The organism is Caulobacter sp. 17J65-9, from assembly GCF_010975005.1.
Lineage (GTDB): Bacteria > Pseudomonadota > Alphaproteobacteria > Caulobacterales > Caulobacteraceae > 17J80-11.
Genome location: NZ_JAAIVC010000011.1, coordinates 1 through 49,914 on the forward strand (window position 1 = coordinate 1; position 49,914 = coordinate 49,914).

Consider the following 49,914-nt stretch of genomic DNA (forward strand, 5'->3'; position numbering starts at 1 on the left):
GCGCTCGGCCTGGGCGCGCGCCTCGTGCACGGCGTCGTCGGCCGCGGCGTTCCAGACCGCCGGCGGCGTCTGCTCCTGGTCGAGGACCGCGCCCAGCCACGAGGCGGCGCGCCGGCCGAACAGGTTGGTCATTTCGTTTTCGGAGCTGATCGTGTCGATCCCGGCCGCGCGCAGGGCGTCCAGCAGGGCGGGCGCCTTGGCCGGGTCGGTCTGGGCGACCTGCACCGTGGCGCGGGTCGAGAAGCCCGCCTTCTTGCCGGCCTCGGCGCCGGCGTCGCCGGCGCCCGCCGGTTGAATCGGCAGCCGCGTCGAGAAGTCGCCGTCTTCGGCGCCGAGGTTGTAGGTGGTGTCGGTCACGACGAAGCCGGCGCCGAAGCGGGTGGCCGCCGCGCGGGCCTTTTCCAGTTTGGCGTCGCGGAGCTTGGCCGCCTCCACCGCGGTGTCGGCGGTGGCCTGGACGCTGAAGCTGAACACATGGCCGTTGGGCGTCGCCCTGGGACCGGCGTGGCCCTGGGCGTACACGAACACCGAGTCCGCGCCCATGACCGCGTTGCCGAGCCCCTGGCCGAAGCTGTCGCCGCCGGCGGCGAACATGCCCGTGATGTTGCCCAGGTCCTGGGCGGCGGCGGAGCCGGCCACGGCCAAGGCGGCGCAGGCGGCGGCGGTGAAGGCGGCGATACGGTTCATGGGTTCCCCTCCGGATGACGCGACTTATCTAGCGTCACCACCCGGAGGTTGCATAGCGCCGTTCGTCAGCTCTTCACCTGCACGTAGCTGCCCGGCGCCGGCTCGATCGGCTTCAGCGGACCGGCCTGCGGATCACGGGCCGGGACCATCGGGCCGGACTTCGCCGCCAGCCATTGCGCCCAGTGCGGCCACCAGGAGCCGGGGTGCTCGACCGCGCCGGCCTTCCACTCGGCCAGCGAGGCGGGCAGGGCGGCGTTGGTCCAGTGCTGGTACTTCTTCGCGTCGGGATGGTTCACGACGCCGGCGATGTGGCCCGAGCCCGCCAGGGTGTAGGTGACCTCGCCGCCGAACAGGCGCGCCGACTTGTAGACCGAGGGGGCGGGGGCGATGTGGTCGTCGCGGCCGACCTGGAAGTAGAGCGGCGTCTTCACCGCGCCCAGGTCCAGCTTCACCCCGCCCAGCTCCAGTTCGCCCTTCGCCAGGGCGTTGTCGCGGTAGAGCCGGCGCAGGTACTGCAGGTGCAGGGTCTTGGGCATGCGCGTCTGGTCGGAGTTCCAGAACAGCAGGTCGAAGGCGGTCGGCTCCTTGCCCATCAGGTAGTTGGACACGAAGAACGACCACACCAGGTCGTTGGCGCGCAGCGCGTTGAAGGTGTCCGACATGGTCGCGCCGGGCAGCACGCCGCCGGCCTCGTCCATGCGCCGCTCGATCTCGTCCAGCCACTTCTCGTCGGTGAACAGCAGCAGGTCGCCGGCTTCAGTGAAGTCGTGCTGGGCGGCGAAGAAGGTGGTCGAGGCGATCCGCTTGTCGCCGGTGGCCGCCATGTGGGCCAGGGTCGCGCCCAGCAGGGTGCCGCCGATGCAGTAGCCGACCGTGTTCACCCGGTCCGTGCCGCACTGCTCCATGACCTTGGCGGTGGCCGAGTAGATTCCGCCGCGCATGTAGTCGTCGAAGCCGCGGGTCGCGAGCGACGGGTCCGGATTGACCCAGGAGCAGACGAAGACGGTGAATCCCTGGGCGGTCAGCCAGCGGATCATCGAGTTCTCGGGCCGCAGGTCCAGGATGTAGAACTTGTTGATCCAGGGCGGGAAGATCAGCAGCGGGATCTGGTGCGCCTGCTCGGTCGTCGGCGCGTACTGGATCAGCTCGTAAAGCTCGTCGCGCCAGACCACCTGGCCCGGCGCGGTGGCGACGTTGACGCCCACCTCGAACACGGTGTGGTCGGTCTGGCTGATCGCCAGCGCGCCGCCGCCGCGTTCGATGTCGGCGGCGAAGCGCTCCATGCCCTTGGCCAGGCTCTCGCCCTTGGTGTTCATCAGCTCGCGCAGGGCGGCCGGGTTGGAGGCCAGGAAGTTGGACGGCGAGAAGGCGTCGGTCAGCAGCTTGGTGAAGAACTCGGCCCGGCGCTTGGTCATCGGGTCGATGCCTTCGACGCTGGAGACCAGGTCGTTCAGCCAGCCCGAGGTGATCAGGTACGACTGCTTGAGCATGTCGAAGACCGGGTTCTCGCTCCACTCCGGGTGGTTGAAGCGCTTGTCGCCCTTGGCCGGCTCGATCACCGGCTCGGGGTGGCCGCCCATGGCCCGGCGCGAGGCGGCGCCCCAGAGCTCCATGTAGCGGGCCAGCAGGTCGGCCTGCGCCGACATCAGCCGGTCGGGACGCGCGGCCAGGCCCTGCATCACCTCGGTCATGGCGGGGGCGACGTTGAACGGGTCGGGCGTCAGGGCCGGCGGACGGTCGGCCTGGCGCAGCGCCGCGCCGGCGATGGCCGACTGCGCCGTCATGGCGGCGCGGGCCAGGTTGATCGACAGGGTCTCCAGCGTCTCGCGATGCGCGGGGTCGAGCAGGTGCAGCTCGTAGGCGTCGTCGGCCGTCTCGGACGCCGCGCTGTCGATCACCTGCGGCTGGATATCCGGCGCCGGCGAATCGGCGTTCTTCGAAACGCGAGGTTTCGCGGCCGCGGCCTTCGGCGTGGTTCCCTTGCTCCGCTTGGGAGTTGCGACTTCGTCCGCCACCACGACCTCCTCAGGCGCCGACGCGCGCCCTTTCGCCTGCGGTCATGATCGCATATGACCAATGACGAGACGAACGGCGACGGCCGCTTTTTCATGACCCTGGGACTTCGCAGACTTGCGCTTCTGACGCTCGCGGCCGCCGCCGCGGGCCTGAGCGGCTGCGCCACCGGCATGGACCCGTTCAAGCGCCCGACCGATCCCCATTCCGCCGCCGCCGCCGACGTGGACCGCATGGTCGCCGCTCAGCGCGAGTTTCCCCGCTGGTCGAAATTCCCCAAGGCGCCGCAGGACGTGCCGCCGCCGGCCGAATTCGCCGTCCAGGTCGCCTCGCTGCAGGCCAGCCAGAACGCGCTGATCACCGACGCCGGCAAGATCCAGTGGTATCTGAAGGGCGACACCCGCGCCTGGGCGCAGAGCGTGCGCAGCGTGATCGACCCGCAATACGCCCAGCCCGCGCCGCCGAACGCGGCGGCCGAAGCCGCGGCCTGGGCGCGCGAACTGCGCGAAAAGGCCGTTCCGCCGCCCGTCGCGAAGTAAGTTCAGGCCGCCCGTTGCGACACAAACGCCGTCCGGCCCCGGGCGGCGTCGAATCGTTTGAAACTACCCACCTCAGGAGACCTCCGATGCAGTCCACCGATTTCGAGCGCGATCTGGCGATGGACGCTGTGCGCGTCACCGAGGCCGCCGCGATCGCCGCCTCGAAGCTGGCCGGCCGCGGCGACGAGAAGGCCGCCGACCAGGTCGCGGTGGACGCCATGCGCACGGCCCTGAACGGGCTCGACATCGACGGCAAGATCGTGATCGGCGAGGGCGAGCGCGACGAAGCGCCGATGCTCTACATCGGCGAGAAGGTCGGCACCGGCAAAGGCCCGAAGATCGACATCGCGCTCGACCCGCTGGAAGGCACCACCCTGACCGCCAAGGCCATGGCCAACGCGCTCGCCGTGATGGCCTTCTCGCCGTCGGGCGGCATGCTGCACGCGCCCGACACCTATATGGACAAGATCGGCGTCGGCCCGGGCTATCCGGAAGGCATCGTCGACCTGGACGCCGCGCCGGCCGACAACGTGCTGGCCCTGGCGCGCCACAAGGGCGTCGACGTCTCGGAAATCACCGCCTGCGTGCTGGACCGCCCGCGTCACGCCGACATCATCGCCAGCCTGCGCAAGGTCGGCGCCCGCGTGCACCTGATCACCGACGGCGACGTGGCCGGCGTGATCCACACCGCCGAGCCGGAAACCGGCATCGACATCTATCTGGGCCAGGGCGGCGCGCCGGAAGGCGTGCTGGCGTGCGCGGCGCTGAAGTGCGTCGGCGGCCAGTTCCAGGGCCGTCTGGTGTTCAAGAAGGACGACGAACGCGCCCGCGCCGAGCGCATCGGCATCACCGACTTCGACCGCAAGTACACGCTGAACGAGCTGGTCAAGACCGACGCCATCTTCGTCGCCACCGGCGTGACCAAGGGCGCCATGCTGGACGGCGTGCGCTTCGAGCGCGGCTTCGTCACCACCGAGACCCTGGTGATGACCTCGGCCGACCGCACGGTGCGTCGCGTCCGCCTGCGCCGGCCGGTCTGACGTGGCTGACGGGGGGCAGGTCGGGTACCTGGGCGTCGCGCGCTCGCTGAGCGGGCGCGTCTGGCGTCAGCGCCCGGCCGACCCCCAGGACGTCCAGGCCCACCAGCGCCAGCTGGGCCTTTCCGAGCCGCTGGCCCGCGCGCTGGCCTCGCGCGGGATCGCGGCCGGGGAGGGCGAGACCTACCTCAATCCCACCCTGAAGGCGCAGTTCCCGGATCCGTCCAGCTTCATGGACATGGACCGGGCGGCCTCCGCCCTGGTCGACGCGCTCGAGCGCGGCCGGCGCATGTACGTGTTCGCCGACTACGACGTCGACGGCGCGTCCTCGTCCGCCCTGCTGGTGCGCTGGTTCCGGGCCATGGGCGCGGACCTGCCGATCTACGTCCCCGACCGCATGACCGAGGGCTACGGGCCCAGCGCCGCCGCCTTCCGCCGCATGAAGGACGAGGGCGCCGAGCTGGTGGTCACGGTCGACTGCGGCGCGGCCGCCCACGACGCCATCGCCGCGGCCACCGAAATGGGCCTCGAGGTGGTGGTGGTCGATCACCACCTGATGAAGGCCGAGCCGCCGGCCTGCACGGCGGTGGTCAATCCCAACCGGCCGGGCTGCGCCTCGGGCCAGGGCAACCTGGCCGCCGCGGGCGTGGCGTTCGTGCTGCTGGCCGCTCTGAACCGCGAATGCCGCCGCCGCGGCCTGTTCGCCGACCGCCCCGAGCCGGACCTGCGCAAGTGGCTGGACCTGGCCGCGCTGGGCGCGGTCTGCGACGTCACCCGCCTGACCGGCTTCAACCGCGCCCTGGCCAGCCAGGGCTTGCGCATCATGTCCGCCTGGGAGAACCCCGGCATCAAGGCGTTGATGGAAGTGGCCGCCGCCAAGGGGCCGGCCACCTCGTTCCACGCCGGCTTTATTCTCGGCCCGCGCATCAACGCGGGCGGCCGCATCGGCCGCTCGGACCTGGGCGCGCGCCTGCTGTCGACCGACGATCCGGCCGAGGCCCTCGAACTGGCCCGCGAGCTCGACGAGCTGAACGCGGCGCGCAAGGACGTCGAGCGCGACGTGCTGGAGGCCGCCGTCGCCCAGGTCGAGCGCGGCTCCAACGTCGGGCCCGAAGGCCCGGTGGTCGTGGTGGCCGGGGAGGGGTGGCATCCGGGCGTGATCGGCATCGTCGCGGGGCGCCTGCGCGAACGGTGGCGCAAGCCCGTGATCGTCATCGGCCTCGACCCGGTCAACGGCACCGGCAAGGGCTCGGGCCGCTCGCAGCCCGGGGTGAACCTGGGCCAGGCGGTCCAGGCCGCCTACGACGAGGGCCTGCTGATGGCCGGGGGCGGGCACGCCATGGCCGCGGGCCTGACCATCCGCGCCCGCGACGTGCCGGAGTTCCGCGCCTTCCTGGAATCCCGCCTGGCCGAGGAACAGGCCGAGGCCGCCGCGCTGGACGCGGTGGAGATCGACGCGGCCCTGACCCCGCGCAGCGCCGACCGCGACCTGTGGGCCGCCTTCGATCGTCTGAACCCGTTCGGTCCCGGCAATCCGGAGCCGGTGTTCGCGCTGGCCCAGGTGCGGGTCGAGCAGCCGATGGCGATGAAGGGCGGGCACCTGCGCTGCACCCTGGTCGACGCCGACGGAACCAAGCTGCGCGCGGTCGCCTGGCGGGTCGCCGACACGGCTCTGGGCCAGCGCCTGATGGCCGGCGGCGCCCTGCACGTGGTCGGTAAGCTGAAGCCCGACGACTGGAATGGACGCCAGGGCGTGCAGTTCGAAATCGAGGACGCGGCCGACCCAAGAATGTGTGGATAACTGCGCACTTGGGGCCTTGCATGGCCCCGGCCGGGCGGCTATATCGCCGGACCTCGACGCGACCGCGCTCCCTTCGTCTATCGGTTAGGACGCTAGATTTTCAATCTAGAAAGAGGGGTTCGATTCCCCTAGGGAGTGCCATCGCTTTTCTTCGCGTCGGAACGCGAATCGCGGGTCTACCAGCAGTTGAAGCAAATTCCCCAGTCAAGGGAAATTTGTGTTTCTATGCTCCGCAAATCGGCGAACCATGTTATACACCACCTTCGCCCGTATGGAGGATGCGGGCGTGAGGGGCTGTACATGGCGGGTTTTGATTTCGAGGGGGCTGACGCACACGTCGAGGCGGTGCGGATCAGCGGACACGTGAAGTGGTTCGATCCGGGCAAGGGGTACGGGTTCATCGTTCCCGACGACCCCGACCTCACGGATCTCAAGGACGTGCTGCTGCACGTCACCAGCCTACGGGACTCCGGTCGCGAGAACGCCCTGGAGGGCTCGGCGATCGTCTGCGACGTGATCAAGCGGTCCAAGGGCTGGCAGGTCTCGACCATCTTCGAGCTGGACGAGAGCACGGCGACTCCGGGCGAACGGCGCGGCTTCGACAGCCTGCGTCGCGATCGCGGCGACTTCGGCATGTTCCAGCGGCCGCCCCGGCGGCCGTCGCTGGAAGCGTCGGGTCCGCTGGAGCGGGCCAAGGTGAAGTGGTTCAACCGGACCAAGGGTTACGGCTTCGTCGTTCGCGACGAGGCCCCGGGCGACATTTTCGTCCATATCGAAACCCTGCGTCGCTGCGGGCTTGACGACATCCAGCCCGGTGATGACGTGATGGTTCGCTTCGCCGAAGGGCCCAAGGGCCTGGTGGTCGCGGAGATCCAACAGGGTTCCTTGGTCTGATCCATGGGTTTTGAGTTCAAGAAACGCGGCGCGCTGGCGATCTTCGCCGGCGCGCTCGTCGCGTCCGGATGCGCGGCGGCCGGCGAGAGCAAGGCTCCGCCGCAGGAGCCGCTCGAGGTCGTCACCGACCAGGGCGTGCGCCGCTTCGTGGTCGAGATCGCCGACACCGAGGCCGAGCGCGAGAAGGGCCTGATGTTCCGCCAGAAGATGGCGCCGGACCAGGGCATGCTGTTCGAGTTCCCGAACTCCGCCGAGCGGTCGTTCTGGATGAAGAACACCTATCTGCCGCTGGACATCATCTACATCGGCGCCGACGGCCGGATCGTCTCGATCGCGCGCCGCGCCGCGCCGTTCTCCGAGGCGCCGATCCCGTCCTACGGCGCGGCGACCGGCGTGCTGGAGATCAACGGCGGCCTGGCCGAGGAACTGGGCATCGAGCCCGGCGACCTGATCCGCCATCCGTTCTTCAAGACCGCCGGCTAATCTCTCGCGAAGCCGCGTTGCGGCTGTCGGGCTGGCGTGGCAAGAGGGGCGCCTTCCGATGTCCGGGGCGTAGCGCAGCCTGGTAGCGCGGCTGTTTTGGGTGCAGCAGGTCGCTGGTTCGAATCCAGTCGCCCCGACCATCGGAGAGAGTACGGAGACTTCGAATGCTCGCGCGCATCTACCGCCCGGCCAAGACGGCCATGCAGTCCGGCAAGGCCAAGACGCAGGACTGGGTTCTGGAATTCGCGCCGGCCTCGGCCCGCACCCCCGACCCGCTGATGGGCTGGTCCAGTTCGTCGGACATGAACGCCCAGGTGCGCCTGACCTTCGAGGGCAGCGCCCAGGCCGTGGCCTACGCCGAGAAGCACGGCATCCCGTTCCGGCTGGTCGAGCCGAACGAGCCGAAGCGCATCATCAAGGCCTACGCCGACAACTTCGCGTCCAACCGCAAGCAGCCCTGGACGCACTGAGCGTCCGGCTCCGCGCCCGTAGCTCAACCGGATAGAGCATCCGCCTTCTAAGCGGACGGTTGCAGGTTCGAGTCCTGCCGGGCGCGCCATCGCTGCTCCGTCAAGGCGACGATATCAGATGCCGATGACGCCGTTCGCGGTGGTGGCGCAGTTGATCGGGAAAGCGCAGTTTCAGGGCCGCGCGCATCATCGCTCATTCGTATGGCAACTCGCCCATGAGCTTGATCATCGCATCCCCTTCGAGCCGGTCGAATGGGATCTCAACATAGTGCGCCGGGTGACGCGGCAGAGCAGGGCCGTCACCGGCCGCGTTCTTGGTGTAGCCGCTGACGTGCTCGCCGTTCTCCTTCACGTATGGCAGCACGACGATCCGGCCATGGTTCTTGGAAACGATTTTTCCGGCTTCCCAAACCGTATCGCCGGCGTCGCTCGCCTTCGATGAGCCGAGCGCCTTCACGACCCACCCAACCTGACCTTCCGCCTCGTACCAGAAGACGAAGCTGCCAATCACGAGGGCGCGCTTTCCCGCGGCGAGCGCTTCATCCAGGAGCCGTTTAACGCTGGCGAGCTTGAGAAGCTCATTCGCGCGGGGAAGCAGGACGCGGCGGATTTCGGCCTTGGTCGTGGACCAGTTGAGGCGGGGGCCGAATCCAAAGCCCTCCGAGATTTCGGCTCGGACCGCCACGCTGGCGTCGTGCGCGCTGAACCGCCGCCAGGGTCGCCCCCAACTCACCCCATCCTTCGAAAGAACGACGGCACGGGACCCGAACGTACCGACCATCATGGTCCTGAGGTAGGGCATCTCCCGAGTCTTGGTTATAATCTCTTCGCGGTAGATCTGTGAATTCGGATCGATAACCAGCGCTTCAACAGGAATGCGCGGTGTCGCAGCGTGACGCTTGATCGCTTCGCTGCGCATCATGTCTTCCTCTTCGTCGAGCCGCTTGCGCGACACCACGGCCTTGGAAATTTTCAAGGACTGCGACGAGGCCCCGCTCTCGTTCAGTCGCTCGGGATCAAGATTAATCATGAGGGAGCGGCGGGCCTCTTCCGCTGCCGCCTCAGCAACGGCCCGACCCTCCTCGAATATCACCGGCCGGCCGTATGGACCGGTACCGCTTTCAAAGAGCGCCACCCATTTGGGATCGCCATTCGGCGGGCAGACAAGCCGCCTTAATGTCCAGACGCCGGAACGCGGATCGAACTTCGCGCGCACGTCGTAGGCCCCCGTCAGGTTCGGGAGGGTCGTTCCGGTGTCGGCCACGGGCATTTTCCTCGGAAGCTCGTATTACTCGCCGCTTGGGGCGGCGGCTTGCTGGCCTTCCACGCTTACCCGCAACTACGGTTGAACGCCCAGGCAGTTTAGACGAACTGCCAGCTCAGGTGATCTGCGAAGGGCGCCGATCGCGCGATCCGCATCCCGCGATCCGCATCCCGAGCGCGAGGGCGCTCCATCGCAGTGGACGTGGTCAGATTGACCTTCTTTCTGCTCCGGGCGGCATTCCCCACGTCCTCAGCTCGAGGCCGCCTGTTCCGATCCCAGCACCCGCCGCGCGAGGCGGAAGCCCAGGCGATCGGTGTCCATCAGGTTGGTGTTGCCGAGGATGATGATGGTCACGTCATCGTCGAGCATCCTGAGCAGCAGGGTGTTGGCCCCCATGATCCGGCCCGGGCGTTGGGCGAAGCGATGCTTGCGCCCGTCGACCTCCAGCTCAGAGACCCATAGTCCGAAGCCGTACTCGTCGAGCCCCGGCGTCAGCAGGGCCTTGAGGCTTCCCGCCGACATCAACCGCCCGCCGTACAGCGCGTTGGAGAAGGCCAGCAGGTCGTCGCACGTCGAATACAGGCCGCCCGCCGCGTACCAGTTCTCGGGATAGACCGGCATGTCGTTGGCCAGGGGCGCGGCCTCGTCCTTGTAGTAGGTGGGCGCCAGCCGGGCGACGACGCCGGCATGTTTCGCCATCCCGGTCGACTTCAGCCCGGGCGGGGCGAGAACGCGCCGGGACAGCACCGCCTCATAGCTGTCGCCCTCGACCGCTTCGATGATCTGCCCGAGGATCACATAGTCGGCATTGTTGTAGTCGAAGGCGGCGCCCGGCGGATTGACGAGCGGGCCGCTGGCGAACTGGTCCATCAGCGCGCGCGGCCGATGCGGCAGCTGATAGGCCGGCATGCCCCGGGCCGCCGCGTCGGCGTAGCTGGTCAGGCCCTTGTCGAAATTCTCGATGCCCGAGCTGTGGTTGAGCAGCTGCCTGACCGTCACCTGCCCGGCGGCGGGGCCTTTGTAGTCGGCGATGTAGGTCCGGATCGGCTGGTCGAGATCGATGCGGCCGGCTTCGACCAGCTGCATCACCAGCGTGGCCGTCATCAGCTTGGTGATCGACGCGATCCGATAAGCGGTGTCGGGGCCGCAGGGTGTTTCGAAGGACCGGTCGGCCAGGCCGAAGCCCTTGCGCAGGACGATCTTCCGCCCCTGCGCGACGAGCACGCTGCCGGAGAATTCGGTGCTAGTGATCACCTCTTCGATCGGCGACGACGCGGCCGCGTTCGCATTCGACGGAAGCGCCGCAAGGCTGGCGGCGGCGGTCAGGAAAAGGCGTCTGTCCACGTCGAAGTCCCCCTGCGGCGGCGGATCGGGCTGGTCCCGGCTGGCTGTGCAGCATATAAGCAATATATTGCTTATGACGGGTAGGGCATATTGCCAAGTACGGTCGCCCCCTCATTCCTGACCTTCGTCGCGGCCAACGTGCGGCGCCTGCGCGTCGCGGCCGGCCTGAGCCAGAAGGGGCTGGCCGAACGATCGGGCGTCAGTCAGCGCATGATCGGCGCGATCGAGGCCGGAACGAACACGGTGAGCACGGCGACGCTCGACCGGATCGGGGTCGTGCTCAACGCGACGCTCGCCGATCTGGTCGGCGATCCCTCCGAACCGCGCAGCCGGGTCGTCGACCGGGTGGGGTGGGTCGGGCCGCACGGCGGCCAGGGCGTCCTGCGATGGAGCCTGGACGCCCGACGCGAAGTGGACGCGTGGGAGTGGCGCCTGGAGCCCGGTGACCGATACCAGGCCTCCGCCGATCCCGACGGCTGGCATGTCATGCTGTTCGTTCTCGAAGGGACGCTCACCGTCGAGATCGGCGAGCGGACCGTTGAGGTCGAAGCGGACGCGTACCTCCTGGATAATCGCCAGGATCACGCCTTCTCGAATCGAACCAGCAAGTCCGTGCGCTTCTTCCGCTGCACCAGCTGGTGATCCTGGCGGCGCGCTGAGGGGAGGGCGAGCGTATGGCGACCATCGGCTGGTATCTGCTCGCGGCGCTCAGCGAGATCGCCGGCTGCTTCGCCTTCTGGGCCTGGCTGAAGCTGGGCCGTTCGCCCGGCTGGATCGCCCCGGGCCTCGCCTGCCTGATCCTGTTCGCCGTCGCCCTGACCCGGGTCGACGCCGCCCACGCCGGGCGCGCCTTCGCCGCCTACGGCGGGATCTACGTCGCCTGCTCGGTCGCGTGGCTCTGGCTGGTCGAGCGCCAGGTCCCCGACCGCTGGGACCTGCTGGGCTCGGCCGTGGTGCTGGGCGGCGCGGCGATCGTGCTGTGGGGGCCGCGCGCGGCCGCCTAGGCGCCGGTGAGCTCCGCATAGCGGTCGAGGCCCCGGCGCAGGTCGGCGATCAGGTCGGCCGGGGCCTCCAGACCGACGTGCAGGCGCAGCAGCGGGCCCTCCAGGCCCAGCGGGAAGCTGCGATCGGCGGTGCGGGCGTGCGCGACCAGGGCCAGGCTCTCGTAGCCGCCCCAGGAGACGCCCAGGCCGAACAGCTGCAGCGCGTCGAGGCAGGCCTCGGCCGCCTCGCGCGGACCGGGCTTCAGCTCCACGCCGAACAGGCCGCAGGCGCCTGAGAAGTCGCGCTTCCACAGGGCGTGGTCGGGCGACGCGGGCAGGGCCGGGTGCAGCACGCGCGCGACCTCGGGCTGGGCTTCGAGCCAGCGAGCCACCTCCAGGCCGTTCGTGTGGTGCTGAGGCAGGCGGACGGCCAGGGTGCGCAGGCCCCGCAGCATCAGCCAGGCGTCGTCGGGCGAGACGAACCAGCCAAGGTCGTCGATCGCGACCTGCACTCGCCGGGCCAGCTTCGGATCGGTGACCGCGATCGAGCCGCCGAACACGTCGGAGTGGCCGCCGACGTACTTGCTGAGCGCCTGGACGCTGAGGTCGATCCCGTGGTCGAGCGGCTTGAACAGCAGGCCCGCGGCCCAGGTGTTGTCGATCATGGTCAGCACGCCGCGCTCGCGCGCCAGCCGGGCGATCCCCGGCGCGTCCTGGACCTCGAAGGTGTAGGTGCCCGGGCTCTCCATCAGGATCAGCCGGGTGCGCTCGGCCGCGTGCGCCATCACCTCCTCGGGCGTGGCGCGGGGCGGGTGGTAGCGGGTGGTCACGCCCCAGCGCTTCAGGAAGCGGTCGCAGAACCGCCGGGTCGGACCGTAGATCGCGTCGGTGGCCAGCACCTCGCTACCGGGCTCCAGCACGGCCATCATGGCGACGGTGACCGCCGACAGGCCGGTCGGCGTCAGGAACGCGGCCTGCGCGTGCTCCAGCTCGCACAGCGCGGCGGTCAGGGCCTGGTGGGCCTGCAGGCCGCTGATGCCGTAGGTGACGCCGCGTGACTGATCGTGGACCTCCGCCGCGCTCGGCATCAGCACGGTGGTGGCGCGCTCGACCGGCGGGTTCACCGGCCGGCGGTCGGCCGGGCGGCGGGTGGCGTCACGGATGAGCCGGGTGCGTTCGTCCATACCCACGATCTTTCAGGCTTGGCGGAGACTTGCGTTTTAAGCCTGAGGCGTCGCATGGTCGCAAGGTTAAGCGTCCGGCAGGAGGATCCATGCTGAAGCGGATCACGGTGGCGGCCCTACTGGCGGTCACGGCGCTGCTGGCGGGCTGCAAGGATCCGGGATCGGCCGTGAGCGAACCGCCGCCGGCGGCCGCGCCGGTCGAGGGCGTGCCGGACGCGGGCCTGGCCGGCAAGCCGCGGGCCAGCGGCGAGACGCTGAAGGCGATCCGCGCGCGCGGCCGGCTGAACTGCGGTGTGAATACGGCCCTGGTGGGTTTCTCCTACACCGACAACCGCGGTCGCTGGCGCGGCTTCGACGTCGACTTCTGCCGCGCGACGGCGGCCGCCGTGCTGGGCGATCCGGAGGCGGTCCGCTTCGTGCCGTTGTCGTCGAAGGAACGCTTCGCCGCACTGCAATCGGGCGAGGTGGACGTCCTGTGGCGCAACACGTCCTGGACCTTCTCGCGTGACGCTACGAACGGCCTGGACTTCGCCGGCATCAACTACTTCGACGGCCAGGGCTTCATGGTGCGTCGCTCGCTGGAGTTGAACAGCGCCACCGAGCTGAACGGCGCGCGCATCTGCGTGCAGACCGGCTCGACCACCGAACTGAACCTGGCCGACTGGTTCCGCGCCAAGGGGCTGAAGTACGACGCCGTCGTCGTCGACACCGAGGACCAGGCGCGGGCCAACTACGCCAAGGAGGCCTGTGACGCCTTCACCGCCGACATATCGGCCCTGGCCGCGGCCCGCTCGACCATGAACAGCCCCAGCGCCCACGTCATCCTGCCGGAGGTGATTTCCAAGGAGCCGCTGGGCCCGGTGGTGCGCCAAGGCGACGACCAGTGGGCCGACATCGTCCGCTGGGTGCTGAACGCCATGATCCTGGCCGAGGAGTTCGGGATCACCTCGAAGAACGTCGACGAGGTGCGCAAGACCTCGACCAACCCCGAGGTCCGCCGTCTGCTCGGCGTCGAAGGCGGCTACGGCCGCACGCTGGGCCTCAACGACGAGTGGGCCTATCGCCAGATCAAGGGCGTCGGCAACTACGGCGAGATCTTCGAGCGCAACGTCGGCCAGGCCTCGCCGCTCAAGCTGGCCAGGGGCATGAACGCCCTGTGGAACGCCAACCCGCCGGGGCTGATGTACGCCCCGCCGATGCGCTGAGCGAAGACCGCGGCATGGGGGAGGGCCGGCGGAGACTTCAGAGGCTCACAGGCGGGTGGGGCGGTCTGGCGTTGCAGGTCGGCCTGGTGGCCGTGCTCGTCGCGACGGCGTGGTGGATGGGCCACAACGCCGAGGTGAACATGCAGACCCGCGGCGTGGCCTCGGGCTTCGAGTTCCTCGACCGGCCGGCCGGCTTCGACATCACCCAGACCCTGGTGCCCTACGAGCCGACCGACACCCATCGGCGGGTGTTCCTGGTGGGCGCGCTCAACACCCTGCTGGTCGCGGCGCTGGGCATCGCCGCGGCGACGGGGCTCGGCCTGCTGGCCGGGGTGCTCAGGGTCTCGCGCAACTACCTCGCCCGCACGGCGGCCACGGCTTACGTCGAGTTGGCGCGGAACACGCCGCTGCCGGTGCAGATCCTGGTCTGGTACAACCTGATGCTGGTCGCCCCGCCGCCCAAGGACGCGCTGGGGATCGACGGCCTGATCTTCCTGACCAACCGCGGCCTCTACCTGCCCAAGCCGGTGTTCAACGCCGAGGGCGGGATCGCGTTTGCGGCGGCTGGCGCGGCGGTGGTCGTGGGCGCCCTGCTGGCCTCCTGGTTGAAGCGGCGGCGCACCTTCACCGGGCACGCGCCGTCGCCGCGCTGGGGCTGGGCGCTCGCCCTGGCCGGCGTGGTCGCGGCCCTGGTCGCCACCGGCAATCCCACCGGTTTCGACCTGCCGCATCTGGAGGGCTGGGGCTTCACCGGCGGCGTTTCGCTGGCGCCGGCCCTGACCGCCCTGTGGGCGGCCCTGTCGTTCTACACCGGCGGCTTCATCGCCGAAGTGGTGCGCGGCGGCCTGAACGCCGTGTCGCCAGGCCAGGGCGAGGCGGCCCGCTCGCTGGGCCTGGACGAGGGTCAGGCGCTCAGCCTGGTGGTCCTGCCGCAGGCCATGCGGGTGATCGTGCCGCCGCTGGCCAGCCAGTACCTGAACCTGACCAAGAACTCGTCCCTGGCCGTGATCATCGGCTATCCCGACCTGGTGGCGGTGTTCGCCGGCACCAGCCTCAACCAGACCGGCCAGGCGATCGAGACCCTGGCCCTGGTCATGGTCTTCTACCTGGTCATCAGCCTGTCCATCAGCGCCTTCATGAACTGGTGGAACAGCCGCAGCGCCGTCTGGGCGGTGTCGCGATGAGCGCGCCGAATAACGTTTCGGGCCGTCGCCGCCCGCGCGTGTCGCCGTTCGTCTGGCTGCGCCGCAACCTGTTCGCGACGCCCTTCGACGCCGTGCTCACCGTCGGCCTGACGGTCCTGCTCGCCTGGGGCCTGTGGTCGGCCCTGCAGTGGGCGGTGATCGACGCCACCTGGGTGGGTGACAGCCGCGCCGCCTGCGAGGTCCGCGACGGCGCCTGCTGGGCCATCGTCACCGCCCGCTGGCGCCAGGTGGTGGCCGGCTTCTATCCGGAGGGACACCTGTGGCGGGTCGCCGCCGCGGGCATATGCCTGGCCATGGCGGTGTCGCCGGTGGTGGTGCGCAAGGGCTGGAGCTTCGCGCTGGCGCCGCTAGGCGTGGTCGGGGCCTTCGCCTTCCTGGGCGGGGCGGGGATTCTGCCGCGCGTGCCGACCGAGTACTGGGGCGGGGTGTTCCTGAACTTCCTGATCGGCGTTTCCGGCGCGGTCTTCGCCCTGCCGCTGGGGATCCTGTTGGCGCTCGGCCGCCGCTCGCACCTGCCGATCATCAAATTGCTGACGGTCGGCTTCATCGAGATCGTCCGCGGCGCGCCGCTGATCACCCTGCTGTTCATGGCCTCGGTGGTGCTGCCGCTGTTCACGCCCACCGGCGTCAGCCTCGACAAGCTGACCCGGGCGCTGGTGGTCATCACCCTGTTCGAGAGCGCCTACATGGCCGAGTCCATCCGCGGCGGCCTGCAGGCGGTGCCCAAGGGCCAGGCCGAGGCGGCCCGCGCGCTCGGCCTGGGGCCGTGGCGCACGACCGGCCTGATCGTCCTGCCGCAGGCGCTGAGCGTCGCCATCCCGGCGATCGTCAACACCTTCATCGGGCTCTTCAAGGACACCACGCTGGTCTACGTCATCGCGCTGCTCGACGTGACCGGGGTCATGCGCCAGGCGCTGGCCGACTACTCGTGGCAGGGGCTGGAGGCCGAGGCCTACGTCTTCATAGCCCTGGTGTTCTGGATCACCTGTTTCGCCATTTCCCGCTGGTCCGCGAGGCTTGAGCGCACCGGCGGGCGCCTGAAGGAGGCTCGATGAGCGCCCCCGTCGTCGAGATCTCCGGCCTGAACAAGTGGTTCGGCCAGACCCACGTGCTGCGCGGGGTCGACCTGACCATCGCCGAGCGCGAACGCGTCGTGGTGCTGGGCCCCTCGGGCTCGGGCAAGTCGACCCTGATCCGCTGCGTCAACGGCCTGGAGCCCTACGAGGAGGGGACCCTCAGGGTAGCCGGCGTCGACCTGGCCGGCCCGCGGGCCGAGGCGATCGCCGCCAAGCGCAAGACCGGCATGGTGTTCCAGTCGTTCAACCTGTTTCCGCACCTGACCGTGCTGGAGAACTGCACGCTGGCCCCGATCTGGGTCCGCAAGGTGCCGCGCCGCCAGGCCGAAGCCGAGGCCATGGCCCTGCTGGAGCGGGTGAAGATCGCCGAGCACGCCCGCAAGTACCCGGCCCAGCTCTCCGGCGGCCAGCAGCAGCGCGCCGCCATCGCCCGCGCGCTCGCCATGCACCCGGAAATCATGCTGTTCGACGAGCCGACCTCGGCGCTGGACCCGGAGATGGTGGGCGAGGTGCTGGAGGTCATGACCGAACTGGCCCAGGGCGGCATGACCATGGTCGTGGTCACCCACGAGATGGGCTTCGCCCGCCAGGTCGCCGACCGCATCGTGTTCATGGACGCCGGCGAGATCGTCGAGAGCGCCCCGCCGACCGAATTCTTCACCGCGCCCAAGTCGGCGCGCACGCGCGAGTTCCTGTCGAAAATCCTGTAACGGCCGCGGGGGGCGATCATGCGTCTGTGTAGGGGGCTCATGCTGGCGGTCGCCGCCGCGCTTGTGGCCGGACCCGTCGGGGCCGAGCCGAAGGGCGTGAAGTACGAGGTCAGCGCCGCGCGCGACGCCGCCTACAGCCTGAAGTGCCGGTTCCCGCGCACGTACATGGGCAACAGCGCCTTCAACGCGATCGAATTCCAGCACACCGGCCGGCGCACGGGGCGCATCCCGGCGGAGGGCGGCGTGCGCTGCACGCTTTCGAAGCTGAGCGGGCCCGGCCCCGTGACCCTGACCCTGTTCAAGGACGGCGAGCGAACGGTCACCGTGTCCGCCCCCGGCGAGACGGGCCACGTGCAGGCCTGGTGAGAGCTGGCCTCTAAGGCAGAGGCGGCACCCGGATCGGCCTGTTGTCCGGGCCCAGGGCCACCATGACGAAGCCGGCTTCGGCCGAGCGGCGGCGCTCGCCGGTCAGCATGTCCTCGGCCCACAGCTCGACCTCGACGGTCATGGAGCTGCGGCCGACCCGGCGCACGCGCGCCGCCAGTTCGACCATCTCGCCGACCTTGATGGGGCTGACGAAGTCGATCTGGTGCGAGGAGGCCATGGTCACGTTCTGACGGGCGTGACGGCTGGCGCAGATGAAGGCGGCCTTGCCCATGGCGTCCAGCGCCTCGCCGCCGAACAGCTGGCCGTAGTGGCTGGCCTGCTGGGGGAAGACCATCTCGACCATGCGCAGCACGCCGTCGTCCGGATCGACGGTGGGGGCGACGGGGGGCATGTGGAAGCCCTCCGGCCAGCCGCCTTCGGGCTTCACCGCCACCATGTTGAACAGCCCGGTGGTCAGCAGACGCCGCTCGCCGGTCAGCAGGTTCTCCGCCGTCAGCTCGACCTCGACGCCCAGCGAGGTGCGCCCGGCGCGGACCACGCGGCCTATGGCCTCGACCATTTCGCCGAGGCGCCCGGGCGCGGTGAAGTCGATGCGCTCGCACGAGGCGGTGACGAAGCTGGCGTGACCGGCGTGGCGCGAGGCGGCGATGAAGGCGACCTTGTCCATGTGGGCCAGGGCCACGCCGCCGAACAGAGTGCCGTGGTGGTTGGTCTGGCCCGGGAAGATCATGTCGATCAGCCGGGTGGTGGCGACGCCGCTCATACGCAAAGCCTCTTGACGCTGGGGCTGCGACAAGCGCCCGAACGCCGCCGCCGTCAAGCTGCTCCGGTCGCCACGGGCGCGTCCTCGCGGCCGCCCCATTCGGCCCAGGAGCCGTCGTAGATGGCGGTCTCCGGATAGCCCAGCCGGGCCATGGCGAGGGCCACGATCGCCGCCGTCACGCCCGAGCCGCAGGTGGTCGTCGTCGGGCGCGCCGGGTCGACGCCGGCCTCGGCGAAGGCCGCCGCCAGTTCGTCGTGCGACTTCAGCGTGCCGTCGGGATTGACCACCGCGCCGAACGGCACGTTGCAGGCGCCCGGCATGTGACCGGAGCGCAGGCCGGCCCTCGGCTCGGGCGCCTCGCCACGGAAGCGCGGCGCGGGGCGGGCGTCGACGACCTGCTCGCGGCCGTCGGCCAGGGCCGCCTTTACGCCTGCGAAGTCGCGCACCAGCGGGGCGTGATAGCGGGCGTGGAAGGTCTCCGGCGCACGCCAGCGCGCGGGCCCTGTCTCGATCGGCCGGCCCTCGGCGCGCCACTTGGGCAGGCCGCCGTCCAGCACCTGCACGCGCTCGGCCCCCATCGCCCGGAAGGTCCACCAGACCCGCGCGGCCGAGAACAGCCCCTGCGCGTCGTAGACGACGATCCGGTCCCGGTCGGAGACGCCCATCGCGCCCACGGCGGCGGCGAAGGCCTCCGGTATGGGCAGCATGTGGGGCAGTGGGCTGTCGCGGTCGCTGATCCGGTCCAGGTCGAAGAACACCGCGCCCGGGACGTGCCCGGCCAGGAAGCTCTCGTGGCCGGTGGTCGGGCCGCCGAGGAACCAGGTGGCGTCGACCACGCGCAGGTCGGGCAGGTCAAGACCGGCGTGCAGGGTCTCGGTGGAGATCAGCGGGTTCAGCTCAGGCCCTCTTCAGTTCCAGTTGCACCACGTCGGTCCGGCCCGTGCGGAAGCCGGCCTCGCAGTAGCTCAGATAGAACCGCCATAGCCGCCGGAAGCGTTCGTCGAAACCCAGGGCGGTGATGTCGCGCCACGCCGCCTCGAAGCTCTTCGCCCATTCCTCCAGGGTGTCGGCGTAGGCCAGGCCGAAGCGGCTGATCGCGCCGGTCTCCAGGCCGGCCCGGCGGGTCTCGGCCTGCAGACGCTCTTCGCTGGGCAGGGCGCCGCCGGGGAAGATGTACTTCTGGATGAAGTCCATGCGCCGGCGATAGGCCTCGAACAGGTCGTCGCGGATGGTGATGATCTGCAGGCCGGCGCGGCCGCCGGGCTTCAGCACGTCGCGCACCTTGTCGAAATAGGCGGGCCAGTAGCGCTCGCCGACCGCCTCGAACATCTCGATCGAGGCGACCCGGTCGTACATCCCGTCGACGTCGCGATAGTCGACCAGCCGGATCTCCGTCCGCTCGGAAAGTCCCTGCTGGAACAGTCGCTTGCGGGCGTATTCGTACTGGGCTTCTGAAATGGTGATGCCGGTGACCTTGGCCCCGATCTCGGAGGCGGCGAACTCGGCGAAGCCGCCCCAGCCGCAGCCGATCTCCAGTACGTGCTGCTCGGGCTTCAGTTGCATGGCCTCGGCCAGGGCGCGGTATTTGGCGCGCTGGGCCTCGGACAGGGGCTGGCCAGGGTGTTCGTACTTGGCCGACGAATAGGTCATCGTCGGGTCCAGCCAGCGTTCGTAGAAGGCGTTCCCCAGGTCGTAGTGGGCGTAGATGTTGCGCCGCGAGCCGCGGCGGCTGTTGCGACGCAGGGCGTGGGAGACCAGGTTCACCGCCCGCACCACCGGGTTGCCGCTGACCAGCGAGCCCATCCGCTCCCAATTGCGCCCCACCACTTCGAGCAGGGCCGACAGGTTCGGCGTGTCCCACTCGCCGGCCATGAAGCCCTCGGCGAAGCCGATGTCGCCGGACGCCATCACGCGGCCGACGAAGCGATAGTCGCGCACGACCACTTCGCCGGTCGGGCCGGGGATCTCGCCCTTCACGCTGAGGCGGCGGCCTTCAGGTGTGACGAAGACGATCTCGCCCACCCGCCAGTGACGCGTGGCCAGCTTCAGGAAATTGCGAAACAGCGCGGGCGCGTTCCGGACCTCGGGCAAGGTCCAGACGGGGGACGCGTGGGACTGGAGCACTTCACTCATCGAGCGTCTCCCGTACTTCACGACATGGTTAGTCGATCATGTAGCCGGGTCCGGTTCAAGTCTCAGCGTTTTCAGAGCGTCGAGCGCCGCTCTTCTGGCGGCGCCGTGATCGACCATCGGGCGCGGATAGGCCTCGCCCAGGGTGACGCCGGCCTGCTCGCGAACCTCGGGCGGCGCCTCCCAGGGCGCGTGCAGCCAGCGGTCCGGCAGGTCGGCCAGCTCCGGGACCCAGCGGCGGACATAGGCGCCGTCCGCGTCGAACTTGCGTCCCTGCAGCACCGGGTTGAACACCCGGAAGTAGGGCGCGGCGTCGGCGCCGGAGCCGGCCACCCACTGCCAGTTGGCGGCGTTGTTGGCCTGGTCGGCGTCGACCAGGGTGTCCCAGAACCACGCCTCGCCGCGGCGCCAGTCGATCCGCAGGTCCTTCACCAGGAAGGAAGCGACGATCATCCGCACCCGGTTGTGCATCCAGCCTGTGGCCCACAGCTGGCGCATGCCGGCGTCGACGATGGGATAGCCGGTGCGGCCCTCGCTCCAGGCCGCGAGGCCGTCGGCATCCTCGCGCCAGGGAAAGCCGTCGAACTCGGGGCGGAAGCTCTTCGTCGGCAGGGTCGGGAAGTGATGGAGCAGCTGGGCGCAGAACTCGCGCCAGGCCAGTTCGCCCTGCAGCTTGTCGGCCGCCGTCTCGGCCCCGTCCGCCGCCGCCGCGCCGCCGGCCGCCGCATAGACCCGCGCGGGCGAGATCTCGCCCCAGTGCAGGTGGGGCGACAGCCGGCTGGTGCCGTCGACGCCCGGCGTGTCGCGGCCGCGCACGTAACCGGCCAGGCCGCGGTCGAGGAAGTCGTCGAGCCGCGCATGCGCCCCGGCCTCGCCCGGCGTCCAGTCGAAGCCTGAGGCCCAGTCGGGCCGGCCGGGATAGAGCGCCAGGTCGCCGGCCTTGAGGCCGTCGGGCCAGGCCGGCGGGGAGGCCAGGCGCTTCGGCGCGGGGATCGGCCGGAAGGCCGGCAGGCTGGAGCGCAAGGCGCGCGAGAAGGGCGTGAACACCCGGTAGGGGCCGCCCGCGCCGGTCAGGATCGAGCCGGGCGCGGCGAGGAGAGCCGCGTCGAACTCGGCCCCGTGTAGGCCGCGGCGGTCGAGCTCGTCACGCAGGACGGTGTCACGCGCCGCCGGCGCCGGTTCCGGCAGGCGGTTCCAGAACACGGCCTGCGCGCCGGTCTCCTCGACCAGCCGGATCAGCTCGGTGCGGGCCTCGCCTCGGCGCACGACCAGCCGCGCGCCCTTCGCCCCCAGGTCGGCGTCCAGAGCGCGCAGGGACCGGTCCAGCCACCAGCGGGCCGCGCCGCCGATCGGACGGCCCTCCAGCGCTTCGTCGTGCACGTAGAGCGGCAGGACCGGCGCGCCGCTCGCCTGCGCGGCGGCCAGGGCCGGGTTGTCGGCCAGCCTGAGGTCGCGCCGGAACCACACGATCGCCGGCGCCGCGTCCGATCCGCCCATCCGAAGCAGTCCGCCCTTGTCTACGCCGTTGCGCCGCGCCACTTGTACGCGCGACTTCGCGCGCCGGTTCTGGCGCCGCTCATCAGGTTCGTGAGGAAAGCGCTTTGACCCGTCCCAACTCCGTCGTGGAGGTGAAGACCCCCTACGGCCGTCCCGTCCGCATCGGCGCGACCGAGAAGCTGTCGTTCATCGCCGGCCCCTGCCAGATGGAGAGCCGCGAGCACGCGCTGGAGACCGCCTTCGCCCTGAAGGAGATCGCCGACCGCTTGGACGTGGGCCTGATCTACAAGACCTCGTTCGACAAGGCCAACCGCACCTCGGCCAACGCCCAGCGCGGCATCGGCCTGGAGGGCGCCCTGCCGGTGTTCCAGGAGATCCGCGAGAAGACCGGCCTGCCGACCCTGACCGACGTGCACACGGCCGAGCACTGCGCCGTCCTGGGCGACGCGGTCGACGTGCTGCAGATCCCGGCCTTCCTGTGCCGCCAGACCGACCTGCTGCTGGCCGCCGCGGCCACCGGCAAGGCCATCAACGTCAAGAAGGGCCAGTTCCTGGCCCCCTGGGACATGAAGAACGTGATCGCCAAGATCACCGGCGCCGGCAATCCGAACGTCATGGCCTGCGAGCGCGGCGCCTCGTTCGGCTACAACACGCTGGTCTCCGACATGCGCGCCCTGCCGATCATGGCCGAGATCGGCTGTCCGGTGGTGTTCGACGCCACCCACTCGGTGCAGCAGCCGGGCGGGCAGGGGACGTCTTCGGGCGGCCAGCGCGAGTTCGTGCCGGTGTTGGCCCGCGCGGCCGTCGCCGTCGGCGTCTCGGCGGTGTTCATCGAGACCCACCCGGATCCGGACAACGCCCCTTCGGACGGCCCCAACATGGTGGCGCTGAAGGACTTCGAGGCGCTGGCCGCCGACCTGCTGGCCTTCGACGCCCTGGCCAAGAAGCGCGCCGCCTAAACGACGCGCCAGACGCGACCGATCAGGCCGCCCGCTCCTCGCGGGCGGCCTTTTTCGTCTCGGCTTCGCGGTTGAGATGGATCTCGTACATCTTGGCGTCGCGCAGCCAGCGGCCGTGCGCGGCCAGGGCCGAGAGCACCACGCCGTACGTGCCGCCGCGCCACAGGCCGCGCATGATGAAGTGCTTGAAGAAGTAGAACGGCAGGCCGAACCACACCCGCACTTCCGTCTGCCAGCGCGCCTTCAGCTTGCTTTCGCGGGAGCGCACGGTGCTGACCTTGTTCATCTTCTCCGCCACGTGGGCGAAGTCGCGGAACGAGTAGTGCAGCACGTCGCCCTTCAGGCGGCCGATCGGCACGCCGGACGGCACCTCGAACTGGTCCCAGGCCTTGTGGTCGGGAATGCGGATCACGCGGCGGTCGTAGAGCTTGCGGCGGTAGGCGTGCAGGAAGTCCCACCAGGGCTCGCCGACCGGCGGAGCGGTGATCAGCTTGAATTCGTAGATCGGCTTGGGCGGCTCGCCGTGGGCGAACAGTTGGCGGATCTCCTCGGCCAGCTTGGGCGTGAGGATCTCGTCGGCGTCGAGGTCGAGCAGCCAGTCGTGCTTGGCCGCGTCCTCGCCGACGCGCTTTTGCGGGCCGTTGCCCAGCCAGGGCTGGCGGATCACCCGCGCGCCCAGGCTCTCGGCGATCTCGATGGTGCGGTCGCTCGAGCCCGAATCGACCACGACGATCTCGTCGGCGACGGCCTTGGCCGCCTCGATGACGCGACCGATCATCCGCTCCTCGTTCTGGGTGCGGATGTAGCAGGTCACGGGGGCGGGCTGGGCGAACTGCGTCATGGACCGATCCAAGGATTCCGTGCAGACTTGGCCGGTCGGGATAGGCCGGGCGTGCTCGGAAACACAATAGCGCGTCCGTGACTTAGGCGGAAACAAGTCGCCGCACGCCGTGCCATTGACGCGATTTCCAGCTATTCTCCGGCCAGTAGCACCGCCTTTCGGGGGGCGATCATTTTGCCTAAGTCCGTGACCAGCGCGTTTCCTCCCTTCACCGTCGTCGTGACCAGCTGCGGGCGTTTCGACCTCCTGCGCCAGACGCTGGACTCGTTGCTGGCCAACATCGACGTGCGCCCCGAGAAGGTGCTGGTGATCGAGGACTCCGGCGACGAAGCCGTCCGCGACGCGCTGAAGGGCCTGGACGCGAACGTCGAGGTGATCGTCAACGAGCAGCAGCTCGGTCAGATGAACTCGATCGACAAGGTCTACGCGCAGGTCACGACGCCCTACGCCTTCCACTGCGAGGACGACTGGCAGTTCGAGCGCGGCGGCTTCATCGCCGAATCGTTCGCCATCCTGAACGCCCGTCCGGACGTCAGCATGGTGGGTCTGCGCCCGCGCTGGGAGCTGAACCCGCTGGTGCGCAACATGCCGCGCGAGACCCTGGGCGAGGTCGAGTTCTTCACCCTCGATCCGCGTCTGCACCCCGAGTACTTCAGCTATTCGTTCAATCCGGGCCTGCGCCGGATGGCCGAGGTCCACCGCTTTGCGCCGATGGCGGCGCGCGGCTGCGAGGCCGACGTGTCCTTCGCCTTCAAACAGGCCGGTTTCCGCATCGCCAACCTCGAGCACCCGGCCGTGACCCACATCGGCTGGGGCCGGCACGTGGACGACCCCTCCAAGCGTCCCAAGGCCCGCACCATCCTGGCCAAGCTCAACCGGTCCATCCGCAAGCGCATCAAGCGCCTGCGTCGCGCGGTCGGCGCCGCCTGAGCCCCGGCTCAGGTTGCGTTGCGCCGCCGGGGTTCGGACGGTAGGGAACGGTCATGGCGAAACGGCAGGCGTCTCCCGCCCAACATCTGCTCTGGCGCATCGAGGCGCTCGGCTTCGACGCGATCAACGGCCTGTTCCGGCTGCTGCCGGTCGACTGGGCGTCGGCCTTCGGCGGCTGGCTGCTGAAGACCATCGGCCCGCTCAACAGCGCCCACCGCACCGCCGCGCGCAACCTGGAAATGGCCTTCCCCGAGAAGGACGAGGCCTGGCGCCGGCGGGTGCTGAAGGCGCAGTGGGAGAACGTCGGCCGGGCCTTCGCCGAGTTCCCGTCGATGGACCGTCTGCGGCCCGAGACCGGACGGGTCGAGCTGGTCAACGGCGAGCGCCTCGAGGAGATTCGGGTCAACCGCGAGCCGGTGGTGTTCATCTCCGGCCACTTCTCGAACTGGGAGGTGATGCCGGCCGCCATCATGGCGGCGGGCGTCGAGTGCCTGATCACCTACCGGGCCACCAACAATCCCTATGTCGACAAGCGCATCCGCGAGGGCCGCGCCCGCTACGGCGTGCGCCTGTTCGCGCCCAAGGGCGAGAGCGCGCGCGAGCTGATGGAGGCCCTGCGCCAGGGCGAGTCGGTGGCGCTGATGAACGACCAGAAGTTCAACGCCGGCCTGCCGGTGCCGTTCTTCGGCCATATCGCCTACACCGCGCCGGGGCCGACCCGCATGGCGCTCAAGTACGACGCGGTCCTGCAGCCGATGTCGGTGCAGCGCACCAAGGGCGCGCGCTTCCGCGCGGTGGTGCACGAGCCGATCCGGCTGGAGCACACCGGCGACCGCGCCGCCGACATCGAGGCGGGCGTGCGCAAGGTGAACGCCTTCATGGAAGAGCGCATCCGCGAACGCCCGGACGAATGGTTCTGGGTCCACAAGCGCTGGCCGAACGAGGTCTATAAGGCCCCGACCGCGCCGGAGCGTCCCGCCGCCGATCCGGTCGCATGATCTCCTTCGCCGCCATCCCCCGCCTGAGTTTCAAGCAGTGGCTGGTGGCTGCCGCCGCCGCGTTCCTGTTCGTGCTGGTGGTCGGCGCCCTGGTCTGGCGCGACGACATCCTGCGCACGGCGCTGGATCCGAAGGTGCCGTACCAGACCTACGATCCGCCGCCGGCCCCCGACTATGGCCGTCGCGACGCCTGGGCCCTGTTCCCGGAGAACCCGGATCAGTGGGCCCCGGCCGACGTCTTCTTCGTGCACCCGACCACCTATGACGGCGGCCGCCACTGGAACGCGCCGATCGACGAGCCGCGCGCCAGGCTGACCATGCAGCGGATCATGGCCCCCAACTACGCCGGTCCGTTCACCCGGGTCGGCCGGGTGTTCGCGCCGCGCTACCGGCAGGCCAGCCTCTACGCCTATCTGACCCGCCGCGACGACGCCCAGGACGCGCGCCGCTTCGCCTATGGCGACGTGCGCGAGGCGTTCAAATGGTGGCGCGCGCACCAGGACCGCGGCCGGCCGTTGATCCTCGTCGGCGCCGGGGACCAGGGCGGCCTGCTGGCCGAGCGGCTGCTGCAGGAGGAGGTCATCACCGACCCGGACCTGCTGAAGCGGCTGGCCGGCGTCTATCTGATCGACGCCGCCGCCCCGGCCGCGCCGTATGGCCCGGGCGCGCCGGTGCCCGCCTGCTCGCAGCGCGACCAGGTCCGCTGCGTGGTCGGCTGGGCGCAGGTCACCGCGGGCGATCCGGAGGGGGCGAAGGCCCGGCTCGAAGACGCCATGGTGTGGGTCCCGGGCGGTTTGCTGGAGCGCCTCTACGACCGTCCGGTGCTGTGCGTGAACCCGCTGCTGGGCGCGGCCACCACCGAGGAGGCGCCCGCGCGCCTCAATCTCGGCGCGGCCAACGCGACGGGCCTGGAGTGGGGCACGCGGCCGGCCTTCCTGACGCGTCAGGTGTCGGCCCAGTGCAAGGACGGCCTGCTGGTCGTGAGCCGCGCAAAGTCGCCGTCCCTGCGCCCGGCGGGCTCCTGGACGGATCGGAAAAAGTCTCCGCCTTACAATCTGTTCTACGCGGACATTGAGGCCGACGCTCAGGCGCGGGTGGCCAAGATGCTGAACCGCAGGGACTTCCCCCAGCCGGCGCCGCCCATCGAGGTCTCGGTCGACGTCGACGCCTCGCCGATCCACCGGATCGACTGATCAGGCCGCCTTCTCTGGCGTGAACCCCTGCAGGGCGCGCGACAGGCGAAGCGCGCCGATCTCGAACCCGAACCGCTCGCGCGCCTCGACCTGGGCCAGCTCCGCGCGTCGGCGGCTTTCCGGCCAGTCGGCCAGGGCCGCCTGGATCGCCTGGGCCAGCCGCTCGGGATCTTCCGAGGGCACCAGCCGGGCCATGTCCTTGCCGCCCAGGATCTGGCCGGGGCCCTCGATGTCGGTCGAGACCACCGGCACGCCGGCCGCCATCGCCTCGATCAGCACCAGGCCGAACGACTCCATCCGCGAGCTCAGCACGAACAGGTCCAGCCCGCCCAGGAAGGCGCTGGGGTTGTCGGTCCAGCCCGGAAACCGCACGACGCCTTCCAGGTCCAGCGCCGCGGTGCGGGCTTCCAGCTCCCGGCGCAGATCGCCTTCGCCGGCGATGTCGAGCACGAAGTTGACGCCCCGCTGCTTCAGCAGGGCGGCGGCCTCGATCAGCACGTCGAAGCCCTTGGAGGGGTGAAGCCGTCCCAGCGCGCCGATGCGCACCGGGGTCTTCGGTTCGGCGCGGACCGGCGCGAACCACAGCCGGCCGAAGTTCTCGACCAGGGTCAGCGGCGTGTCGGGAAACTGTTCGCAGATGCCCGAGGCCACCGGTTCGCTGGCGGCGATCAGCAGATCGGCCTCGGCCATCTCGTCCTTGAAGCGGAAGTTGTGGGCGACGAAGGCGATCTTCGGGCGCGGCCAGACCAGCGGCGAGCGCGCCAGGCGGAAGGCGCGCACGCCGTGCACCAGCACCACGTCAGGCGCGAACCGGCGCAGCACATGGCCGAGGCCGGCGGCCACGCCGAAGTCGCCGCCGAAGCGCCCGCCGGCCGGCTGGAAGCCGCCGCCGGGAAACTGCGTCGAGAACCAGCTGTTGCGCCGGCCGATGGAGAGGACCAGGTCGCCGGTCTCGGACAGGGCGTCGTGATAGCGCCGCGCCATGGCTTCCAGGCCGCCCTGACCCCGGCTGAGCATCACGTTCGCCACGCGCATGGCCGTCGTACCCTCAAAGACTGGAAGTACTGGCGCTCAGGGCGCCGCCGCCGTGCACCCGAAAGTCAGTCGGACCTCTTAGCGCAATAGGCGAGGGGCCTCCACTGTACTCACGCCGGCGCGTTGGACCGGTCGGCGCGCCAGTCGAACAGCTCGCTGAGCACCCGCAGCCGTCGGCCGCGTTCGCTCTTCAGCTCCGGATCGCGGCCCAGCACCAGGCGCGCGTCGTCGGCGGCGGCCAACAGCAGGTCGCGATGGGCGATCGGATCGGCCATCCGGTAGTCGGGGAAGCCGCTCTGCTTCAGGCCCAGCAGGTCGCCGCCGCCGCGCAGGCGCCAGTCCTCCTCGGCGATCTGGAAGCCGTCCTCGCTCTGGCGCAGCACGTCCAGCCGCGCCTTGGCGGTCTCCGACAGGGGCGCGTCGTAGAGCAGGATGCACGAGCTCTCGCCCGAGCCGCGGCCGACCCGGCCGCGCAGCTGGTGCAGCTGGGCCAGGCCGAACCGCTCGGCGTGCTCGATCACCATGATGGTGGCGTTGGGCACGTCCACGCCGACCTCGACCACGGTGGTGGCGACCAGGATCGACAGTTCGCCGGCGGCGAAGGCGGTCATCACCGCGTCCTTCTCCGGTCCCGGCATCTGGCCGTGCACCAGCCCGACCGGCGCGGCCAGCATCTCGCGCAGGGCGGCGGCCCGCGCCTCGGCGGCGGCCAGGTCGGCGACCTCGGACTCGGCGACCAGCGGGCAGATCCAGTAGGCCTGCGCCCCGGCCTTCACCGCCGTGTCGAGGCGCGCGGCGATCTCGCCGATGCGGGCGGTGGGGACGGCGGCGGTGGTGATCGGCTTGCGGCCGGGCGGCTTCTCGTCGAGGCGCGAGACGTCCAGGTCGCCGTACTGGGTCAGCTCCAGGGTGCGCGGGATCGGCGTGGCCGACATGGACAGCAGGTGCACGCCCGCGCCCTTTTCCTGCAGGCGGCGACGCTCGTTCACGCCGAAGCGGTGCTGCTCGTCGACCACGGCCAGGGCCAGGGCCTTGAACACGACCTCGTCCTGGAACAGGGCGTGGGTGCCGACCGCCACCTGGGCCGAGCCGTCGGCCAGCGCCGCCAGCTTGGCCTTGCGGCCCGCGCCCTTGTCGCGGCCGGTCAGCAGCAGGCCGGTCAGGCCGGCCGAGGCCAGCAGCGGCTCGATGCGCTCGAAGTGCTGGCGGGCCAGGATTTCGGTCGGGGCCATCAGCGCGGCCTGGAAGCCGGACGACGCCGCGTCGGCCATGGCCAGCACGGCGACGACCGTCTTGCCCGAGCCCACGTCGCCCTGCAGCAGCCGGCTCATCCTGTGGCCCGAGCCGAGGTCGGCGCGGATCTCGGTCATGGCTCGCTGCTGCGCCCCGGTCAGGCGGAAGGGCAGGGCGGCCTTGACCGCGGCGGAGCGTTCGCCCGCGTGCAGCACCGGCGCGGGCACGTGGCCGCGCTCCAGCTTGCGGCGGATCATGGCCAGCTGGTGGGCCAGCAGCTCGTCATAGGCCAGCCGTTTGCGCGCGGGCGCGTCCAGCGACAGGTCGAGTTCGCTCTCCGGCGCGTGCAGGGTCGCCAGCGCCTCGCGCCAGGACGGCCAGTTGTTGCGGTCCAGCCAGGCGCCGTCCTGCCACTCCAGCAGCTCGGGAGCCTTCTCCAGCGCCATCTGCACCAGGCGGCGGAACTGGCGCGAGCTCAGACCCGCGGTGGCCGGATAGACCGGCTCGACCGGCGGGATCTCGTCGGCGCGCTCGGGCGGCAGCATGTAGTCGGGGTGGGCCAGCTGCACCTCGGCCCCGAACCGCTCGACCTTGCCGCTCACCACCCGCTGCGTGCCGACCGGCAGCGCGCGCTCGACCGTGTCGCCGTAGGTGCGGAACCAGGTCAGGTGTAGGAAGCCGGTGCCGTCGAAGGCGCGCACCTTGTAGGGCACGCCGATCTTGCGCGGCTTCTGGTGCTGGTCGATCGTCACCTCGAAGGTCTGCACCTCGCCGTCGCGCGCCTGGGCGACGGTGGTGCGCTCGCGGACGATCAGGTTGTGCGGCGGCACGAACAGCAGGTCGCGCACGATCGGGCCGGCCAGCCGCTCGACCAGCGGGGCCACCTTGGCGCCGACGCCCTTCAGGGTGCCGATCGGCGCGAACAGGGGAAAGAGAATCTCCGGCCGCATTCCGCGAGCATAGCTGGCGATCCACGCTTAGGGGCGCTATCTCCCACGCTCGATCTCGCAAGGTTATTCCGTTGATGTCCGGGCCCGAACACGCCGTCCGCCTGAAGAAGCTCACCTTCCGCGCCTGGCATCGCGGCATGCGCGAGGCGGACCTGATCCTCGGGCCGTTCGCCGAACAGCACCTGGGCGGGATGTCGGACGCCGAGCTCGACGAGTTCGAGGCGCTGATGGAAATCCCGGACACCGACCTCTACGCCTGGATCGTCGGGCAGAAGCCCGTGCCGGCCGAGCACCAGAGCCCGCTGTTCGAACGGATCCGCGCGTTCCGCTTCGAGGCCCGCGGCGCCGTTTCGCCCGAGCGCTGGGGCGGCTGAGGACCTATGGCTGATCTGAAACGCATCGCTCAGGCCGACGGCGGCCTCGAACTGGTCGGCGCGCCGGAGGGCTTCGACGCCCTGGTCATGGCCGACGTCGTGCGCACCCGGGGCGGCGTCACCGCCTTCGTGGCGCGCGACTACGCGCGGGCCAACGCCTTCGAGGACGCGCTGCGCTTCTTTGCGCCGGACCTGCGGGTGCTGCGCTTCCCCGCCTGGGACTGCCTGCCCTACGATCGGGTCAGCCCGTCGCCGGGCCTGGCGGCCCAGCGCATGGCCGCCCTGGTCGAGCTGTCGCGCCGCGATCCGGCCGACAGGAAGGCCCTGCTGGTGCTGACCACCGCGCCGGCCCTGATGCAGCGGGTGCCGCCGCGCGACGCGATCAAGGCCGCCTCCTACCAGACCAAACCGGGCCGCGAGGTCGACGTCGCGGACCTGGAGAAGTACTTCGCGGTCAACGGCTACCAGCGCGCCTCCACCGTCTCTGAGCGCGGCGAGTACGCCATCCGCGGCGGCGTCATCGACGTCTATCCGCCGGGCGCCGAGGAGCCGGCCCGCCTGGACCTGTTCGGCGACACGCTGGAATCGATCCGCGCCTTCGATCCGGAGAGCCAGCGGTCCACGCGCCAGCTGACCGAGATCGACCTGCTGCCGGTCAGCGAGGCCCTGCTGGATCCAGCCGCCATTTCGCGCTTCCGCCAGAACTATCTGGAGACCTTCGGCGCGCCCGGCGACGACCCGCTCTACGCCGCGGTCAGCGAGGGCGCGCGCCGCCAGGGCTTGGAGCACTTCCTGCCGCTGCTCTACGAGCGCCTGGAGACCGTGTTCGACTACCTGCCGGCCAAGGCGCTGGTGGCCCTGGACCATCTGGCGGCCGAGGCGCGCGACGAGCGCCTGGCCATGGTCGCCGACGCCTACGAGGCGCGGGTGGCGACCTCCAAGACCAAGGGCGGGGGCAATTACCGCGCCCTGAAGCCCGAGGCGCTCTACCTGACCGCCGGGGAGTGGGACGCGCGCCTGGCCGAGCGGCCGTCGCGGCGCTTCAGCCCGTTCCAGCGCGAAGGCGCCGAGGGCGTCGTCGACCTGGGCTCGCGCCTGGGTCGGACCTTCGCGGCCGAACGCCAGCAGGACAGCGTCAACCTGTTCGAGTCCGTCGCCGACCACGCCCGCAAGCTGGCCGGCGAGGGCAAGCGCGTGCTGTTCGCCTCCTGGTCGGACGGCTCGTCCGACCGCCTGGGCGCCATGCTGGGCGACCACGGCCTGAAGGACGTGCGCGCGGTCCCCAACTGGATCGACGCCCGCGCCTCGGATCCGAAGAAGCCGCTGCGGGTGGTGCTGCCGATCGACACCGGCTTCGTCACCGACAGCCTGGCGGTCCTGTCCGAGACCGACATCCTGGGCGACCGCCTGGCGCGCCCGCGCAAGCGCCGCCGCGCCCAGAACTTCCTGGCCGAGGCGTCCTCGCTCTCGACGGGCGACCTGGTCGTGCACATCGACCACGGCATCGGCCGCTACGAGGGGCTGAAGACCCTCTCGGTCAACGACGCCCCGCACGACTGCCTGGAGCTGCAGTACGGCGGCGAGTCCAAGCTGTACCTGCCGGTCGAGAACATCGACCTTTTGACCCGCTACGGCTCGGACTCCGAGGGCGTGATCCTCGACCGGCTGGGCGGCGCCGCCTGGCAGGCCCGCAAGGCCCGCGCCAAGGAACGGCTGCGCGAGATGGCCGACGGCCTGATCAAGATCGCCGCCGCCCGCAGCCTGAAGACCACCGAGGAAGTGCCCACGCCACAGGGCGTGTTCGACGAGTTCTGCGCCCGCTTCCCCTACGAGGAGACCGAGGACCAGCTCAACGCCATCTCCGACGTGCTGGAGGACCTGTCCGCCGGCCGCCCGATGGACCGGCTGATCTGCGGCGACGTCGGCTTCGGCAAGACCGAGGTGGCGCTGCGCGCCGCCTTCGTCATGGCCATGAGCGGCCGCCAGGTGGCGGTGGTCTGCCCGACCACGCTGCTGGCCCGCCAGCACTTCAAGACCTTCTCCGAGCGCTTCCAGGGCTGGCCGGTGAAGGTGCGCCAGCTGTCGCGCATGGTCACCACCAAGGACGCCAACGAGACCCGCAAGCAGCTGGCCGCCGGCGAAATCGAACTGGTGGTCGGCACCCACGCGGTGCTGGCCGAACAGGTCAAGTTCAAGGACCTGGGCCTCGTGATCGTCGACGAGGAGCAGCACTTCGGGGTCAAGCACAAGGAGAAGCTCAAGGAGCTTCGCGCCGGCGTGCACATGCTGACCCTGTCGGCCACGCCGATCCCGCGCACCCTGCAGATGGCGCTCTCGGGCATCCGCGAGATGTCGATCATCGCCACCCCGCCGGTCGACCGCCTGGCGGTGCGCACCTACGTCACGCCCTACGATCCGGTGGTCGTGCGCGAGGCGCTGCTGCGCGAGAAGTACCGTGGCGGCCAGGCCTACTACGTGGCGCCCCGACTGACGGACCTGCCGAACCTGGAGAAGTTCATTCGCGAGCAGGTGCCCGAGGTGAAGGCGGTGGTCGGCCACGGCCAGATGACCCCGACCCAGCTGGAAGACGTGATGAGCGCCTTCTACGACGGCAAGTACGACGTGCTGCTGTCGACCACCATCGTGGAGTCCGGCCTCGACATCCCGACGGCCAACACCCTGATCGTGCACCGGGCCGACATGTTCGGCCTGTCGCAGCTGTACCAGATCCGCGGCCGGGTCGGTCGTTCCAAGCAGCGCGCCTTCGCCTACCTGACCACGCCGGTCGACAAGCCGATGACGCCGGGGGCGGAGCGGCGGCTGAAGGTGCTGCAGTCGCTGGACAGCCTCGGCGCCGGTTTCCAGCTGGCCAGCCACGACCTGGACATCCGCGGCGGCGGCAACCTGCTCGGCGAAGAGCAGTCGGGCCACATCAAGGAGATCGGCGTCGAGCTGTACCAGCAGATGCTGGAGGACGCCGTGGCCGAGCTGCGCGAGGCCGGCGGCGAGGACCTGTCCGACGCGCGCGGCTGGTCGCCCCAGATCAACGCCGGCGCGGCCGTCCTCATCCCCGAGGAGTACGTGCCCGACCTGAACGTGCGCCTGGCCCTGTATCGCCGCCTGTCCGAGGCCGAGAACCTGGGCGACCGCGAAGCTCTGGCGGCCGAGCTGATCGACCGCTTCGGCCCGCTGCCGGAAGAGGCCGCCCAACTGCTGAAGGTGGTCGGCGTGAAGGGACTGTGCCGGCAGGCCAATGTCTCGAAGATCGACGTCGGGCCGAAGGGCGCGGTGGTCACCTTCCGCAACGACACGTTCTCCAACCCGATGGGCCTGGTGCACCTGGTCCAGAAGAACGCCGTGAACTGGAAGATCCGCCCCGACCAGAAGATCGTCGTGAAGGGCGAGTGGCCGACCCCGGAAATGCGCCTCAGCGTCGCCGAGAAGATCGTCGGCGAACTGGCCAAGGCCGCCAAGGCGGCGTGACGCGTCTTTTCCCTCCCCTTTATGGGGAGGGTGGTCCCGAAGGGACCGGGTGGGGAAACCTCGATGCTTCCCCACCCAGGCCGCTTCGCGGCCGGCCCTCCCCATAAAGGGGAGGGAGAAGTTTGGTCCGCTACTTCTTCTTCCGCGGATCGTCGGCGGGGTTCACGTAGGTGATGTCGAACGGCCCGGTGCTGTTGATCTGCACGACCGACTCCTCATCCGCCCAGGCGTAGTGGTGCATGCCCGCCTGCAGGGTGAAGAAGCTGCCCGGCGGAAGGGCCTGGGCCTGCGCGCGGTCGGCCTTGGCGCCCATGCCGAGGTGGAACTGGCCCGAGAGCACGGTGATGGCTTCCATCGACGGGTGCGAGTGGGCGGGGATGTGATAGCCCTTGGGCAGCTTCAGCCGGATGACGAAGGGTCCGGCCTTGCTGGGGTCGCCGTAGAGCACCGCCGCCTCGGCGCCGGGCGGCAGGGACGGGGGCGCCGGTCCCCATTTGAGGTCCTGCGGCCTCAGGACGACGTCCTTGCCGTGCGACTGGGCCAGGCTCGCGCCGGCTGTTCCGCTGGCGAGCGCGACTGCGAGACAAAGGGTGGCGAGTTTCATGCGGACCGCTCCGGCCGGCTTCTGACGCCGCTACAACCGGGTGTCGGGCCGCCCTGATCCCTCCGCGCCTCAGGCGGCGGCCAGCTCCAGCGCCTTGTCGATGGCCAGCACCAGGCCTTCCGGCCGCTCGGCCCCCGACACCGCCAAGCGGCCGCCGAAGATGAAGAACGGCACGCCGGTGACGCCCATGCGCGCGGCCATCTCGTACTCGCGGGTGACCAGGTCGGCGCCTTCGCCGGACTTCAGCCACTCCAGCATGCCCTCGCGGTTCAGGCCGGCCTGGGCGGCCACGTCGGCCAGCACCTCGACGTCGCCAATGTCGCGCAGCTCGGTCCAGTAGGCGCGGAACAGCAGGGTGGTCATCAGCGCCGCGTCGCCGCTGGCGCGGGCCCACAGCAGCAGGCGATGCGCGTCCATGGTGTTCGGGATCTTGGCGACCTCGCGCAGCTTCATGTCGAGGCCGGCGGCGCTGGCCATGTCGGCCAGGCGGTCGTGCACCTCGTCCAGGCGGGCCTTGTCGGGGAACTTGGCGGCCAGATGGGCGGCGCGGTCGCGGCCCTCCGCCGGCGTGCTCGGGTCCAGCTGGAACGGCCGCCAGGTGATCGCCGGAACGACGTCAGGGCGCTGTTCCAGGGCGAGCTGCAGGTGACGCCAGCCCACATAGCACCAGGGGCAGACGAGGTCGGCGACGAAGTCGATGGTCAGCGGCGTCTTGGTCATGACCCGCTAGATGGATTACCCGGCGCGCCGCTGCAACGTCTCTGCGGCGGCGCGTTCCAGCGCCTGGGCCGGGGTCTCGCCCGGCAGCAGCTGGGCGGTGCCCACCTCGAACTCGGCCACGAAGGGCGCAAGGCCGGGGCCGGCCTCGAAGGCGGTGCAGCCGATCACCGCGGCGATCCGCTCGCCGACCAGGCGGGCCGCGCCCTGTGCGGTGGCGGGCAGGGCCAGGGCGAACACCTCCGGCGCCAGGCGCGCGGCGGTGTCTTCTGAGCGCACCAGGCGCGAGATCATCGAGCCGATCTGCGGCATGGCCTTGTCCAGCCAGCCGTCATCGCGGGCGCGGGTGACCTCGGGCCGGTCGGCGACCTTGAGCAGGCAGACCGACAGCGGGCGGTTGCGGCCGCGCGCCGCCGTGGTCAGCTTGGCCAGATGGGCGGCGAACAGGTCGCGCGAGAACAGGCCGGTGGCGGAATCCATGAGGCCCGAGCCGCGGGCCTTGTCCAGCGCCTCGCGCACGCCGATCTGGCGGCGATAGGCCTTGGCCAGGGCGACGATGCGCTGGGCGGTCTGCATCTCCGGCACGTTCGGCCCGGCGATGTCGGTCACGCCGCGGTTGAACACCTCGGCCAGGTCCAGCTGGTCGGGCGAACGGACGTAGAGCAGGTTCGGCACGTGGTAGAGGCGCGTGTTGCGCCGCATGCCCGACGCGATGGCCAGCGCCTCGCCGTGGTCCTCGCCGCCCCACAGCACTACGGCGTCGAACGGCCGGTCGTGCATGTAGTCGAAGGCGGTGTAGGGGGTGAAGGCGCCCACGACCTCGGCGCCGCACTGCTGCAGGGCGTTGGCCAAGGCCAGGAACTTCGGGGCCGGATCGCCGACGGTCAGGACCTGCACCGGGCGGGCCTGCTCCTGCGGGGAGGCCAGCGGCGCGTCGCGCTCGGTGAAGGTCTCCTGCCGCAGCTCGAACTCTTCCTCGGCGACGGCCGTGCGGACCAGCTGCTCGAGACGAAGCGCGATCTGCACCGGGTGCAGGGGCGGGGCCAGTTGCAGGTCGTAGGCGGTCGGGTCCAGCGGCGCGGCCGGCACGCCGATCGCCATCACCGGAATGCGGCGCGGGGCGCAGGCTTCCTTCAGCCGCCGGCCGAAGTCGTACAGCTCCGGCTCGTGTCCGGCCACGTCGACCACCGCGGCTTCGATTTCCAGATCCTGCAGCGCCGCCACGGCCGCGAACGGCCCCGAGGCGGTCACGGTGCTCCAGCCCAGCCGGTCGAGCCCCTCGGCGAGGGGGCCGGCCAGACCGTCGTCGGACGCCACGATCAGAACCCGCGCGTTCAGCGCCACCCCTAAATCCCCCAGGCCTCCGCGGCCTGACTGCGGGCGGCGGTGAATCTGCTATGGCGCACACTACAGGCGCGCGCGGGTCCCGCAAGCGCGCCAATGGGTTAAGGGGGACGAATGGAGCCGCGCGTGCGATCGGGACCGCTGACCGGCGTCCGGGTGCTGGAGTTCGCGGGCCTGGGGCCTGCGCCGTTCTGCGGCATGCTGCTGTCCGACCTGGGCGCCGACGTGGTGCGCATCGACCGCAAGGGCGGGGCCAGCCTGCTGGGCCGGTACGACGTGACCGCGCGCGGTCGCCGCTCCGTGGCTTTCGACCTGAAGCAGCCGGCCTCGATCGAGGCCTGCCTGCAGCTCTGCGAACGCGCCGACGCGCTGATCGAGGGCTATCGGCCCGGCGTCATGGAACGGCTGGGGCTCGGGCCCGACGTGGTCCTGGGGCGCAATCCGAAGCTGGTCTATGGCCGCATGACCGGCTGGGGCCAGAGCGGGCCGCTGGCTCCGCGGGCCGGCCACGACATGAACTACCTGGCGCTCACCGGAGCGCTGCACGCCATCGGCACCGAGGACAAGCCGGTGCCGCCGCTGAACCTGGCGGCCGACTACGGCGGCGGCGCGCTGTACCTGGCCTTCGGCCTGCTGGCCGGCGTGATCTCGGCGCGCGAGACCGGGCGAGGGCAGGTGATCGACTGCGCCATGACCGACGGCGCGGCCTCGCTGATGTCGGTGATGTGGGGCCTGAAGGCCGCCGGCATGTGGCGCGACGAGCGGCGCGCCAACCTGCTGGACGGCGGCGCGCCCTTCTACGACACCTACCAGTGCGCCGACGGCGAGTGGCTGTCGGTGGCCCCGATCGAGCCGCAGTTCTTTGCGGTCCTGCTCGAGAAGACCGGCGTTTCCGACGTGGACCCGGCCCGGCAGAACGACCCGTCGGCCTGGCCCGACCAGCGCGAGCGCCTCGCCGCCCTGTTCCGCACCCGCACCCGCGACGAGTGGCGCGCGCTTCTGGAGGACACCGACGCCTGCGTCGCGCCGGTGCTGTCCATGGCCGAGGCCCCGGCGCATCCGCACAACCTGGCCCGCGAAACCTACGTCGAGCGCGAGGGAATCGTGCAGCCGGCCCCGGCGCCGCGCTTCTCCGCCACCCCGGGCGCGATCCAGGGACCGCCGCCCGAAATCGGCCAGCACACGCGCGAAGCTTTGCTGGGTTGGGGATTCGATCCGGCTGACCTCGATCGGCTCGCCGATCAAGGGGCGATTTGACCAGTATTGGGACGCTTCTTGGGCGTGTAAGGCTTCGCCGTCGCCGAAAAGCTTGTAGATTTCGGTGAGGGAACGGAGAGGCTTGGTGGCGATCGTCAGCCGCGAAAGGGCGCAGGCCGGTAGGCGCTGGCTGGGCGTGGTGGGCCGCGCCTTAGGCCGTCTCTGGGGCCGCGACGTCATGCTCTACGTCGGCGGCGTGTCGTTCTTCGCCCTGCTGGCCGTGTTCCCGGCCATGGTCCTGCTGATCGGCCTCTACAGCCAGATCTTCACGCCCGCCCAGGCGGCCGACCAGGCCGCCGCCCTGTCGCACATCGTTCCCGCCGGCGCCCGCGCGATCTTCGAGAGCGAGCTGACCCGGCTGACCCAGACGTCCGTGCGGACCGCTTCGGCCCAGAGCGCATTCGCGGCGATCATCGGCGTCTACGCCGCCCATCGCGGGGTGAAGGCCCTGCTGGCCGGCCTGACCTTCATCCACGACGAGGAAGAGCCGCTCGGCTTCGTGCGCTTCAACGTGCTCGTCTTCGTCGTCGCCATGGCCGCCTTCGCCCTGTTCACGGTGGTGACGGGCGCGATCGTCACCGCGCGTGTGGTCAAGAAGATGACCGAGACCGCGCCGCTGCAGCATGTGCTGCCGTTCGACAGCGAGTGGTTGTGGGCCGGCGCGGGCCTGGCGTTCGGCCTGACCGCGCTTTATCGCTACGCCATGTCCCACAGCGGCAAGGTGGTCTGGCCGGCGGCGATCACCGGCGGCGTGGCGGCGACCCTGCTGTCGACGGGCGCCTCGGTGGCCTCGGCCTTCTACGTCGACAAGGTGGTCGTGCTGGGCGCGACCTACGGTTCGGTCGGCGCGGTGGTGGTGTTCCTGATCTGGCTGTCCTGGAACGTGAACGCCATCTTCCTGGGCGGCGCGCTGGCCACCGAGGTCGAGATCGCGCTCGACGCCTACCAGGCCGAGGCGCGCGGGGTCAGCCTGCAGCCGGCGGAACAGGTCGTCTCACCGTAAAGGCAATCGCGCGGCCTTCCTCGCGCGTCTCCACCAGTTCGAAGCCGGCCTGCCTCGCGAAGTGCGGCACGTCCACCCGCGCCATAGGATCGTCGGCCAGCAGGGTCACCAGGCCGCCGGGCGGGGTGGTCTCCATCGCGCGGCGCAGGCGAAGGGTCGGCGCGGGACAGCGGTGCCCGCGGGCGTCGACCAGGGTGGGGGAGGGCGATTCAGTCACGCTCTTCCCTTAACCGAATCCGGCCATGGTGCGCACATGGACCCGAGGTCGCGCCGCTTCCTGAACGTTTTCGCCGCCGCCGTGGCGCTGGCCGCCCTGGCCGCGCCGGGCCGCGCCCAGGCGCCGCGCATGGCGCCCGACTTCTACATGACCGTCGCGGTCGCCGGCTTCGAGCGACCGATGGAGGTGCGCCAGTCGGGCCTGAAGCGGCGCACCGACGTCGCCACCGGCGCGGTGGTGCAGACCTTCATCGCCGACCGCACCCGCGGCGTGCTGACCGTCATGACCGCGGCCGGACGCCGGCGGCTGGCCATCCTGTTCCCGCTGCCGCAGCAGGAGGCCAATGCGCCGCTGCCGCTGGACATGTCCATGTTCGCCGAGGCGCGGCTGAACCGGGTGGGCGCGGCCAACGTCGCCGGCCGGCCCTGCACGGTCTGGCGCTATTCGGGCTATGTCGGCTCCAACGGCACCGCCTGCGCCACCGCCGACGGCGTGGTGCTGCAGTTCAAGCCGGACGGGCGGCGCACGCCGCTGTTCCAGGCCACCGCCATCACCTTCGCGCGCCAGGATCCCACCTGGTTCAACGTGCCGCCGGACTACCAGATGGCGGTGCTGCCGGGCGTGGGCGGCAATGCGCCGGCCCTGCGCGCGCCCGCGGCGCCGGCCGTGCCCGCGCGCTGAACGAAAGCCCCGCCGCGGACGTTTCCCGGTCGAGAGCGGCGCCTGGCCGCGGCTTGACGGAAAGGAAGCGGAGATGCCCGCCGCGCGTCCCACCTGGCAGGGGCACCTGCGCCTCTCGCTCGTGACCTGCCCGGTCGCGCTGTATCCGGCCACGTCCCGGACCGCCGACATTTCCTTCCACCTGATCAATCCGCAGACCAACAACCGCATCCGGATGATCACCACCGATCCGGACACCGGCCCGATCGAGCGCTCCAGCCTGGTGAAGGGCTACGAGTTCGAGAAGAACCAGTACGTGCTGTTCACCCCCGACGAGCTCGACGCGGTGAAGATCGAGAGCACCAAGGTCATCGACATCGAGCGGTTCGTGGACCTGGCCGACATCGACCGCCTCTACTGGAACGACCCGTACTTCCTGGTGCCCGACGGCAAGATGGCGGCCGAGGCCTACGCGGTGATCCGCGAGGCGATGAGCAAGTCCGAGCGCGTGGCCCTGGGCCGGGTCGTGCTGCACTCGCGCGAACGGCTGGTGGCGCTGGAGCCGCGCGACAACGGCCTGGTCGCCTACACCCTGCGCTCCCATGACGAGGTGCGCGACCCCGCCAGCGTGTTCGACAGCATTCCGGAGGCCAAGGCCCCGGCGGCCATGGTCGAGATCGCGACGAAGATCATCGAGCAGTTGGAAGGCCCGTTCGAGCCGGAGATGTTCCGCGACCGCTATGAGGACGCCCTGCGCGACCTGATCCAGTCCAAGCTGAAGGGCAAGGCCAAGACCATCACCGCGACGGAGCCCGAGGACACCGAGGTCGACGACCTGATGGCGATGCTGAAGCAGAGCCTGCAGCGCTCGTCCTCGACCGCGCGCCGCCCGGCCGCCAAGTCCAAGGCGGCCGCCGCGCCCAAGCGCAAGCCGCCGAGCGAGCCCGCCCGCCGGGCCAGCGGCGGCACGCGCAAGCGTTAGTCGCATTTTCATCGCATCGCCGAGGTTTGTCGCGGCTTGGTCGTGATCGGATTGCGCCAGCGCGGCCGGCGGCATGAAGTGGCTCCACTGCCAAGGAGCAATTCATGCGTCGCCTGCTGCTGGCCGCCGGCTCGGCCCTGATCACCGCCTGCGCCGCCGTTCCGGCGCCCGCCCAGACCCCCGCCCAATCCGCCCCGGCGCAGCCGGCCGCGACGGCTCCGGCTCAAGCGCTGGACGCCGCCGAGCGCCGCCAGGTGGTGGAACAGCTCGCCGCCAAGCTGGACAGCGATTTCGTCTACGCCGAGGTCGGGTCGCGCTACGCCGCCACGCTGCGGTCCAACCTGGCCGCCGGCGCCTATGACGGTCTGAGCGATCCGGCCGCCTTCGGCGACAAGGTCACCGCCGACCTGCAGGCCGTGTCCAGGGACGGCCACCTGCGTCTGGCCCTGATGAGCGCCTTCACCGCGCCGCGCCCGGCGCCGGCCGCGGTCGCGGCCGCGCCGGTCAGCACCCGCCCCAGCGGCCCGCCCGGCATGGAAGAGGCGAAGATGATCGGCGACGTCGCCTATCTCCGCTTCAACATGTTCCCGCAGGACCCGGCCGTGGCCGAGGCGGCGCGCGCCTTCCTGCTGGCCCACGCCGACGCCAAGGGGGTGATCATCGACGCGCGCCCGCACCGCGGCGGCGGGTTCGAGGTGATGAACGCCATCCTGCCGCTGCTCTATCCGGAGCGCACCGCGCTGGTCCGGCTTGAGACGCGCGCGGGCCCCGAGGCCGAGGACCCGGTCGTCGACGGGAAATACTTCATCCAGCAGCCGTCGGCCCCCGCGGTCGTCGTCTGCGACCACGTGATCACGCCCGACAAGGCCGAGACGCGCCTGCAGCACGTTCCGGTCTACTACCTGACGTCGGGCAAGACCGCGTCGGCCGGCGAGCACCTGGCGCTGGCTTTCAAGCGCACTCATCGCGCCGTCCTGATCGGCGAGACCACCCGTGGCGCCGGCCACAGCGGCAGCCTGCAGCCGATCGGTGACCGCTTCGCCGCCTTCATCCCGGTGGGCCGGACCTTCGATCCCGACACCGGCTGGGACTGGGAAGGCAAGGGCGTCACGCCCGACGTCGCCGTGCCGACCGACCAGGCCCTGGACGAAGCCCTGAAGCGGCTGGCGGCGACCGGGGTGAAGACGAGCTGAGGCGCTTGGCTAGCGGCCCTGGCTCCCGGCGATCAGCGCCGCGCGCTCCTCGCCGGTCAGCGGCCGCCACATGCCTTCCGGCAGGTCGCCCAGGTTCAGCGGGCCGACGCGCACGCGGTGGAGGTCGACGACGCGCAGGTCGACCAGCTCGCACATGCGCCGGATCTGTCGGTTGCGGCCTTCCTTCAGCAGGAAGCGCAGGCGTTGCTCGCCGATCAGGGTGACCTTGGCCGGTTTCAGCTTGCGGCCGTCCAGCTCCAGGCCGTGGCGTAAGAGGCCGATCTTGCGCTCGGTGATCGGTCCCGAGACCCGGACCAGGTATTCCTTGTCCAGTTCGGAGGTCGGTCCGATCACCGCCTTGGCCACCACGCCGTCCTCCGAGAGGATCAGCAGGCCGCGGGAATCCAGGTCCAGCCGGCCCACCGGGGCCAGCTTGTGCTCGAAGCCGGGGATGACGGCGCTGTCGCCCCACAGGGCGGCCCTGGTCAGCAGCTTCACCGCCGGGATCTGGCCGTGCTCGGGCTGGCCCGAGACGTAGCCGGTCGGCTTGTGCAGCATCACCGTCAGGCTGGATTCCAGCTTGGACGCGCCGGCGTCGGCGAGCGTCAGGGTCTGGCCGGGCTCGATCTTGCGGCCCGGGTCGGTGACCGTCTCGCCGTCGATGGAGACCAGCCCCTGGGCGATCAGGCCCTCCGCCTCGCGCCGCGAGCACACGCCGCTCTGCGCCAGCCATTTGTTGACGCGTTGCGGTTCGGCTTCGTCGTAGCGGCGGGTCCAGGCCATGGTGCTTCCGGAGCGGTGAGGGGGCTTCCGTCTAGGGCCGCCCTCGTCGTTCGACAAGCTCAGGCCGCCGGCGCCTCGACCAGGCCGCGCTGTTCCATCTCCTGGCGGGCGCGGGTCAGCACGTCGGCGTTCATGTCGGCCTGGGTCAGCATCCAGCGCAGGTAGTCGGAGGGCACGGCCGTCCAGGGCTTGCCGCGGTGCTTTCCGAACGGGACGACGTGCAGCTCGCGCGGCGCCTCGGTCCAGGCCAGCATGTCCTCGACGGAGGCCGCGGCCAGCAGGTCGATCAGGATGTGGGCGGTGACCCAGGCGTCGGGGCCTGCCCGGTGCGGCGGCATGGCCAGGGCCGGGTCGAGCCGCAGGCCCCGCCAGTAGCGCAGCACCTGGTTGGAAAAGCCCGGCGCTTCCGGCCAGGCGCGCTTGGCCGACTTCACCGTGCAGATCCACGGCACATCTTCGGTCACCGCGGGCGTGATGAAGCCGCGCTCGAAACTGGCGTTATGGGCGACGAGCGCATCGGGCCGGCCGCCTTCCCAGACCAGTTCGCGCAGGAGCTCCGCGCTGCAGCTGGCCATATCGGCCGGGAAGTCGTCCGGCGTCAGGTGGTGCACGGCCATGGCGTGGACGGTGATCTCGCCCAGCGGCCGCAGCAGGCGGGTGCGGGGAAGCTCGGCCCGCACGCCGTGCTCGTCGGTCACGACGTCGACCACGCCCACCTCGATGATCTCGGCCTCCGGGCCGCCGGCGGTGGTCTCGATGTCGATGACGCGAAGTCTCATGTACGGGCTCGGGCGCGAATCCGGGGAAGTCCCGCCAGCATATAGGCGTTCGCGCCGCGTCAGGATCGGACGTATTGACCGCAGCCCCCGGCTCAGGCGAGGAGCCGCCTATGGCGAGCGGATGGATGATCGGGGTGATGGTCGAACGGCCGGGCGAAACCGGCTTCGTGCGGCACTACTACGCCGTCGGCCAGGAGGACCGGGCCCGGGCCGAGTGGGCCGCGGTCGACGCCGCCCTGACGCTCGGGCGCATCGCCACCAGCCCGGTCGACGGCTGGGAACCTGTGCAGGCGGTCGATCCCCTGCCGCCCAAGACCGTGCAGGCGCTGGGCCTGCGGCCCGGCCAGATCCGCGCGCTGGGCGACAAGTGGCCCCGCCGGTGGCTGGGGCGGTGAGGCAAAATCCTCCCCCGAGCGAAGCGGTGGGGGAGGGGGTGACGAGCGCCGGCCTGCACGGCAGGCCGGATGCGATCGACAACGATTTGTCGATCGCCGCGAAGAACGCCCGCGCCTAGGGCGCGGGCTGGGCGAAGCGGTGGAGGGGGCTCCAGCGGAGCGAGCCCTCGCAGCTGCGCCGTCCCGCCAAGACGAGCCCCCTCCACCACGCTGCGCGTGGTCCCCCTCCCCCAGAGGGGGAGGACATTAGGCACGCCACCCGTCCACCAACCCCGCCACCGCGTCGGCGGCACGTTCCTGCGAGCCTGGATCGAGGGTGGGCAGGGTGACCACGCCCAGCCGCGGCCGCGCGTCCTCGCGGCTGGAGCGGCGGTAGGCGGGGTCGTAGTGGGCCTCGATCAGCGCCTCGGCCAGGGCCGAGAAGGCGCGCGTGTCGGCCAGCTCCCGCCACTCCGCCAGGCGTTCGCGGCTGTGGTGGCGGGGCAGGCGGGACAGCGCCGCGTACAGGGCGGCCTGATCCTCGGCCAGGTCGCGATAGGTCTGGGCCAGATAGGTGGCGCGTTCGGCGGTCGGCGCGCAGACCTCGATCCGCGGCGCGGCCTGCATGGCCCGCCACAGCACCGGCGGCAGCATGATCTCGCCGATCTTGCTGGATTCCGCCTCGACCAGGACGGGACGGCTCGGGTCCAGCCGCTCCATGGCTTCGAGCAGCCGGCTCTCGAACAGCTTCTGGCCGGGCTGGGGACGGCCGGGCAGGGCGCCCAGCAGCGAACCGCGGTGCGCGGCCAGGCCCTCCAGGTCGAGCGTCTGCACGCCGCGCTCGGCCAGGCGGCCCAGGATCTCCGTCTTGGCCGTGCCGGTGCCGCCGTCCAGCAGGACCAGCTTCGGCGCGGGCGCCTCGCCGTACAGCCGCTCGGTCACATGCCGCCGCCAGGTCCGGTAGCCGCCGACCAGCAGGGTGGTGCGCCAGCCGACCTGCGAGAGGATGGTGGCCATGGCGTGCGAGCGCTGGCCGCCGCGCCAGCAGTAGACCAGCGGCTGGAAGCCGCTCGGACGGTCGGCCAGGGCGCCGTCCAGGTGGGCGGCGATGTTGCGCGCCACGTGGGCCGCGCCGAGGCGTCGGGCCCGGAACTTGGACTCCTGGACGTAGATGGTCCCGACCTCGGCGCGCTGGGCGTCGTCCAGCACCGGCAGGTTCTCGGCGCCCGGCAGGTGGTCCTCGGCGAACTCGCCGGGGCTGCGCACGTCGATCACCGCGTCGAAGCGCGAAAGCGCGGCGGTGTCGATGGTCTCGAGCCGGTGGATGGTGTCGGTCATTCGGCGCAGCTATAGGCCGTTTGCGGGCCGCGCGCAGCCTTGGGCCCGGAGGGAAATCCGATGACCGAAGCGCCCCGTCTGACCTCGCTCGCCCACGGCGGCGGCTGCGGCTGCAAGCTGGCGCCTGCGGTGCTGCGCGACATCCTGGCCGGCATGCCCGCGGCGGCGGCCTTCCCGAACCTGCTGGTCGGCACCGAGACCTCGGACGACGCGGCCGTGTGGCGGCTGAACGACGAGCAGGCGCTGGTGGCCACCACCGACTTCTTCATGCCGGTGGTGGACGATCCCTACGACTTCGGCCGCATCGCCGCGACCAACGCCCTGTCGGACGTCTACGCCATGGGCGCCAAGCCGATCATGGCGCTGGCCATCGTCGGCATGCCGGTGAACGTCCTGCCGGTCGACGCCATCCGGGGCATCCTGGCCGGCGGCGCCTCGGTGTGCGCCGCGGCTGGCGTGCCGATCGCCGGTGGCCACTCGATCGACAGCGTCGAGCCGATCTACGGTCTGGTGGCGCTGGGACTGGTGCATCCCGACCGGGTGCTGACCAACCGCGGCGCGCGGGCCGGCGACGTGCTGATCCTGACCAAGCCGCTGGGCGTGGGCGTGCTCAGCGCCGCCTTCAAGAAGGGCGAGCTGGACGAGGCCGGCTACGCCGCCCTGATCGACACCACCACCCGGCTGAACGCCGTGGGCGCGGAGTTGACCGAGATCGCGGGCGTGCGCGCGGTCACCGACGTCACCGGCTTCGGCCTGCTGGGCCACGCCCTGGAGATGGCCCGCGGCTCGGGCCTGACGGTCGAGCTCGACGCGGCCGCCGCTCCCTTGATCACGGGTGTCGAGGTTATGGCCCGGGCCGGCGTGCGCACCGGCGGCGCGGTGCGCAACTGGGCCAGCTACGGCGACTTCGTGCGGGCCGAGGGGCTGGACGACTGGCGGCGCGATCTGCTGTGCGATCCCCAGACCAGCGGCGGCCTGCTGATCGCGGTCGCGCCCGAGCGGGCGCAGGCCGTGCTGGCCCTGGCGCGCGCCCGCGGCTTCGGCGCCGCGGCCGCGGTCGGGCGAGTGCTCGAAGGAGCGGCCGAGGTGCGGGTGCGGTAGCCCGCGCCTACAGCCAGTCGCCGAAGCTGTCGTTCGGCTGCGGTCCGGCCAGCAGCACGTCCTCGGGCCGAAGCATGTCGGCCCACACGCCGTGCAGCACGACCGTCGTCCCCTCCAGGCGAATGAACAGGTCGTCGCCCTTCTGGACGAAGGCGGTCTGCGACTGCTCGAACGTCATGTCGCCGAAGGCCGTCAGGTCCAGCAGGTCGCCGCCCGGCCCGCCGGCCCCCTGGAAGTCGTCGATGGTCGCCGAGCCCGGACCGTCGATCACGAAGCGGTCGTTTCCGGCGCCGCCGACCAGACGGTCGGTTCCGCCGCCGGAGACCAGCACGTCGGCCCCCGCGCCGGCCATCAGGACATCGTCGCCGAGCCCGCCGTCCAGCCAGTCGTCGCCGCCGGCGGCCGACAGTTCGTCGTTCCCGGCGCCGCCGTACAGCCGGTCCTTGCCGTCCGAGGCGCCGAGGTGGTCGTTTCCGTCGCCGCCGTCGAGGACCGCGGCGCCGGTCCCGCCGGAGATCCAGTCGTCCCCGCCCATGCCCCAGATGGTCTCGCCCTGGCCGGCGCCGTAGATCGCGTCGGCGAACGCCGTGCCGCGGACCTGTTCGACGCCGACGAAGGTGTCGCCGGCCGCATCCCAGTCGCCGTAGCCGCCACGCAGATGGATGAACACCGCCCGGGTCGAGCCGGAGTAATCCACCAGGTCGACACCCGAGCCGCCGATGAAGCGGTCGGCGCCCGCGCCGCCGACCATCACGTCGTCGCCCGCGCCGCCGTCCAGCATGTCGTCGCCGGCGCCGCCCTCCAGCCGGTCGGCGCCCCCGCCAGCCGACAGTTCGTCGTTCCCGGCGCCGCCGTACAGCCGGTCGTTGCTGTCCGACGAGATCAGGTGGTCGTTTCCGTCGCCGCCGTCGAGCACGGCCGCGCCGCTACGGCTGTAGAGCCAGTCGTCCCCGCCCATCCCCCAGAGGGTCTCGTCCAGGCCGTCGGCCCCGTAGATCGTATCGGCGAAGGCGCCGCCGCGGACCTGCTCGATCCCGACGAAGGTGTCGCCGGCCGCGTCCCCGCCGCCTGCGCCTTGCATGTCGACGACCACCGCCTGGGCCGAGCCGGTGTAGTCCGCCGTGTCGACGCCTGAGCCGCCGAGGAAGCGGTCGGCCCCGGCGCCGCCGACCAGCACGTCGTCGCCCGCGCCTCCGTCCAGCACGTCGTCGCCGGCCCCGCCGTCGAGGGTCTCGCCCGCGTCCGTGCCGGTCAGCCGGTCGGCGAAGGCCGAGCCCGCCACCCGTTCGACCGAGACCAGGTCCGCCGTCTTCATGGCGAACACCACGCCCTGGGCCGCGCGGGCGAAGCTGAAGGTGTCGAAGCCGTCGCCGCCGTCCAGCCGGTCAAACCCGCCGCTCGCGTACAGCACGTCGTCCCCGGCGCCCCCCATCAGCACGTCGTCCTGGTCGCCGCCGTCCAGCGCATCGTTTCCGTCGCCGCCGCGCAGGGTGTCGCGGCCCTGGCCGCCCAGCAGTTCGTCCGCGCCCGCGCCGCCGTCGAGGGTGTCGTCCTGGCCGCCGCCGTCCAGCGTGTCGTTTCCGTCGCCGCCGCCGAGGGTGTCGCCGCCGAGGCCGCCCAGCAGGAGGTCCGCGCCCGCGCCGCCGTCGAGAGTGTCGGCCTGGTCGCCGCCGTCCAGGAAGTCGTCACCCTCTTCGCCGGAGAGCCGGTCGCTGGCGTCGCCGCCCCAGATTCGGTCGGCGCCCGCGCCGCCCTTCAGGTCGTCCCAGTAGTACGAGCCGTAGATCAGGTCGTCGCCGTCGCCCCCGTCGGCCAGCGAAGCATACGCTGCGGGAAACGGGCTGCCGTCGACTTCGGAGTCCCCGCTTGTCCCAAGGCTGCGCCCGAGCCGCAGGACGTCGTCGCCGCCACGGCCCAGCAGGACGTCCTGGCCGAACACGCCCTCCAACACCTCGTCGGCGTCGCCGCCGGCCAGCACGTCGTCCCCTTCACCGCCGATCACGTGCTCGATCGACACCAGGGTGTCGCCGTAGGCTGCGCCACCGGTGACGCCGGTCAGGAGGTCGACGTAGACCGGGTCTGGTCGGCCGGTGTGGTACTCGATCGTGTCGAACCCGTCGCCGCCGTCGAACAGGTCCCAACCGCCGCCGTCGCCGACACCCCAGAAGAAGTCGTCGCCACCGCCGCCGTACATCCGATCGTCGCCGCCGCCGCCGATAAAGCGGTTCGCCTGATCATCGCCGATCAGCAGGTCGGCGCCGCCGCCGCCGTAGAGGTTTTCGATCCCGACCAGCACGGCCGTGGTCACCCCGTTCGAGGCGTATCCCTTGGTCAGATCGAACACGACGGCGCCTACGCCGTCGTAGTAGACGCCGTCGATACCGTCGCCCCCGTCGAGCAGGTCGTCGTCACCGGTCCAGCGGAGCACGTCGTTGCCGGCCCCGCCGAGAAGATCGCTGCGGGCTTCCGTTCCGACCATCAGGTCGTCTTCCGGGCCGCCTGCAGCCGGAAAGTCGGTTCCCTTGGGCAGCGAGGGCGAAGGCGAGGGCAGGTCGGCGAGCGAGCGCATGGGCGTCTCCGATCGAACGGCGCGGTTCGCCAGAGCATGCCGTCGCGGCAAAAGAGGCGAACCCGCTTCCACCGCAGCGCTGTCCGGCTTCGTCGCAGACGCCTGGGCCGCAGGGGCCTGTCGCTCAGGCGGTCGCGGCGGGGGCCGAGGCCATGGCGCGAGCCCATCGGCGCTCGCGTGGCGAGGCAACGTTTCGACGCAGGAATGTCGGACTTCGTCGAGTCTGAGCTGCCTAGCCTGGCGACAGCTTCACTATTCCGCCCCGGATGTCGGCGCCGTTGGGGCGGTCGACGATACTTCGGGGGAACCAGTGAAAGTCACGCTGCTCGCGACGGCCGCCGCCGCCGTTCTGTTCGCCGCCGCGCCCGCCATGGCCGACGAGGTCGTCGCCCACGTCGACGCCGGCTACAGCCTGCACAACTGGGACTTCGAGGACGGCGACAGCGCGGACAACACCGACCTGTCGCTCGGCGGCGGTTTCGCCACCACCTTCGACAACGGCCTGATGCTGCAGGGCGACGGCCGGCTGAACCACTACACGTGGGACGGCGACGAGGAATCCAACAGCTTCGGTTACGCCGCCGTGCACCTGGCGACGCGCAACGACCAGTACGCCTTCGGCGCGTTCGCGGGCGAGCTGGGCTATTACAACAACAGCGGGCTGATGGGCGGGGTCGAGGGCCAGGTCTTCCTCGAGCGCGCCACCCTGTCCGGCTCCCTCGGTTATGCGCAGGTCGACGACTGGTTCGCGGACGTTAAGGGCTGGAGCGGCCAGGCGGCCGCCAAGTACTTCGTCAACGACAACTTCTCGGTGGACGCTGCGGTCGGCTACGGAGACTGGGACGCCTGGTCGGAGTTCAACAACTGGAACGCCAGCGTGACCGGCGAGTACAAGTTCGCCGGGTCGCCGGCCAGCGTTTACGCCGGCTATCGCCACGACGAGAACAGCTACGACGACGACGACGGCATCGCCATCGACACCTTCACGGTCGGCGTGCGCCTGGCCTTCGGCGCGGAGACCCTGCGCGATCGCGACCGCCACGGCGCCAGCCTCGCCGGCGCCAAGGCCATGGCGGACGACTTCGTCCACTACTACTGAGGCGTGCGCGCCTGACCTGGACTACGACGGCCCCGGAGATCCTCCGGGGCCGTTTTCGTTGAAGGTTCTCGTCTTTCGTCCGTCATGTCGGCATGCTCGGCGGTGAGCGGCGGGAGCGAGGGATGGGCCTGTTCGACTGGCTGGCCGGCGGGGCGAAGCCCGCGGCGCGGCGCGAGGCGGCGGCGCTGGACGCCGTGACGTCCGCGCGCGAGGGGCTGGCCGGGCG

At 70.8% G+C, this 49,914-nt stretch carries 47 protein-coding genes and 3 tRNA genes; 30 read left to right on the forward strand and 20 right to left on the reverse strand.

Features of this window, described 5'->3' with window-relative positions; genetic code table 11:
• On the reverse strand, positions 1–687 hold a 687-nt coding region (locus G3573_RS03475), incomplete at its 3' end, for an SIMPL domain-containing protein (RefSeq protein ID WP_163259460.1).
• Between the two features lie 65 nt (positions 688–752).
• A complete protein-coding gene (gene phaC, locus G3573_RS03480; protein WP_163259503.1) occupies positions 753–2,471 on the reverse strand; it encodes a class I poly(R)-hydroxyalkanoic acid synthase in 1,719 nt (572 codons plus the stop codon).
• A 285-nt stretch (positions 2,472–2,756) separates the two neighbouring features.
• Here phaC and G3573_RS03485 point away from each other — a divergent pair, with 285 nt between their 5' ends.
• The 9 genes from G3573_RS03485 to G3573_RS03525 all read left to right on the forward strand — a co-directional run bounded on the left by G3573_RS03485 (position 2,757) and on the right by G3573_RS03525 (position 8,013).
• On the forward strand, positions 2,757–3,239 hold the full coding sequence (locus G3573_RS03485; RefSeq protein WP_163259461.1) for a hypothetical protein: 483 nt from the start codon (positions 2,757–2,759) through the stop codon (positions 3,237–3,239).
• An 86-nt stretch (positions 3,240–3,325) separates the two neighbouring features.
• The gene (gene glpX / locus G3573_RS03490) at positions 3,326–4,279 is read left to right on the forward strand and encodes a class II fructose-bisphosphatase (protein ID WP_163259462.1); all 954 of its coding nucleotides are present in this window, start codon (positions 3,326–3,328) and stop codon (positions 4,277–4,279) included.
• A 1-nt stretch (position 4,280) separates the two neighbouring features.
• A complete protein-coding gene (gene recJ, locus G3573_RS03495; RefSeq protein ID WP_163259463.1) occupies positions 4,281–6,077 on the forward strand; it encodes a single-stranded-DNA-specific exonuclease RecJ in 1,797 nt (598 codons plus the stop codon).
• Positions 6,078–6,143: 66 nt separating this feature from the next.
• Positions 6,144–6,218: transfer RNA gene (locus tag G3573_RS03500), tRNA-Glu, on the forward strand.
• Between the two features lie 159 nt (positions 6,219–6,377).
• Positions 6,378–6,971, forward strand: coding sequence for a cold-shock protein (locus tag G3573_RS03505; protein ID WP_163259464.1), 594 nt, complete (start codon positions 6,378–6,380; stop codon positions 6,969–6,971).
• A 3-nt stretch (positions 6,972–6,974) separates the two neighbouring features.
• Positions 6,975–7,454: a DUF192 domain-containing protein gene (locus G3573_RS03510; RefSeq protein WP_163259465.1), complete on the forward strand. Its 480-nt coding sequence runs from the start codon at positions 6,975–6,977 to the stop codon at positions 7,452–7,454.
• A gap of 63 nt (positions 7,455–7,517) precedes the next feature.
• Positions 7,518–7,594: transfer RNA gene (locus G3573_RS03515), tRNA-Pro, on the forward strand.
• A gap of 24 nt (positions 7,595–7,618) precedes the next feature.
• Entirely contained in the window at positions 7,619–7,924 is a 306-nt protein-coding gene (locus G3573_RS03520; RefSeq protein WP_163259466.1) for an ETC complex I subunit, read from the forward strand.
• Positions 7,925–7,936: 12 nt separating this feature from the next.
• Positions 7,937–8,013 (forward strand) — tRNA-Arg (locus G3573_RS03525).
• Positions 8,014–8,117: 104 nt separating this feature from the next.
• Here the strand turns inward: G3573_RS03525 and G3573_RS03530 are convergent.
• Both G3573_RS03530 and G3573_RS03535 read right to left on the reverse strand, forming a co-directional pair.
• The gene (locus tag G3573_RS03530) at positions 8,118–9,188 is read right to left on the reverse strand and encodes a hypothetical protein (RefSeq protein ID WP_163259467.1); all 1,071 of its coding nucleotides are present in this window, start codon (positions 9,186–9,188) and stop codon (positions 8,118–8,120) included.
• A 249-nt stretch (positions 9,189–9,437) separates the two neighbouring features.
• Complete coding sequence (locus G3573_RS03535) at positions 9,438–10,532, reverse strand: serine hydrolase domain-containing protein (RefSeq protein WP_163259468.1); 1,095 nt, start codon at positions 10,530–10,532, stop codon at positions 9,438–9,440.
• Positions 10,533–10,622: 90 nt separating this feature from the next.
• On the opposite strand from G3573_RS03535, the gene G3573_RS03540 reads away from it, so the two are divergent.
• Both G3573_RS03540 and G3573_RS03545 read left to right on the forward strand, forming a co-directional pair.
• On the forward strand, positions 10,623–11,174 hold the full coding sequence (locus tag G3573_RS03540) for an XRE family transcriptional regulator (protein WP_163259469.1): 552 nt from the start codon (positions 10,623–10,625) through the stop codon (positions 11,172–11,174).
• Between the two features lie 32 nt (positions 11,175–11,206).
• Positions 11,207–11,536: a YnfA family protein gene (locus tag G3573_RS03545; RefSeq protein ID WP_163259470.1), complete on the forward strand. Its 330-nt coding sequence runs from the start codon at positions 11,207–11,209 to the stop codon at positions 11,534–11,536.
• Here G3573_RS03545 and metC read toward each other — a convergent pair.
• Positions 11,533–12,699: a cystathionine beta-lyase gene (gene metC / locus G3573_RS03550; protein WP_163259471.1), complete on the reverse strand. Its 1,167-nt coding sequence runs from the start codon at positions 12,697–12,699 to the stop codon at positions 11,533–11,535. The genes G3573_RS03545 and metC overlap by 4 nt on opposite strands.
• Before the next feature lie 89 nt (positions 12,700–12,788).
• Between metC and G3573_RS03555 the strand changes: the two genes are divergently transcribed.
• From G3573_RS03555 to G3573_RS03575, 5 genes are all read left to right on the forward strand, one after another.
• On the forward strand, positions 12,789–13,904 hold the full coding sequence (locus tag G3573_RS03555; RefSeq protein ID WP_163259472.1) for an amino acid ABC transporter substrate-binding protein: 1,116 nt from the start codon (positions 12,789–12,791) through the stop codon (positions 13,902–13,904).
• Between the two features lie 71 nt (positions 13,905–13,975).
• Positions 13,976–15,088 carry an ABC transporter permease subunit gene (locus G3573_RS03560; protein WP_205598050.1) on the forward strand — a complete coding sequence of 371 codons (1,113 nt, stop codon included), beginning with the start codon at positions 13,976–13,978 and terminating at the stop codon, positions 15,086–15,088.
• Positions 15,085–16,164 carry an amino acid ABC transporter permease gene (locus G3573_RS03565; RefSeq protein ID WP_163259474.1) on the forward strand — a complete coding sequence of 360 codons (1,080 nt, stop codon included), beginning with the start codon at positions 15,085–15,087 and terminating at the stop codon, positions 16,162–16,164. Before G3573_RS03560 ends, G3573_RS03565 begins: the two co-directional genes overlap by 4 nt.
• Positions 16,161–16,895 carry an amino acid ABC transporter ATP-binding protein gene (locus G3573_RS03570; RefSeq protein WP_163259475.1) on the forward strand — a complete coding sequence of 245 codons (735 nt, stop codon included), beginning with the start codon at positions 16,161–16,163 and terminating at the stop codon, positions 16,893–16,895. Before G3573_RS03565 ends, G3573_RS03570 begins: the two co-directional genes overlap by 4 nt.
• Positions 16,896–16,913: 18 nt before the next feature.
• Complete coding sequence (locus tag G3573_RS03575) at positions 16,914–17,261, forward strand: hypothetical protein (RefSeq protein ID WP_163259476.1); 348 nt, start codon at positions 16,914–16,916, stop codon at positions 17,259–17,261.
• Between the two features lie 10 nt (positions 17,262–17,271).
• On the opposite strand, the gene G3573_RS03580 is transcribed toward G3573_RS03575, so the two are convergent.
• The 4 genes from G3573_RS03580 to G3573_RS03595 are packed head-to-tail and all read right to left on the reverse strand — an operon-like array spanning position 17,272 to position 21,672.
• Positions 17,272–18,045, reverse strand: coding sequence for an acyl-CoA thioesterase (locus tag G3573_RS03580; RefSeq protein ID WP_240454491.1), 774 nt, complete (start codon positions 18,043–18,045; stop codon positions 17,272–17,274).
• 53 nt (positions 18,046–18,098) lie between these two features.
• Positions 18,099–18,941: a 3-mercaptopyruvate sulfurtransferase gene (gene sseA, locus G3573_RS03585; RefSeq protein WP_163259505.1), complete on the reverse strand. Its 843-nt coding sequence runs from the start codon at positions 18,939–18,941 to the stop codon at positions 18,099–18,101.
• 1 nt (position 18,942) lies between these two features.
• Entirely contained in the window at positions 18,943–20,178 is a 1,236-nt protein-coding gene (locus tag G3573_RS03590) for a cyclopropane-fatty-acyl-phospholipid synthase family protein (RefSeq protein WP_163259477.1), read from the reverse strand.
• Between the two features lie 36 nt (positions 20,179–20,214).
• Positions 20,215–21,672, reverse strand: coding sequence for a deoxyribodipyrimidine photo-lyase (locus tag G3573_RS03595; protein ID WP_163259478.1), 1,458 nt, complete (start codon positions 21,670–21,672; stop codon positions 20,215–20,217).
• 104 nt (positions 21,673–21,776) lie between these two features.
• Here G3573_RS03595 and kdsA point away from each other — a divergent pair, with 104 nt between their 5' ends.
• The gene (kdsA, locus tag G3573_RS03600; protein ID WP_163259479.1) at positions 21,777–22,631 is read left to right on the forward strand and encodes a 3-deoxy-8-phosphooctulonate synthase; all 855 of its coding nucleotides are present in this window, start codon (positions 21,777–21,779) and stop codon (positions 22,629–22,631) included.
• A gap of 22 nt (positions 22,632–22,653) precedes the next feature.
• Here the strand turns inward: kdsA and G3573_RS03605 are convergent, their stop codons facing one another.
• A complete protein-coding gene (locus G3573_RS03605) occupies positions 22,654–23,472 on the reverse strand; it encodes a glycosyltransferase family 2 protein (protein WP_163259480.1) in 819 nt (272 codons plus the stop codon).
• 174 nt (positions 23,473–23,646) lie between these two features.
• Between G3573_RS03605 and G3573_RS03610 the strand changes: the two genes are divergently transcribed.
• Genes G3573_RS03610 through G3573_RS03620 form a run of 3 tightly spaced genes read left to right on the forward strand, consistent with a single transcriptional unit; the run spans position 23,647 to position 26,593 of the window.
• Entirely contained in the window at positions 23,647–24,402 is a 756-nt protein-coding gene (locus G3573_RS03610) for a glycosyltransferase family A protein (protein ID WP_163259481.1), read from the forward strand.
• A 53-nt stretch (positions 24,403–24,455) separates the two neighbouring features.
• Positions 24,456–25,400 carry a lysophospholipid acyltransferase family protein gene (locus G3573_RS03615; RefSeq protein ID WP_163259482.1) on the forward strand — a complete coding sequence of 315 codons (945 nt, stop codon included), beginning with the start codon at positions 24,456–24,458 and terminating at the stop codon, positions 25,398–25,400.
• Positions 25,397–26,593, forward strand: a complete 1,197-nt coding sequence (locus G3573_RS03620) for a DUF3089 domain-containing protein (protein ID WP_163259483.1) — start codon at positions 25,397–25,399, stop codon at positions 26,591–26,593. Before G3573_RS03615 ends, G3573_RS03620 begins: the two co-directional genes overlap by 4 nt.
• Here G3573_RS03620 and G3573_RS03625 read toward each other — a convergent pair whose 3' ends face one another.
• A complete protein-coding gene (locus tag G3573_RS03625) occupies positions 26,594–27,628 on the reverse strand; it encodes a glycosyltransferase (protein ID WP_163259484.1) in 1,035 nt (344 codons plus the stop codon).
• A 110-nt stretch (positions 27,629–27,738) separates the two neighbouring features.
• Entirely contained in the window at positions 27,739–29,811 is a 2,073-nt protein-coding gene (gene recG, locus G3573_RS03630) for an ATP-dependent DNA helicase RecG (protein WP_163259485.1), read from the reverse strand.
• 74 nt (positions 29,812–29,885) lie between these two features.
• Here recG and G3573_RS03635 point away from each other — a divergent pair, with 74 nt between their 5' ends.
• Both G3573_RS03635 and mfd read left to right on the forward strand, forming a co-directional pair.
• A complete protein-coding gene (locus tag G3573_RS03635; RefSeq protein WP_163259486.1) occupies positions 29,886–30,185 on the forward strand; it encodes a succinate dehydrogenase assembly factor 2 in 300 nt (99 codons plus the stop codon).
• Positions 30,186–30,191: 6 nt separating this feature from the next.
• Complete coding sequence (gene mfd, locus G3573_RS03640) at positions 30,192–33,668, forward strand: transcription-repair coupling factor (protein ID WP_163259487.1); 3,477 nt, start codon at positions 30,192–30,194, stop codon at positions 33,666–33,668.
• A 130-nt stretch (positions 33,669–33,798) separates the two neighbouring features.
• Here the strand turns inward: mfd and G3573_RS03645 are convergent, their stop codons facing one another.
• From G3573_RS03645 to G3573_RS03655, 3 genes are all read right to left on the reverse strand, one after another.
• Positions 33,799–34,272, reverse strand: coding sequence for a cupin domain-containing protein (locus G3573_RS03645; protein ID WP_163259488.1), 474 nt, complete (start codon positions 34,270–34,272; stop codon positions 33,799–33,801).
• Positions 34,273–34,341: 69 nt separating this feature from the next.
• Complete coding sequence (locus G3573_RS03650; RefSeq protein WP_163259489.1) at positions 34,342–34,992, reverse strand: DsbA family oxidoreductase; 651 nt, start codon at positions 34,990–34,992, stop codon at positions 34,342–34,344.
• A gap of 15 nt (positions 34,993–35,007) precedes the next feature.
• Entirely contained in the window at positions 35,008–36,333 is a 1,326-nt protein-coding gene (locus G3573_RS03655; RefSeq protein WP_163259490.1) for a diguanylate cyclase, read from the reverse strand.
• A 126-nt stretch (positions 36,334–36,459) separates the two neighbouring features.
• Here G3573_RS03655 and G3573_RS03660 point away from each other — a divergent pair, with 126 nt between their 5' ends.
• Positions 36,460–37,590, forward strand: coding sequence for a CaiB/BaiF CoA-transferase family protein (locus tag G3573_RS03660; protein WP_163259491.1), 1,131 nt, complete (start codon positions 36,460–36,462; stop codon positions 37,588–37,590).
• 85 nt (positions 37,591–37,675) lie between these two features.
• On the forward strand, positions 37,676–38,593 hold the full coding sequence (locus tag G3573_RS03665; RefSeq protein WP_346427339.1) for a YihY/virulence factor BrkB family protein: 918 nt from the start codon (positions 37,676–37,678) through the stop codon (positions 38,591–38,593).
• Here G3573_RS03665 and G3573_RS03670 read toward each other — a convergent pair.
• Entirely contained in the window at positions 38,556–38,810 is a 255-nt protein-coding gene (locus tag G3573_RS03670; protein WP_163259492.1) for a sulfurtransferase TusA family protein, read from the reverse strand. The two genes, G3573_RS03665 and G3573_RS03670, sit on opposite strands and share 38 nt — an antisense overlap.
• 36 nt (positions 38,811–38,846) lie before the next feature.
• Here G3573_RS03670 and G3573_RS03675 point away from each other — a divergent pair, with 36 nt between their 5' ends.
• From G3573_RS03675 to G3573_RS03685, 3 genes are all read left to right on the forward strand, one after another.
• Positions 38,847–39,491, forward strand: coding sequence for a hypothetical protein (locus tag G3573_RS03675; protein ID WP_163259493.1), 645 nt, complete (start codon positions 38,847–38,849; stop codon positions 39,489–39,491).
• A 73-nt stretch (positions 39,492–39,564) separates the two neighbouring features.
• Positions 39,565–40,452 (forward strand): Ku protein, encoded by an 888-nt coding sequence (locus G3573_RS03680; RefSeq protein WP_163259494.1) that lies wholly within the window; start codon positions 39,565–39,567, stop codon positions 40,450–40,452.
• Between the two features lie 104 nt (positions 40,453–40,556).
• A complete protein-coding gene (locus G3573_RS03685) occupies positions 40,557–41,645 on the forward strand; it encodes a S41 family peptidase (protein WP_163259495.1) in 1,089 nt (362 codons plus the stop codon).
• A 9-nt stretch (positions 41,646–41,654) separates the two neighbouring features.
• Here G3573_RS03685 and G3573_RS03690 read toward each other — a convergent pair whose 3' ends face one another.
• Together G3573_RS03690 and G3573_RS03695 are read right to left on the reverse strand one after the other, a co-directional pair.
• On the reverse strand, positions 41,655–42,428 hold the full coding sequence (locus tag G3573_RS03690) for a pseudouridine synthase (protein WP_163259496.1): 774 nt from the start codon (positions 42,426–42,428) through the stop codon (positions 41,655–41,657).
• A gap of 59 nt (positions 42,429–42,487) precedes the next feature.
• Positions 42,488–43,207 (reverse strand): exonuclease domain-containing protein, encoded by a 720-nt coding sequence (locus tag G3573_RS03695; RefSeq protein WP_163259497.1) that lies wholly within the window; start codon positions 43,205–43,207, stop codon positions 42,488–42,490.
• Between the two features lie 110 nt (positions 43,208–43,317).
• On the opposite strand from G3573_RS03695, the gene G3573_RS03700 reads away from it, so the two are divergent.
• Positions 43,318–43,602 (forward strand): hypothetical protein, encoded by a 285-nt coding sequence (locus G3573_RS03700; protein WP_163259498.1) that lies wholly within the window; start codon positions 43,318–43,320, stop codon positions 43,600–43,602.
• A 246-nt stretch (positions 43,603–43,848) separates the two neighbouring features.
• On the opposite strand, the gene mnmH is transcribed toward G3573_RS03700, so the two are convergent.
• Positions 43,849–44,919, reverse strand: coding sequence for a tRNA 2-selenouridine(34) synthase MnmH (gene mnmH / locus G3573_RS03705; RefSeq protein ID WP_163259499.1), 1,071 nt, complete (start codon positions 44,917–44,919; stop codon positions 43,849–43,851).
• Between the two features lie 60 nt (positions 44,920–44,979).
• Here mnmH and selD point away from each other — a divergent pair, with 60 nt between their 5' ends.
• Positions 44,980–46,020 carry a selenide, water dikinase SelD gene (gene selD, locus G3573_RS03710; protein ID WP_163259500.1) on the forward strand — a complete coding sequence of 347 codons (1,041 nt, stop codon included), beginning with the start codon at positions 44,980–44,982 and terminating at the stop codon, positions 46,018–46,020.
• A 7-nt stretch (positions 46,021–46,027) separates the two neighbouring features.
• On the opposite strand, the gene G3573_RS03715 is transcribed toward selD, so the two are convergent.
• On the reverse strand, positions 46,028–48,589 hold the full coding sequence (locus G3573_RS03715; protein ID WP_163259501.1) for a calcium-binding protein: 2,562 nt from the start codon (positions 48,587–48,589) through the stop codon (positions 46,028–46,030).
• A 310-nt stretch (positions 48,590–48,899) separates the two neighbouring features.
• Here G3573_RS03715 and G3573_RS03720 point away from each other — a divergent pair, with 310 nt between their 5' ends.
• Complete coding sequence (locus tag G3573_RS03720; protein WP_163259502.1) at positions 48,900–49,688, forward strand: hypothetical protein; 789 nt, start codon at positions 48,900–48,902, stop codon at positions 49,686–49,688.
• Positions 49,689–49,914: the final 226 nt, after the last annotated feature.

Bases quoted from the DNA above. Each gene is read 5' to 3' on its own strand.
- recG (WP_163259485.1), bottom strand. From the start codon at position 29,811: ATGCGGCCGGAGATTCTCTTTCCCCTGTTCGCGCCGATCGGCACCCTG.
- G3573_RS03690 (WP_163259496.1), bottom strand. From the start codon at position 42,428: ATGGCCTGGACCCGCCGCTACGACGAAGCCGAACCGCAACGCGTCAAC.
- G3573_RS03625 (WP_163259484.1), bottom strand. From the start codon at position 27,628: ATGCGCGTGGCGAACGTGATGCTCAGCCGGGGTCAGGGCGGCCTGGAA.
- glpX (WP_163259462.1), top strand. From the start codon at position 3,326: ATGCAGTCCACCGATTTCGAGCGCGATCTGGCGATGGACGCTGTGCGC.
- G3573_RS03580 (WP_240454491.1), bottom strand. From the start codon at position 18,045: ATGAGCGGCGTCGCCACCACCCGGCTGATCGACATGATCTTCCCGGGC.
- G3573_RS03615 (WP_163259482.1), top strand. From the start codon at position 24,456: ATGGCGAAACGGCAGGCGTCTCCCGCCCAACATCTGCTCTGGCGCATC.
- G3573_RS03650 (WP_163259489.1), bottom strand. From the start codon at position 34,992: ATGACCAAGACGCCGCTGACCATCGACTTCGTCGCCGACCTCGTCTGC.
- G3573_RS03505 (WP_163259464.1), top strand. From the start codon at position 6,378: ATGGCGGGTTTTGATTTCGAGGGGGCTGACGCACACGTCGAGGCGGTG.
- mnmH (WP_163259499.1), bottom strand. From the start codon at position 44,919: ATGACCGACACCATCCACCGGCTCGAGACCATCGACACCGCCGCGCTT.
- G3573_RS03685 (WP_163259495.1), top strand. From the start codon at position 40,557: ATGCGTCGCCTGCTGCTGGCCGCCGGCTCGGCCCTGATCACCGCCTGC.
- G3573_RS03590 (WP_163259477.1), bottom strand. From the start codon at position 20,178: ATGAGTGAAGTGCTCCAGTCCCACGCGTCCCCCGTCTGGACCTTGCCC.
- G3573_RS03575 (WP_163259476.1), top strand. From the start codon at position 16,914: ATGCGTCTGTGTAGGGGGCTCATGCTGGCGGTCGCCGCCGCGCTTGTG.
- G3573_RS03570 (WP_163259475.1), top strand. From the start codon at position 16,161: ATGAGCGCCCCCGTCGTCGAGATCTCCGGCCTGAACAAGTGGTTCGGC.
- G3573_RS03520 (WP_163259466.1), top strand. From the start codon at position 7,619: ATGCTCGCGCGCATCTACCGCCCGGCCAAGACGGCCATGCAGTCCGGC.
- G3573_RS03700 (WP_163259498.1), top strand. From the start codon at position 43,318: ATGGCGAGCGGATGGATGATCGGGGTGATGGTCGAACGGCCGGGCGAA.
- G3573_RS03695 (WP_163259497.1), bottom strand. From the start codon at position 43,207: ATGAGACTTCGCGTCATCGACATCGAGACCACCGCCGGCGGCCCGGAG.
- phaC (WP_163259503.1), bottom strand. From the start codon at position 2,471: ATGACGGCGCAGTCGGCCATCGCCGGCGCGGCGCTGCGCCAGGCCGAC.
- G3573_RS03565 (WP_163259474.1), top strand. From the start codon at position 15,085: ATGAGCGCGCCGAATAACGTTTCGGGCCGTCGCCGCCCGCGCGTGTCG.
- selD (WP_163259500.1), top strand. From the start codon at position 44,980: ATGACCGAAGCGCCCCGTCTGACCTCGCTCGCCCACGGCGGCGGCTGC.
- mfd (WP_163259487.1), top strand. From the start codon at position 30,192: ATGGCTGATCTGAAACGCATCGCTCAGGCCGACGGCGGCCTCGAACTG.
- G3573_RS03545 (WP_163259470.1), top strand. From the start codon at position 11,207: ATGGCGACCATCGGCTGGTATCTGCTCGCGGCGCTCAGCGAGATCGCC.
- G3573_RS03620 (WP_163259483.1), top strand. From the start codon at position 25,397: ATGATCTCCTTCGCCGCCATCCCCCGCCTGAGTTTCAAGCAGTGGCTG.
- G3573_RS03555 (WP_163259472.1), top strand. From the start codon at position 12,789: ATGCTGAAGCGGATCACGGTGGCGGCCCTACTGGCGGTCACGGCGCTG.
- G3573_RS03595 (WP_163259478.1), bottom strand. From the start codon at position 21,672: ATGGGCGGATCGGACGCGGCGCCGGCGATCGTGTGGTTCCGGCGCGAC.
- G3573_RS03675 (WP_163259493.1), top strand. From the start codon at position 38,847: ATGGACCCGAGGTCGCGCCGCTTCCTGAACGTTTTCGCCGCCGCCGTG.
- metC (WP_163259471.1), bottom strand. From the start codon at position 12,699: ATGGACGAACGCACCCGGCTCATCCGTGACGCCACCCGCCGCCCGGCC.
- G3573_RS03645 (WP_163259488.1), bottom strand. From the start codon at position 34,272: ATGAAACTCGCCACCCTTTGTCTCGCAGTCGCGCTCGCCAGCGGAACA.
- G3573_RS03715 (WP_163259501.1), bottom strand. From the start codon at position 48,589: ATGCGCTCGCTCGCCGACCTGCCCTCGCCTTCGCCCTCGCTGCCCAAG.
- G3573_RS03680 (WP_163259494.1), top strand. From the start codon at position 39,565: ATGCCCGCCGCGCGTCCCACCTGGCAGGGGCACCTGCGCCTCTCGCTC.
- G3573_RS03510 (WP_163259465.1), top strand. From the start codon at position 6,975: ATGGGTTTTGAGTTCAAGAAACGCGGCGCGCTGGCGATCTTCGCCGGC.
- G3573_RS03485 (WP_163259461.1), top strand. From the start codon at position 2,757: ATGACCAATGACGAGACGAACGGCGACGGCCGCTTTTTCATGACCCTG.
- G3573_RS03605 (WP_163259480.1), bottom strand. From the start codon at position 23,472: ATGACGCAGTTCGCCCAGCCCGCCCCCGTGACCTGCTACATCCGCACC.
- G3573_RS03635 (WP_163259486.1), top strand. From the start codon at position 29,886: ATGTCCGGGCCCGAACACGCCGTCCGCCTGAAGAAGCTCACCTTCCGC.